The following is a 47472-nucleotide window of genomic DNA, read 5'->3' as shown; positions in this document are numbered from 1 at the left end:
ATGCTCCGCATTGACTGTTGGGAAGCTGAAAAGGACTTAAAAACCACATCAGGATCAGACTGTGCATTAAACGCACTCGCCATTGATGATCCTCTTGAATATGCAAGATTATATCTTGATGGAAATTTGCAGATGTGGGTAGATGCGGAAGACTCATTAGATATTTTTTAATTTTTAAACAAATACAACAGTTTAAATAACTATTAGCTACAATATTTCCGGAAAATTCATCATGGGATAAAGTTGGCTGGGTAATTTCAAATCTTTCCAAAAGTTTACACCCGCACTTTTCTCCATCCGACAGCATCTGTACAATTTCCAGCCGGTTCGCATCGCCCAAAGCCTTGCATATCAAAGCCACATCCATTGCATTCATATTGACACCTCACATTGATCATTGTCTATGTTCAATATAATATATACATAGATATTTGCCAATGTATGTGTTTTAAAAAAGAGAATCAAGTTTTTGATTCTCTTCATACATTCATTATAGCTTTTATCATCCATTTTATTTGCCCCAAACAGCCGCTGCATTTGACCTTACAAGCAGTTCTTCCACAGGCAGACCAATCGGACAAATATCATGACAAGATAACGACTTCCCGCATCCCTCAAAATATTTCTTCTTATATTCAGCAGAAATCTCATTCAAATGAGTGCTTTCCTGTTCTTCATTCAGAATCCGAAATGCGTTGACTGCAGCAACAGCGCCTGCGAAAGTCCCATTTGCAGAGAAGTTAGGACACACTTCAAGGCAGCAGCCACACATCAGGCAGCGTGCCGACTGGTATCTCGGTTCATGTGTCCACGAACTCATATAAGCTTCACTTTCAAGCCAAAGGTTCAGTTTTTTCAAATTTTCAAACAGATTTGACCGGTCAACGATCAAATCTCTTACAAGCGGAAATTTGCTTAAAGGTTCCAAGGTGATTGTAGAACCTTTTAACATATGTAGAAATGTAGAGCATGCCAGCCTCGGACGTTCGTTAATCAGCATGGCGCAAGCCCCACATTTTCGCACCATACAGCTACATTCCCAGCTGATGGGAGTAACTATAGTTCCTGAGTTATCTTTCAAAGGAGTTCTACTGTTCAATTCCTTTAGAACAGTGGCAACAGAGCTGTTTTTGCTTCCGTCAAACTCAAATTCCTGCCAATAACTGTCTGCTTTCTGACTCTCCTGCCGCCTGATTCTTATTTTATATACCAAGTGAATCACCGCCTTTCTGGAACAGGTACAAAGGAAATCTGTATCTGCTTTCCATCAAATCTGGCTACCGTTGTTTTAAGGTAATCATCGTCATTGCTCTTCGGATAATCCTCCCGCCAGTGTGCACCACGGCTTTCTTTTCTTGCAAGAGCACTCTTTAGAACTGCCATGCCAAGCAATGGAAGATTTCCTGTCAGCGCTTGTACCGTTTGAATCCCATTTAACAACGTATTCTCATTTCTGACAACGCCCATAGTCTCCTGCATCACTTTGTTTAATTGCTTTATTTCTGAAATTTGGGACGCTGGTGGAAAATCTATCTGTGTCGCACAAGATAGATCTACTACATCTGCCTGTTCGCATGCTGATTTTGCCGCAACACGTCCTCCGTATAACGCTCCTAACAGAGAATTTCCACCAAGACGGTTGGCACCATGATATTGGGCACAGCATTCTCCGGCAGCGTAAAGATTCTGAATCGGCGTTCTGTGCTGCTCATCCACCAGAATGCCTCCCATAAAATAGTGAATTCCCGGTAAAACAGACACCGGTTCCTTTCGTATATCTTTATGCAAATAGGTCATACAATCGTCTGCCAGACCAGATAGCTTATTTGAAATAATCTCCTCCGATATTTCCGTCATGTCAAGAAATACCTCTGATTCATGGCTGACCTTCCATATCTCTCTGGCGGTAATATCTCGTGGCATCAGATTTCCAAGCTCCGGGTATTTTTCCTCCATGAAATACCATTGTTTTCCATCTTTCATGGCAAACAACCTGCCACCTTCCCCTCTGGCCGCCTCGCTGATGAGCATGCGTTTTCCACCACATTTCACAGTTGTCGGATGGTACTGGATCATCTCGCCATTTGCCAGAGGAACACCAAGCCGGAACAATTCTGCGGTGACTTCTCCTGTATTGCTCAGCGAACCCGTTGTATTTCCAAACAATCCGTGCATACCACCGGTGGCAACAATAACCGCATCCCCCGGTAATTCCACAGTCTCCTGACTGTATTCATCCCTGATTACGCAGCCACAACAAATATTGCCACACAGACGAAGTGTTAGGAAAGAATGATGGCTGAACCGTTCTACCATACCAGATGCTTCTTTCCTGCGAACAGCGTCTATCATAGCTGTCATGATCTGCTTCCCGGTATCGCTCTGTGCAAAAGCAGTCCGTTTCTTTTTCTGCCCGCCAAAATTTCGCAGATCCACATCATCATAGCCACTCATGTTAAATTTAACTCCAAGTTTTAGCAGCCAGTGCACCAGCTCCGGTGCTGCCTGTGTCATTCCCCAAACTGCATTTGGATCTGCCAGACCACATGCTGCCTTTATTGTATCTGTAAAATGTTCTTCGGGACTGTCGTTTTCATCTTTTGTATTCAAAGCTGCGTTGATACCGCCCTCCGCCATAACAGACTGTGCCCGCTCTGACGGAAGGGAGGAAACCAGTTTTACATTGCATCCATTTTCCGCTGCCTGCAAAGCCGCTGAAAGTCCTGCCAGTCCAGCACCTATAATAACAATTGTCTTACTCATAGATATTGCCACCCAATATAATATAAAATAACCGCTCCCGCTATAAAAAGAAGAAGCACCGAAAGGATCAAATAAATATCGCTCCTTCGTTCTTTATAACTAATGATTCCCAGTGATACGAGCAATGGGCGTATATTGATAAAAATATGAACAAAGATTGCCGCTACGAACAAAAGCTGAGTTACCATCTTTACCGTTGTAAAAGGGAACAAAATATATGTCCCATTCTGCACCTTTCCAAACAAACCAATATGGAATAACAGCAGAATCAGTATTGCCATCCCACTGGCTCGTCTCGCCCAAAATATGGCGTTCTGTTTCAGATACATTTTTCCTGATTGCTTCGCTGTCTGTAAACTCTGAACTGTCAGGATGACACCAATCACCGTATGCACAACAAGAATACCAACACCAATCCATGCAAGAAGTTTTCCTGCACTACTTCCAACTCCGTTCAGCATAAAGCTGCCCATGATTCCATGAATCATAAAAATGAGAAGCATTAAAACAGACAAAATCGTATTCCATTTTCTCATAAATTCCCGCTCACCTCATTTCTTCGCTGTCCATGATCATATAGTCCATCTGTGTTAGCGTTGTAACGTCAATAAAATCATCCGATGCCAGGAATACATCATACTTTCCACTTACCACTCTTGATAGCATCATTGTGTTACTGTACTCTTTCAGATCTACGGAAAAACCGGCCTGTTTCAACCTGTCACAGAGTTTCTTAGCATAACTGACAAGCGGATAATCCGTCTCAGATACATATAACCGAAAACTAATGTCCGTTTTCATGAGATCTGTTTCATTTGTTTCCGAATCGTCCAGTGCCAATTCTTTTAATTTATTCCGGGTGTTCTCGTTGTCGAGACCATCTGACATCATATTAATACCGAGAACATAAGAGCCTTCCAACTGTGCGGCGGCTTGAGCCGCCTTTTTTGACTTCGGTGTTGCTCCTGTGACTGCATCAATCATAGAAGGCGGTGAGTGCAAAAGTGCACCGAAACCTGCAAGAAAAACAATTGTAACTGCTAACAGAATCAATTTCCGTTTCACATTGCCACCTCGTTTCTTATTTTTTCAAAATCCTCATTGCGTTCAAGACGGCAATTATGGTAACGCCTACATCACCAAATACAGCTTCCCACATTCCCGCAATACCAAAAGCGCCAAGAATCAGGAACACACTCTTAATCCCAAGAGCAATCACTATATTCTGCATGACAATCTGTTTTGTCGCTTTTGCTACTTCAATCGCGTCCACCAGCTTAGACGGTTCATCTGTCATCAGAACTACATCTGCTGCTTCAATAGCCGCATCCGAACCAAGCCCACCCATTGCAATACCAACATCTGCACGGGCAAGGACAGGAGCGTCATTGATACCATCACCAACAAAAGCCAATTTGCTTCCCGGTCTCTTTTTACTATCTAAAAGCTCAACCTTTTCCACTTTTTGGTCAGGAAGCAGCTGTGCATAATATTCATCCAACTGCAATTCTTCTGCAACGGACTTCCCAATTTTTTCGTCATCACCGGTAAGCATGACTGTTTTTTCCACGCCGATATGTTTCAGGTCAGAAATTGCTTTTTTACTGTCCGGCTTCACTTCATCTGTTATCAAAATACATCCTGCATATTGACCATCTACAGCCAAATAAACTTTTGTACCTGTGTTTTCACAGGTTGTGTACTCTATACATTCTGTATCCATAAGTTTCGTATTGCCAGCAAAAACTTTCTTTTCCCCTGCCATTACACTGATTCCATATCCTGAAATTTCCTTATAATCAGAAATCACTGACTGATCAATTTCTTTTCCATAAGCAGCAAGAATGGATTTTGCAATAGGATGGTTAGAAAAACTCTCTGCCTCTGCCGCATACTCCAGAACCTGTTCTTTTGAAAATCCATTTGCAGGCAAAATATCCGTCACATTGAAAACACCTTTTGTAAGTGTTCCGGTTTTATCGAACACAATAACGCTGACATTATTAAGTGCCTCTAAATAATTGCTTCCTTTTACAAGAACACCTCGTTTAGATGCTGCACCAATGCCGCCGAAGAAAGTCAGCGGGATTGAAATAACCAATGCACATGGACAAGATACCACAAGGAAAACAAATCCTCTGCGAATCCACTCTGTCCAGCCTCCGCCAAGAATGATCGGTGGCAGAATCGCCAGAAAAGCTGCTAAGATTACAACCACAGGTGTATAATAACGTGCAAATGTAGTAATAAAATTTTCTGTTGGTGCTTTTCGGCTTGACGCATTTTCCACAAGATCAATAATCTTTGAAGCCGTAGATTCACCAAATGCTTTTGTTGTCTTAATCATTAAGACACCCGTCTGATTCATACAACCGGAAAGTGCTTCGTCTCCTTTATGAACACTTCTCGGAACTGATTCTCCTGTTAAGGCGCTTGTATCCAGCATAGAATCTCCATCCAATACCACACCGTCTAATGGAATTTTTTCACCAGGCTTTACAATAATAATCTCACCAATGGAGACATTTTCTGGAGATATGGTAATCAATTCCCCATTTCTTCTTACTGTAGCAGAATCTGGACGTATATCCATTAAGTCTGATATAGATTTTCTTGAACGCTTAACAGCCAATGACTGAAAAAATTCACCTACCTGATAGAATAGCATAACAGCAACTGCTTCTGGATATTCACCAATGACAAAAGCTCCAATCGTAGAAACACTCATCAAAAAATGTTCATCAAATACACGCCCCTTTGAAATGTTCCTCACAGCCTGCCATACAACATCTCCACCAAGAATAACATAAGAAACAATGAGAAAAGCTAACTCGATAGGCAGTGGCACTTTCGCAAAAACAGTCAATGCCATACCAATGGCATAGATTGCTGCACCAGTCGCTAAACGAACTGTCAACTTCTTATCCTCATTGTTATAGGATTCATTGGCCTCCTGCTTTTTTTCCGGTATATAAGATTCCTGTACAATTTCAGAAACTTCCACATCTGGCTCATGGCTATGAACAATCGTTTCAATCTGACTGGCTATCGTATCTGCGGCTGTCTGAGCAACATTGATTGTAAGCGTCTGCTTCATCAGATTTACCACTGAGGATTGCACTCCATCCAACTCTCCGACTTCTTTTTCAATTTTTGCGGAACAATTCGGACAGTCCAACCCTTTTAATAGAAATATGCGTTTCATGATAATCTCCTTATAATTTGTTTAATTGTTCAATTACTCAACTATAATATTAAAAAATATTATTTCTGCCAAAGATGCTCAAATCCCTTGTCAATAATCTCTTTCACATGATCATCTGCCAGCGAGTAGTAAACTATCTGTGCTTCTTTACGGAATTTTACCAGATTCGCTAGGCGTAATGCCTTTAACTGATGCGAAATTGCAGATTTTGTTACCCCCAGTAGCACTGCAAGATCACATACACACATCTCACTCTGTTCTAGAGCGTGTAAGATTTGTACTCTAGTTCCATCTCCAAATAGCTTAAACAAAGAAGCCAACTGGATATAATCATCTTTTGGCTGCATCTTGGATTTCACATCATTCACAATATCCTCATGAATTACATCGCAATTACAAATATAAGACGTTTTTGACATATATTCACCTCCAAATAATAATAGTTGAACAATTACTCAACTATTATTATACTTATTTTTAAATTTATGTCAATAAGCTGATGTTAGTTCCACATAAATTTTACAATTAAAACCAGCTCTTTATTCTTTTCTTAATCTTTTTTTCCCAATATACCGTTTTGGCTTTCTTGTCACACTTCCTGTAAATTCCGAGTTGTCTCTATCTTTATCTTTTAATTATACACAGGATTTGAATCTTTTTCTACTTATCTATAATCAAAAAATCCTCTTCCTTGTATTATAAAACCGCTTTCATAAAGTTTTTCTTCTTTTTCAGAATACCTGCGTATCACTACGAATATTCCGACTGTCAAAATCACTCCAAATACGATTCCTGCCAGAATTCCATTCGTCCCCATTCCATAACTCTCATTCAGATAATAAGATGGCAGGAAAGAAAGGATTGTTCCCACAACCGATGGCGGTATAAATCTTAGAAAATTCTTATAGCATAGGCACTTTACCATTTCCTTGTCTATCATTCCCAACATTCGCAAACTACAAACGACCCTGCTATTTTCTTCCTTCTCTGCCTGGATACGTGAATGAATTAACAGAAACTCAGCCATTATCATAAGCCCTATCACAAATGCCATCAAAAATAATAAAAATTGTCCTGATTTCTTTGCATCCTGGTATTTCTCCACTTTCGAAGACAATTCATAATACGTCTGCTCATCTTCATTCAACTGATTGCTTTCCTGCAGATATTCTTTTACTTCACATACTCCCGCATAAGAATCTTCCCAATTCTGAAACTGAAACAAGTTTGCGCTACCAGCACTACCTGTTATATCTGCACTTAATTTTTCGAAATCAGAATCGTTGATGATCAGTGTTTTATCTGCAAAGGTCGGATTTTGATTAAACAGTATCTTTACATCTGTTCCAACAGACTGCAGCTTTCTATCCCCGGGAATCGTTACAGTAGATACTGGCTGTATGTTATGTTCATACCCATCTTCCAGATTGTACTGAAACAAATTCAAAAACTCGCCTTCCTGAATCTGATAATCACATCCAAAATCCCGGTTTATTTCTGTCACAGGAAGGTAATTAAAAACATCATCTCTGATATAGGGAAGCTGAATGACCTGTTCTACAGTAACACCATTTTTCTCCAATATATGAAGGACATCCTGTACTGAAACCTGATTCATTCCATAGATTTCTGAGTACACCATGTCATAGGGAGAATAACTTTTTGCATCCTGTAGAAAAGCCGGATATAAAGTCACACATACCCCCGTAAGCATAACAGATACCGCTATTATGAGAGAGGCTAAAACATACCTACATCCCCATTCTTTCTTGTGTCTGCGGACAAATGACCATTCCACCAGATGAAACCTCATGTAGTTGGGTGCAAGTCTGCATAAGAACGTACCGATCTTTCCTGTTTTTTCTGCCCGATATTGTGCTTTTAGCAGGGTTCCGATTTTATCCAGCATAAGTCTCCCGGCATTCAGGATAAAGGCAACTGCCACCACTACTGTATATAGAACTGCTGTAAGCTTATATGCTTCCGGGCAAAACTGCCATTGCACTCCGTGAACATCTATTGCATAAATGATAACGGAAAAAAATAAAAATGACAGCACAGTTCCTGCCGCAAGTGCTATTGCTAATGCCAACACGGATATGATCACATTTTCAAAAAGTAAGTTTCTAAACGCTTCCTTCCGGCTCATGCCAAGAGAAAACATCACGCCGTATTCCTGTTTTCTTGATGCCAGAAATGCCTGACACGAAACAGGAAGAAAAAAACCAGAAACACTGCAGACAGAAAAAATGGAAGATAAATGTTATTGGATATTGATGAATTTACAATCGACGCATTCATAAACGTCCTGTTTGTGGAAATAACTGCAAAACAACAGAATAATGCCGTTGCAGATAAATTGCATAGAAAGTACAATCGATATTTGTAAAAACCAGCTTTCAGCATCTTTCGGGAAATATCAAAAAAGGTCATCTTTTCCACCTCCCAAACCGCACAGCGTTTTCCATATATCTTCTCTGAAATTATCGGCAGTGTTCTCTTTCTTTACTTCTTTTTCCAGATTCCCATCCTGTAGAAAAAGTACCCGGTCACAAAAGGATGCCGTATAAGCATCATGTGTCACAAGCAGAAAGCTGATGCCAGACCGTTGATTCATCTGTTTCATACATCGCATCACATCCCCGGTGGTCTTTCGGTCAAGGCTTCCTGTTGGCTCATCTCCAAAAATAATATCCGGTTCATTGATCAGCGCCCTGCCAATCGCAACTCTCTGTTTCTGACCTCCCGATATTTCCGTAATTCCTTTGTCAGCTAATTTTTCAATGCCGAGCACATCCGCTATTCTTGAAAAACGCTCTTGCTGGATGTCTGCTTCTTTTCGTTCAAGAATGAGTGGTAACAATATATTTTCTTTTACCGTCAAACTCTCCAAAAGCTGGAAATCCTGAAAAATCATTCCCATATGCTTTCTGCGAAAAAATGCCTTCTCTTCTTCCGTAAGCTGTGAAAATGTTTCTCCTCCTATTACGATTTCTCCATCGTCCGGTGTGTCAACCCCGGTCAGCACATGGAGCAGAGTAGTCTTTCCCTATCCTGTCAAGTAATATCCAAAAAAAATATTGAATTTACACAAAAAGAAAGACTGCCTATTTCAGCAATCTTTCATAATAGTTTGAGTTAATCAGAATTACTCGTCTTTTAAAACAATTTTCTTCTCCACTCGATATTTAACCCCATCTTGAAAAACATAATTGTATTCCAGCTTCTGAATATCAAACCAGTCCGTAAAATATGTCAATTTAGGATAAGTATCCCATAAATATTCATCTATATAATCATATCCATCAGAACTGTACTCCATGTTTGGCCCACAAAAAAATACATAACTTTTTCCTCTCCCTACACTGCTATTAAAACATATTCCGTCATATCCTAGGCTTCTTATATATTCTGCTATAACCTGAGTTGCTACATATTCATAGGAATGATCCTCTTTTTTATCATCCACTGGAGAGGTTATCTCTTTAATAAATGCATCAAGAAAATTATTTATCCAACGTAAATCATGATCATATTCTTCGCTGAATATACTTTTGGTAGTAACAAAAGCAACTTGAGAAAAATCAATAATTGTCAATTCTTCTTTTAATACATATTCAGCAACCATTACTGTTGCATCTTTATATCGACATTCTTTATATGCCGTTTCTCTATCTGATGCAACATATAGATATGAAATACCTGCTGGACTCATTCTATTTGTTGTTGCATATTTAGGGGGTGCAGGAGCCATTTCTTTGTAAACCCCTGCATAATCCAGATCATGTAATTTCTCATCGTTCAATTTCCTTGCTCGATAATAAATCGTTCCTGCTTTTATAACAGTATCATATTCTAAAATATATGGTACTAATTCTTTTAAATAATCTCTTCTCTGGCAATCCTTATCTATATCAAAGAATCTATTATAGTATTTTGTAATATACTTGAAAAATTCCCATGTATAATACATTTTTGTTGCCTCAAGGCCATATAAATCATCTTTAAGTACCAAATTACAATTATCTATATCTTCAAATACATCTGATTCCCCTTGCTTTTTTTCTTCAAAACTTAACCCTGAATCTGAAAATATATCTTCCAATATAGTCGTATCTATAACAGCCTCGTTTAAAACATTTTCTTCTTCTACTAAAATATCTCTGATTGAATAAGGAGCTACACTCCTTCCTGTCCGATTGCAATATTGTTTCTCTTCTGAGTCCCAATACGCCCCTGTACCATTTTCTATATCTTCATACGCTTTTTTTAAACACTCTCGGATATAGGCTCCTATTTCTCCTGTAGAAATAATATTTACTCCATTGGAATTACAATAATCACATTTTCCTACATTCCTCTCCGATAAGATATATTCTTTTAAATACTTATTAGAAAAACATTTTTCACAGCAATACCTCATATCGTTCCCCCGATATTCTTATAAATTTTATTTATATCTTATCAAATATTACTAATCATCACAATCTTATTTATTTCTACTATCCTTGTTCTCAATCTACCGCTGTTTCTGTTGCATTTGAAAGACAAATTTTCCTTTAATATCCTGTCCCTGCATTTCCATCTTTTTTATAAAGATGTGCTGCTGGCTGTCAGTTTCATATTGAATTGCCACACCAAGACCCTTCTTCATAAATGCGGCAACTCCCATATCTACAAAAACCTCCTGCCCTTCTTTCTTCTGAAAACTGATTTTAGGAAAAACCCCTGATAATTTTTCCATAACATACCGTTCCATTTTTTCCAAGCTCTCAAATGGCATAGCCTGTATCCTTTGTAATATCTCCTGCAAACGTTCCTCTCTCATAACACATTTGCAATGATCTACACCAAACACCATAGCAAGGCTGTATCCACAATCCCAGGATACATGTATCTGTCCGCCATCATCTACAAACTGTACAGTTCCTAAATCACCGGGGCTCAGTTTTACATACGGATCAGCTTCCATATCTTCCAACTCTACCCGACACCCCGGTGGGTACATATTTCTTAACACAATTCTTTCCGCATTACTTATCACTGTTTTCTTCCTTTCTCCAATCCGGCTACCGTCCCAAAGACTTCTCTGGAACATTTCCCTCCAACAAATACTCTCTTTCTTTATTCCATTCCAGCACCTTTTCCATAGCAGCTTCCAATTGGTCTTCTGTCGGTTCTCTTGTATAGGTTCTATATTCCTGAAAATATTCTTCCAAGGTGTTCTGCTGTATCTCCAGTTCCTCTTTATCATAACAATCCGGCTCTTCCAGATCCTTCAACTCCTGCAAGATTTCCCAGCATTCCAAAACACTGTCTATCTCCCGCATTTCAAGCAGATAAGATAAAAATGTTTCCTCTGGCATAATACTGAAATAGCACCGGTCAAACCATTGCTCAATATACATGCGTTCATCAGAACCATTGGTATGTGTACCACAAATCAAATCTGCAACAAAGTTTTCAAACAGTTCACCGATTGACAGCCCAACTTTTCCAGACTTCCTACAGAGTTCTTCTACTTCGTCTTGATATAACCTGATAGAAATGGTCCGCTGCAGGCTTTTTTCATAGGGCTCTATATCCTCCCCTGCCTCACAAAAATGCAGATGGGTATCCATATAAATGTCTTCCATATCGCAAAATCTCCGGCTCATTGCTACATAGTCTTTATTTTTCAAATCCCACTCCAGCCGGTAATGATGTTCTCTTGCGTGTTCTTCTAAGTCTTTTCTTATGATGTTTCTGGTCGCTTCCGGCAGTTCTGCAATAAAAATGCTTGTATCCGGAACCGCCAATACTCTTTCTTTTACCACATTTGTCCTCCCTGTTTGTAAGCATTCCTTGCCACTGGCTGATTCCCCAGTACATCCATATAGAGGATAATTCCCTGCGGGTCCAGATGTACGGTAATAAATTTCTGTATTTCCTGTAACAGATCATGATCAGAAAACCCAGCCTGACAGCCTATAAAATTCCTGATTTTTTCTACAATATCCTGTTTCCGGAACTCTTGCAATACCAGAATCGGAATCGTGTGCTGACCTCCCATAGCATCATAGGGCAACGCTTTCCGCAATTCTTCCAAGAGATACCTGTAATAATCAACTACCACCTGGTCTGTTTTCCACGCTTTTTCCTTACAATCCCGGAGTAAAAAATCATACTCTTTTTTTGCCTGTTCCATTTCTTTCAGAATTTCTACTGCTTCCACAGAACAATATCCTTTCTCTTCTATCAGTTCCATCAGTTCTTCCATAGAATATGTTTCAAGATACATGGCTCTTCCCCCATCTTCTTTGCCAAATTTTCTCCTAATACAAAGAAGAGGAAGACACCGTAGCGTTTTCCTCCTCTTTTATGAAATCTTCTTCTCTACTGGAATCCAAGACAATAAGCTCTCCCGGTTCTTTCTTATCCTATTGCTTCCAGAAATTCGTCCCTGTATTTCCATACAATTTCAATATGTTCCGGATCATAAAAATTTATGACTTCAATCAGCTCATGCAGAACTTCATAAGACAGCTCTTCCAATCCCTTATATTTTACAAAAAGTTGCAGTCCCTCTGATTTCTCCTTTTGTTTTTTCTCCTCCCCTTTTAAAATTCTTGCTTCTATCTCCTGTATCTTTTGCTGATAAACTGCTGTCTTCTCCATACAGGTTTGTTTTCGTGCCAGGTAATCTTTCAAAGAAATCTGTTCTTCTGCATATTGTTCATACAGTTCCATTTTCTCCTGTTTACGAAGCGCCAGCTTCTTTTCATATTGCTTTTTTCGATATCGGAGTTTCGGAATATTCAAAGTCTGATTGGCTTTCTTTAACTGCTTTATGGTATCCTCTGCAAGGGTTACCTGCTGTCTTATCATAATTAGCACCAGTTCTTCCAACTCTTTCTGCTTATATTTCTTTGGATAACAGGAAGCATTGGGGGCTGTCGTAACACTTTTACAATAAATCGGCTTTTCTTTGTATTCTGTCCGTATCCGCATTTTCCGACCACAATGTCCGCAACGGATCAAACCTGAAAAAATATTCTCAGAAGACGGTGTCCGCCCATAATATTTTCTGTCCTTCTGTACCATGTCCTGGATCTTCTGAAGCTCCTGCTCCGTTACAATCGCTTCGTGTCCTCCTTTTACGCAAATCCAATCCTCTCTTGAAATATATCGGTACTCTCTTTTTGACGGAACCCTGGTTTCTGTTTTCCCTCTTACCGTCAGTCCTGCATAAACCGGATTAAACAAAATCAGCTTTACTAAATTTCCGTCCCAGAATTTCACAGATTTCTTTGCTTCCGGCGCCCAGCCTTTCCTTTGAAGGTATACGGTAGGTGTTTCAACTTCTTTTTTATTCAGGTCCCTGGCAATGTCTGCATAGGTCTTTCCTTCCAACCTTTGGTCGAAAATCCCCCTTACAACGGAAGCTGCCTCCATATCCAGATGAAGTTTTGTATGAACACCGTCATGGAAGCAATATCCGTATGTTGGGATTGAACCATGATATTGTCCCATTTCAGCCTGTTTCCTCATAACTTTTTTGATATTGTTGGAACAAATCTGGGGATAAATCCCATTGATCAGGTTCTTAAATTTAATCTCCGTATCCTTTCTTTCGGAAGGTTTCTGGCTGCTGTCATAAAAATCATTGATTGAAATGAAACGCACCCCAAGGAACGGAAATATTTTTTCGATATAGTTTTGTGTTTCTATGGTATCCCTTCCCAGGCGGCTCAAATCTTTGACAATGATACAGATTCGTTTTCTCCTGGTAATCAGCCCCATCATGCGCTTAAATTCCGGGCGGTCAAAGTTTGTGCCGGTATATCCATCATCTACACATTCTTTTACCACCTGAATTTCAGGGTGGCTCTTTAAAAAGCTATGGATTAGTATCCTCTGGTTTGATATGCTGTCGCTTTCCCTGTTATCACCATCTTCGTCAGAAAGGCGCAGGTAAACAACCGCACGATAGATTTTTTTAAGTATTTGATTTTTCATTGTATTCGCTCCTATCATTTAGATTCGTCAGCCGATTCCCTAAATGATAGAGGCTACTGGGTCCTTGCCATCATCCTACCATAGTCCAGAAGGTTTGTCCACCCTGTAATCTGCCAACAATCCGCTTTCTTCCCTATCCCTGTCGTGGCTTTACCATTTCATCTGCACAAGGCTTTGCATGGCTTCCTCTATGGTACGGTTGGTAGAAGCAAACCCAATCTTTATGGTGATCCCCTTATATTTCAGAAAATAAGGGTTCTTTCCGGACTCCAGGATTTCCCGGACCTTCTCCGGTTTGCTCTTTTTTACATCAATCTTCAGTTTCTCTACATCTTGTATCTCTTTCGGGTCAATGTCCTCAAACGTCATTTCCCGCATCTTCAGCAGTTCTTCCCGCGAGAGCATTATATCCCTTCCCTGGTACAGCAACTGCACAGATACGCATCTAAGTCCTGCTCAAATTGTTCCTGTTTCTCCCAGGTGTGCATTAAATACTGTTTCAGTCTGGCATAATCTAAAATCCCATAACCGATACAGTCTATCTGCACCTGAAAAGACTGGAGCAGTTCCATAGTCTGTAAAATTTCTTCCGGACAATAGGATAACCTGCTAAGCCCGGATACCACAATCACATCAATCATGCCTTTTCCTGCAAGCACTGCCAGCCTCTGCCAGTTTTCTTTTTCTATGGAATTACCACACCCTACACCTTCCAGTAAAGTAACCACATGGTATGTCTGCTGTTCACAGTAATGCAGGCTTTTTTCTTTTTCATAATACAAAAGCCCGGCACATGGAATGGGAATATCCAGATACACTGCCGCCCGCTGGGGACTGTTCCTATTTTCTATCTCTTTTTTTCCTTTGCAGATCCATGCAGGGAATAACATTCCTCCCTGAAAGATCTCTTTATCTTCTGAAAACAGTTTTTGTAACATCTCTCTATTCATTGCTCTGCCTCCTCTTTCTTTGGCTCCTGTTTTCATTCCAGGGCTATAAAGAAACCGGCGTTTCCCCATAGCCCTAAAATGAACCCATTTTACACACCATACTGGCAGGGCTTTCCCTGCCAGCATGTTTTTTATTTTCTCACCCCGGTGTGAACGGGAGCATGTAGGACCGGCCCGGCTGGCCGCCTGACACCCTGCAGCACCCTTTCCCGCTGCAGCATGTCCCAGACGCTACCCTGGTTGCAGTGTTTTATGCAAAGGTATCATTATCATTCGGCTTTCAGACTGCCTGCCACCCACAGCCTATGTCCGGGCGCTGCTCACACTTTCCCTTCATCTTCTACGATTCCTTGTTTGATCCGCTTCTTTTCTGCCTTACCTGCTGCCACTGCGGACAAGTGTATCTTCGCACAGCTCATGACCCTGCATCATACAAAATAGAATGTGCCGAAATGTTTTGTGTCCTTTAAGATATTTCTATAGATTAGCGTCAGAAATGACACGTTTGTTTTAAAAAAATATCACCATACTGATATTCAGTTTTCAAGGTTCTTCCCGGCTGAAAACATCAGCCTGCCAAAAGACACCATAACCCTGATGTGTTTTGGCAGACTGTTTTCGGTCTGCATTTCTCTTTATTTTTTTAACCGGATAATCATATCTGCCCAAAATTCCGTACATGCCTGCCGCATCAACTCCAAAAGCCGGTCTTCGGTAATTCCCGTAATCACGTTCTCTTCTTTCTTTTCCGGTTTTGGTTCCGGTACTTCCAGTGCTTCCTCCCGTATCTTCATTGTGAGCATGGATAAGGAAGGGGAATTGGCACAGTTGATAAAACCGATATAATGGTTCACCACATCATAATCACCTCTGCAGCTTCGGACAATATCAAACGCATGGCGGATTGCCCGTTCTACCCGCTGCCCTGTCGTGCCATGTTGCTGGGCCACCTTAAAATACAGATATGTCGTTTTAATCTTGCTGTCTTCTTCCAGAAGCAAAACACTGTCTACAATATAGCCAAATCCTTTTACATTGGCAGGCATTCCCATTTTAAATAATACTGCTTCCACCTTTTCTCTTGATAACATTTCCCTTTTCCTCCCTATCTGTATTCTCACTTCCTGCTGTCTTGCTGATATTTCTTTAGCCCTTTCTTAATTCCCTCTATGGAATAGATCAAAAGGCTAGTTTCTCTTTCATCACAATCCTGTACCAGATACCAGATTTTTTCCTTCAACATCATATCTTTTTTCGCTGTACCCATGTGTATAAAGTGTTCTTTTATGGGAATATCCATAGCTTCCAACAGCCGGATATAAGTTTTCATTCCCATAAGTCTGGCATGTGTTTCAATCTTCGCCAGATGTGATACGGAAATATCTGCTTTCTCTGCAAGCTGCTCCTGAGTCAGTCCCCTGGATTCCCGCAAGGCTTTTATGGCATCTGCTACAATATAAAGTTCATTCTGCATTCTTTTATCTCCTCGTTGATTACAGGCTCTATTATAATTACAAATCCTTTCCCTGGTAATGGACTATGGAGGCAAGATTTCCCAGTTTCATTACCATTTCTTTCCTTTTTTGGTTTTAGAGATTTATTATATCTGAACGAGTTGAAAACGATTTTTGCACCATTTACGAAAAAGCACTGCATTATCTCTTCAATTAGGCATAAAAAAGGAGAGAACGTCACATATCGACTCCTCTCCAATAGCTTCTATTCATCTAAGATATTTGCCAATACATAGGCTTACTTTTTTTTTCTTTCCAGGAACCTCCGTATCTCTTCCACACTATCTAATATGGGAATGAACGGGGCAGACGGGCTGCATACTGGATCTTGACTGGACAGTTCCAGTGCATTAATAAATGCTTCTGCCTTTTTGGGGTCTTCAATCACAAGCTCTGTAAGGATACTTGATGTAGCCATATAGAAAGCACCTCTTTTCTCTCATATCTTAAAAAATTCTTTCGTAAGAAGATCCTGCAGTATTTTCTATACGCCAAGACCTGTACTCTCCATTTTTATTTATGTAGTAAAGTTTGATCCAGCATGTTTTTAATTTCATCTGGAAGACCGTCTACCGTTGCATTTTCATCTAAAAACAGTAAATTTGTATATTTTTTCGCATCATTCGGCGCTGAAAAAATATGAGTTACTGTATATGCTGTTCTACTTTTAGAAAAGCAATCTTCATCTCGCAGCGATTCTACTACAAAGCAATCGCCCTTTTGCTGCCCCTTATCATCATACTCTTTATTTAAGCATAGAGTAAAATTAAGATCTGTTGTGCCAAACTTATAAGTTCTCGTGTCTGTGACAATCTCTTCCAGCATAAATCCTTCTGAGCCAGCCAGCATTGCAATCTGTCCGATATGCTTAATCTTACGCTTACACAATGAAAAAGGGTGCTGCGGTGTAAAAAATATCTGCGAAGCCTGAAGCATTTTTTTTGCTGCATAACTATAAAACTTTTTTGCTGAAAGGTTCGTGGCCACACCTGTCAAGTGCCTAAAATTGGCAGCTTTATAAAGCACCTCAATATATCTGCCTTCAAATACATATAGAAATCTTTTACCTACTAAATGCTTCCTATACAGATCAGCAGCTACTTTAATCTCCTGTACAATTTTCTCTCTATCCTGTTGTTTTCCCATCTATCTTTTCCCAATCATCACTATAGTATAAAAAAACAGCACTGGACAACTTTTTTGTTATCCAGTGCCCATAATCTTAAAAAGCGGTTTTATGCTGGCTGTCAGCCGCGACATCCTTCCGAATGTCTAAAATGTCGCCGGTATCATTGAGTCCCCGGCGCGGACTCACCGTATCTCCCTGGTGTGGGCGTAATACCCTTCCGAGTATCAAATAGTCCCAGTAATTACCCTGCCCGGGCACAGTACAGCTTTTACGTGCCGCTACACGAAACCTTTTGGCTTAATTATATTATATGCGATACCCTAAGAAATATCAATAGTTTCCACAAAAAATTGATTGGTTGTATCTTATTATAACCCGTTACTTACCGTTTCAATAAACGCTCCCTAGAAGCTGTATCCAATACTATTTTATGAAAATCCAGCATTGCGTGCTCTTGCATCAGTTTCTCACCAAGTTTCACAAGAGGATTGGTTTCCCATTCCGAATCAATTCCTGTTTGATGATAGTATCTTGCATAAGCAAATCCCTCAGCTACCGCATCTGAATTTTCAAATATTCCCACTATTGCATCTGTAAACTGTACAATGATTGAGCTCCCAAAAATCCCCTGCAATTCTTCCGCATTCGCATCATCATATTTCTCTACATCAAAAGACAAAGAGAAATCATACGTATTCTCTTTTCCGTCTTCTGTTTCATAAGAAATTGTTCCAAAAATATCTCCCTTGCCAGACGGAAGTTCGATTGACTCTGAAAGCTCTAATTTATATTCAATGTTATTGAACACTGTCGTTGCTTCAAACATTTGTGATATACAGGTACCTTCTTTTTCATAAATATCTTTCTGTAAAAAGGAAATAGGATTATACTCCATATTTTCCCATATCTGTTTTCCCTCCACTGTCCGTTTACACAAGGAATCTAAAAGCAACATCATTGTTTCCTGATCTATTTCTTCATATACGTTCATAGTCAGCCTCCTTTTTCTTTGGATAGTCCACAAAAGCTCTGTAAGAGTTTATCTCAATTTCTAGTTACAACGTGATATTTAGTCAAATGACGTATGTACGCGCTTTCTTATAGTTGCCAATATTATATGGCGTATCTCCCAAAAATTCAATCAGAATATAAAAACTTTTACTCACACTATCCTGCCTTTACATCTTTTTTAGTCTATACCCTACATTGATCAATGTTTCTATAATATCATGCCCCATCTTTTTTCGTATCTTCCATACTACGTGTTCCACTGTTTTGTACGGAATCTGATCATCATAATAATTACTCTCCCAGACCGAACAATAGATATTCTTCTTTGGAATAACCCAATTTGGCCTTTGGGCTAAAAGATACAGAACTTCAAATTCCCTGGGCGTTAAATCTATTTCCTTTCCTTCGTAAATAACCTGATAGGACATTGGATTTAACTGCAGTTTTCCATCGCCCAAAACTACATTCTCTTTATATTCTGGAAAAACATACTTCATCTGTATGCCTCCTCTTGATTTATAAATTTCTAACTGTTCCCATTCCAGAAAGAAATACCGAACGAAATATCCAACATCCGGCACTTTTTTAGTTATTTTTACTTTTTACATAATTTCTATCTCTGCCATCTTTTCTATAATTGTGAACTTCCTGAAAAATTAACTCTCATTTTCTAAAAATAGTTTATTTCAGCCGTTTACAGTGAATTTTATAAATTCCTCGTAGAGTTAATTAACTCTCAGAATTTTACTTTAAATCCGATGGAAACATTGAAAACACTCAGTTGTTTCAATCGAGCGTTAATTTTCACAGAAGTTCACAATAATATGAATATGCTTCTTACTTTTCAGATTAGATATGTTCCGTTTTATGCAAGCGCCTAATTTTAAAGTTGTGCATATCCACCGAATATTCATCCTATAAATAATTGTTGGGAAATGTTAGAACAGCAGCATTTCTCTCTATTTCCAAAAGGAGAGTAGGCATCATGCATTACCCTTTATTTTTTAGGTTCTCTTGATTATATAAATCTTGATATACACTACAATTTTTCAATAACTCTGCATGTGTTCCTATACCTACTATTTTACCCCCATCTAATACAATTATTTTATTAGCATCCTGTGCAATTTTTACTCTATGGGTTATATATATTGCTATCTTATTTTTACTCACCTCAAAAAAACTCTTAAAAATTTTGGTTTCTGCTGTTACATCTAATGCGGAACTAGGCTCATCCAACAAATATAAATCTGCATTTTTATAATAGGTTCTTGCTAACGCTATTTTCTGCCATTGACCACCTGATAATTGACCTCCTTCATCAAACCAATTTCCTAATCCTCTTTTTAGTTCGTATCCTCTTTCGGTTTTTAAAAAATCAACGTTTGCTTTGCACAATGAATTTTTAATTTTATTTTCATCGACTTCTGTACTAATATCTCCTATATAAACGTTCTCTTCCAATGTACCTTCATACTTTAAAAAATCTTGAAAAAGAACAGATATACAATTCCTGTAACTCTTTACATCAATATTCTCCAAATCAAGATTATTAACAAATAGCTTCCCACTAGTAGGTTTATATAACCCACATAAAATTTTAAATAAAGTGCTTTTCCCAGATCCATTTTTTCCTACAATTGCAATCTGTTCGTTTGATTTAATTTTTAAATTAATGGTAGATAGTGCCATTTTACATTGAGGATAATCGAAAGATACGTTTCTTAGTTCAATTGTCTTTATATTATCTACTTTTGTACCACCTAACGCATTCTCCCCTTCTTTTATTTCTAAAAAATCTTTTAGTAATTGTATATATAAATTTGCGTTATAAATAGAATAAACATTAGAGGCAATGCTATTTGTAGCATTTTGCATCATGGACACAGCATTTAAATATGACATAGTGGTTCCTATCATTTTTTTCCCTACGTAAGCCAAATATATTGCAATAATCATTATAATTATACAAACTATATCTTGTATAAACGAAATAATCATATTTAAAACAGCTCTGGTTTTTTCAATTTCATTGGCTTGTTTTATGAAAGTTTTGACTAAGCTACAATATTTATCCAGCAAATATTTTTTTAATCCATATGCTTTTACCTCTTTAAATGCTGTATCATGTGTAAGTAAATATGTATAATACCACGCTTTTCTTTCTTTTCCACTGCGCTCATATCTCATTAGAAATTCTTTATTACCAACATAAATTTGTCCTATAAACATTAATATTGACACAGCAATCATTATAATCACAAGAATTGGATTCCATGAAAGTAGTATCATTGCGGCTGAAAATAACGAAACTAAATTAGATGCTAAGCCTAATACCCCTTGCATGGTCTGATATGGTTTATTTCCAATTTCTTGTTCTAAACGATTTATCATATCATATGTTTCTGTTCTCTCTAACATTTCCAATGATAAATCCCCACATTTTTTCATAAGAATGTAATTTATTCCATAAACTAAATGATTGTTTAAATTGTTTAAATTATAGCTTGCTAAATTCTGTAAAAGCGATTCCGAGATAATTAGCCCGAAATATAAAATCAAAAGATACACCACATATTGATATGATTGTGTCTTGTTTTGTATTTCATTTAACAACTGTTGCATTACCAATAAGGACGAAACAGGAAGAATTCCATTTATTATAGACAAAATAAATGCCAGAATAAATTTTGCTTTACATATTTTACAAATTAATCTTATCGTATAATAAATCAAAAAAATATTCCTTTTTATTTTTTTTAGCATGATTTTTCTCCTATATAGTGAAGGCGTAGCACATATAGTACTACGCCTTCGTTTTTACTACCTCTTAGAGAGTACTAGAACGGAATGTAGCAACAGCATTTACTCTGTTACCTGTACGATACTCTCCTTCGCCACCACAGCCACAGCCACAATGAACACAACCATCATCATTGCCTCTGTAACCTGCATATCCATCAGTACACATGCATGCTCTCGGCTGCACTCCTGATCCAGGTGTTCTTCCAATTGGATTTACAAACTTCATAACGATTCCTCCTTTCTTTGTAATTTAAATACATCTATGTAAATATAAACGTATTTACCTTTGTTAATGAATTTCCATTTCATTATATTGTTCCAATTCGCTTGGATTTGCCTCCATTAATGCATGATATCGTCTTAAATTGTCTTCCAAATACTTTCTTTCGTTTCGACATGAATTATGTCGATATGAAAGATGTAATCCATTAGCATCGTAGCAATTAACATAACATAATGTACATAAATTAACTGCCCAACATTCTTTACAATACTCTTTTGCTTCTTCTATAAAGTCTTCAACATAAAGTTTCTTAATTTTTTCTTTATCAAATCCCTCATTCACATTGCCTAAACAAGGTATATTTCCTACTTTTTCACAATGTAAAAATTCACCTTTTGTAGTGACATAAATCCTTCTTTGTCCCGGCACGCAGCATCCATTCATTCCATACTGTTGAATAGGTGTTTCTGTCAACAAGCGTTTGTGTATAATCATCATTCCCTTATCCATATAACCATCCGTAAACAAAGTTTTTTCTGTATTATCTGGATTTGATTTATACACTTCTTCCCATTTCATTAAAGGTTCATAAAACTCTTCCATAAACCATCTATCTTCTTTTCCTTGCGGTAAAAAGTAATCACTCTCTGACGGTCCATGATCTACCGTTGCAGTCAAAATCATAACGTCTTTGGGAATCCATTCACTTTTTTCGATAAACTCCTGAATTTTTGTATACTGTTCAAGATAACCTGGTCCCGATACAACCATATTAAATCCAATCTTAGAACTCTTTCCTTCCTTATGGAATGCTTCAAATAGTTTTTTTGCTCCCATAACTGTTTTTTCAAAGCTACCTGTCCCATTAACCATAAGCCGATTTGCATCGTGCATTTCCTGAGGACCATCCAAGCTAATAATAATATTGAAATTATTTTTGGCAAAATACTCTGCGATCTTATCATTTACCAATGTTGCATTTGTAGTGATTGCAAAGGACATATCCTCGCCAAATAATTTTTTAGCATATTCAACTGCTCTTTCAATAAGTTCAAAATTTAGTAAAGGTTCTCCACCATAAAATCCAATGTGCCTATTTTCTGCATTTTGGGAATGCTCTTTTAAAAAATCAATAGCTTTTTTTGCAACATCCCATTTCATGTTTTCATGTCCGAACGCCCTGTATTCTGGATGAGAAGGATGATAAATACAATATTTGCAACGTAAATTACATTTTTCAGTAACTTCAAGAGTAACATTCTCAACCTTATTTTCAAGAATATCATCTAACTCTGTTACTGCATCACCTGTCAGCGTTTTTAATGGTGGAGCTTGTAAAATATGTTCATTTTCCATTGCCGACTTAATTTCTGAAATTGCATCCTCAAACTCACTTTTACTTAATTGAAGATTTTTAATATCTTCGACTGGCATTCCCTCCAATAAACTTTTCAGTACAATGTAAACGTTCGAATTTAATTTGGCAACTTTTCCAGTTCCTGTATCATAAAAATAATAATTTTTTTCTGTCTTAAAAACTTTACCCAAGCGCCCAATTCTTCCATTTTTTTCGATTTCAGATACCAGCGATTCTAAAGATATTTTTTTCTGCTCTTTCACTCTAAACACTCCTTTCATTTGGATTTTTTATTATGAACCGATTATATCAATAAATCCCCCAAAATATATTTTGATGTAACAATTTCGATACTTGATGTAATAAATCCTCTATACTTTATGAATATAGCCCTTTTTCCTTATATTTACATCTGGTGCCTACAATAAGTTCGAACTGTAAGAAATAAGAAAACAGGAATCTCAATCAATGCGGAAATTAATATAGTATACGGTGTCCAAAAACTCATTCCCCCAATATGTAGGTAATTAAAATTGATAAGTTGATACAGAAAATTATTTTGCATACCAAGTCCCGCAGATGGAAAAATAGCTGAAATCCAATTTACCCCTAATGCTGTGTAAGCAAAAGTCGGAATAAGGACTATGCCAATAGCAATCAACAATACCGTCAATGTATCTTTGCATTTTGCTGATAAAAAAAAAGTACAGTAAACACAAGCTAAAACAGATATCAACCCTACTAACGAAATAACAATCTGCATCTGTGCTAAGTCCCAGTTTGGCAAGTTAATAATAGAAAACAACATTTGAACAGAAGATTGTAAACAATTTGTTCCAAATGTGATATCTGAAATTGCTAAGTGCAGTGTAATACACATAGTATACACAACCATCACAATCATACTGGAAGCCAATATCTTTGTAATAGCTAATCTGGTACGACCATGCTTTGCACAACGCAAAATACTATCCGCGCCTGATTGATATTCACCAGAAAAAATAGGCGTGATAATGGAAACACATAAAATTGCCAAAATCATAATATAAAGCTCAACATAGTCAAACGCGTCTTTGGAATATCCTGCATAAAGTTGAAATGGCATATCGACTTTTTTATATTGTTCTAAGGCTTGTTGTTGTGCGGCCGGATGATTGCGTTGCTCATTCCTCATAACATCTGCCAGATGAGTTTCACATTTCTGATAATAATTTTGTGCAACATCTTCTGGATCAATATCCATAAGATCAGGTCCTATTCCAGTTAACGGATCAGCATATAGTTCTGGCAACGCTTTAAGCAATGGACGAATAGGTACAATCTGTTTAATACTGACAGAAAGCGGAAATGTGTCACTTTCCATAGGACCATATTCGTTTATCAAACTTTGATAAATTCTCAAAGCCTCACTCACTTTTTCTGGAGTAACTTCGCCATTTATAGCAGAATATAAATCACGCTTAAATTCGATTGCCTCCATACCATCAAGTTCTGTTTTTGTTCCATCTGGGTTTGGACGATTTATGGACTCAAAAGCAATCGGCAGATATGCCATAACAACAGACATAACCAGAGCCACAGCAATTAAGATAAGTGTGCGTCGTGATTTCAGGACACGCTTTACTTCTAAACAAAATAAACGCATATTATTTTTCCTCCCTTTCGACATCTTCTTGTGGAAACAACCATAAATACAAATCTTCCAAACGCGGCTCCGCAAGAATGGAACCCTCTACTTCGGAGTGCTCTGCAAGATAACGAATAGATATTTGATTATTGTCCTCGCCTCGCTGATTGATAATCCTCAGACGCATTTCATAGTCCATCATCTTATGAGCAGGAATCGCACAGCTCCATACTTTCCCCTCAATCTGTTTTACCAAATCGCTTGTTGTTCCCACATCAATAATCTTTCCAGCTTTCATAATCGCATTACGAGTTGCAATATATTCAATATCAGAAACAATATGCGTAGAAATCAACACAATACGGTCATGGGAAAATTCCGAAATGAAGTTTCTAAACCGTACTCTTTCTCCAGGGTCAAGTCCTGCTGTTGGCTCATCCATAACAAGAATTTTAGGGTCATTCAGCATGGCCTGTGCAATTCCTACACGACGTTTCATACCACCAGATAGTTGTGCAATTTTTTTTCGCTTCACATCAGAAAGGGTAAGAATATCCAACAGATAGTTGATTTTCTTTGTGGTTTCTCTGAGCGGCACATCCTTTAGTGCAGCAACATATTCCAGATAGTCTTTGACCGTAAAATCGCGGGAATAGCCAAAATCTTGTGGCAAAAAGCCAAAGATATTGCGATAATCTGCTCCCATTTTATGAATGTCTTTCCCATCCAAAGATATACGACCACTACTAGGTGTCATAATGTCTGCAAGTATTCGCATGAGAGTGGTTTTTCCAGCCCCATTTGCCCCCAATAATCCCCATACGCCAGTTGTTAATGTAAGGCTGACATCATCGACTGCAGTTTTATCTTTGAACTGTTTGCTGATGTGTTCAATCTTTAATTCCATAGGTGTACTCCTTTCTCTTAAACAAAAAACTGTCCTTGTTCAGTAACTATTGTACCGAACAAAAACAGTTTAATCTCAAAGATATGGAACAAAATCTCCTAAGAAATTCCTAAGATTTTACTTCTAAATGCCTAATCAGAAATGGGAAGCATAATCACAAAAGACACCATCTCATTTTCGCTAAACGCAGTAATGGTTCCACCATGTAATCGTATAATTTCCTCTGCAATCGACAGTCCTAATCCTGCACCGCCTGTATCAGAAAGGCGGGCTTCATCCAAGCGATTGAATTTTTCAAATATGCCAGAAATTTGTTCAGGTTCAATAGTCCGTCCATGATTTTCAAAGTTTATTTGAACGCTATTACCACAACGCTTTGCAGTTATAATAATCTCTGTATTAGGATAGCTGTATGCCGCTGCATTTTTCAAAAGATTACTAAAAACCCTTGCCAGCTTTTCCGGATCAGCATATACAACTAAATCATCATCAACCGTAAAAGCAGCCGAATTGCCTTTTGCAGATAAAGAGGGATATATTTCATCAACTACCTGTGCCAACAAACACTGTAAGTCTACCTTTTCTTTCTTTAACGAGACAGTGTGTGCATTATATTTTGTAATTTCAAACAATTCATTGATAAGCTTTTCAAGTCGTTCAGCCTTACTTAATGCAATTTGAACATATTTTTCTTTCTGTTTTTCAGGCATATCCGGTGCTTCGTGGAGTAAACTTAAATATCCAATCACTGTTGTTAGGGGAGTGCGTATATCGTGGGCCAGATACATAACAATTTCATTTTTCCTATCCTCAGCTTCTTTTGCTACCTGTTTGCTTAACAACACAGACCGTTTAATCTGGTTAAGTTGTTCCTCTAATTCTTTAAGGGGATCAGACAATGCTACAGGATGATCATTCTGCTCATAAACTGTCTGTGTTGCGGAAATAACTTCATCCAAATATCCCCATGGTTTTTTCCAGAAGTAATTAAATATACATACAAAACCAATGATTAGATAGAAAATAAAAATCATATCTATACGCCAGTATAGCCATGATAAAATTTTGCTATCGAATTTCGGAAAAATGAATTGTGCCAAAATTTCCAGTCCTATACCAGTTACAGTATATAAAAATAGTACTAAATATAATTGTACTCCAAGCCGCTTTTCCGTAGTAAGTTGCTTTTTTTTCATAAGCACGCCTCCAATCAATTTAAAAATAAAAGAAGTGCCAACAGACCGATTATGAAGGTGCTCACAATTACAGCAATAACCAAAAATAATTTATCTGCTTTTTCTCGACTTTTTAGCAATCGAGCCACAATAGAATATAAAGCAATACCCAAAAGACCGCCTGCTGTGTTAGTAATCAGGTCGGTAATATCAGAACTACCAATAGCAAGTATATACTGTGTAATTTCCAGCAATAGACTTATTCCAGCAATTATCAATAATTTCAAATAGGATTTGCTCTTAAACAAAAGCATTTGCAGATATATGCCCATTGGGACAAAAATCAATAAATTTTCAAGAACTTCTTTTATGTGAAAATCTACTCCAATCTCTTTATCGTAATAAAATGGAATAATATTTATCTTTCTTACAGTGTCTAAATCATTGATATTGAATTGCAGCTTAAATAATATTATCCAAACCAAAAGTGCCAGATAAATCAAAAAAAGAACTGACACCCCAAATTTTCGCTTTCTTTTCATGGGTTCTCCTTTCAGATTTTATAACCTACTCCCCAAATTGTTTTGATATATTTCGGGGTATCAGAAGTATCTTTTAATTTTTCACGCAAATGTCGGATATGCACTGTGATAGTGCTGCTATTTTTTGAATAATATTCCTCTTTCCATACTGCATGAAATAAATATTCAATGCTTACAACCGTCCCGGCATTTTCCAACAAAACATTAAGAATTGAAAACTCGGTCGGAGTCAGCGACACATTCTCACCATCCAATAGACATTCATGTGTCTGCACGTTCAATCGTAATTTATTGTATGAAAGTTCTGGCTTTATTCCTTCTTCACTTGTAACGGATGAATATTTTTTGTAGCGTCGTAGCTGGGCTTTTACTCTGGCAACCACTTCCAAAGGACGAAATGGCTTTGTCACATAATCATCGGCACCTAATGTAAGTCCAGTAATTTTATCTGTTTCCTCAATTTTGGCAGTTAGCATAATAATGGGGTAAGTATATTTTTCACGAATACGCTGACATAAGGAAAAACCATTTATATCCGGGAGCATAATATCAAGAATAGCAAGATCTATATCGCCCTTTTCAATACAAGGTATTGCATCTTTAGCACAGTAATATTTATAAACAATGTAATTTTCATTTTGCAAATAAACTTCCAGTAAATTTGCTATATCCTTCTCATCATCTATAACTAATATTTTTTCGCACATACCATCATCACCCTCTTTCCATAATTTGAATTATAACAAATTTCCTTTATTTATTCATTATGATTTTCATTAAAAACTATTAAGATTTTCATAAGAACTTTTATATATACAAACACTTCTGCCTTTTCGTGCTATTTAATTATAATCCTATTAAGAATTCTTGATATCGTTATATAAAGCTCTATTACTTACCAGATGTTTTTTGTACAAGTCAACATCTATCTTAATTTCCTCTATAATTTTTTCTCTATCTTGTTATCCCATGTCCATTATCTTTCAAAGCAATTTTATGCTGACTGTCAGCCGCGGCATCCTTCTAAAATTGATTTTTAAGCTAAAAGGTATAAAAGCAAGCTAAAGTTTTCCCTTTCTTTTCTCAATATTATGTGTTAGTGATTTCATGAGATGTCACAAGATTGCTCACATCAGTTGACGCTCGTTTGGTTAACTTTCTGTCACCAGTCAGTTAGGCAATACCGCCTGTTTCCAGGCGGTACCTGCTTTATGAAGTTACCATCCTAAGCATCTCGTGTTCCACAACGAACTTGATCATATAATCATCGATCAATCGTTTCTGATTTTGAAACGCATACATCAAAGCTTTTTCACAGACACGGTTGATCATCCGTGGGATTCCTGCAGATGCCTTATGGATCTCATCCAATGCCTTGGTTGTAAATATCTCTTGCTTACATCCTGTACAGTGCATATCGATGCGTTGACGGATGACTAACTGTTTCTTCACACGCTTTCCTTTTGTATGCTGATGGCAGTATACAGGTTAATTCAGAGACAGGCAAGTAAATCAGTTGTTTGATGATTCATGAGGTCAACAACAATTATGGTATCTTTGTATTCCGAAAAAATATTCTGCATCTTTTCCTCCCACAACAGTCTTTTCTATATTTCTGTACAGTTTTACCATTTTAAATAAAAAACGCGGAAACAATAATATTTTATCATTCCCGCTAATTTTTCTCTTTTTCAACTTTATACTTTATGATGCCGATACATTGTGATATAAAAACGGTCAACGCTGTCAACGCAATCAAGGATAAATATTTTTTCATACCTAAAGCTGTACAACAGCCAGCAGCAATGAAAATAGCTCCTAGTATTTTACCTGTTACTTTTCGGCAATGTTCCTTTTCTTCTTTTTTCAACTCATGGTTAATGTTTTCTACAGGAGAAAGTTTCCATATACAAATGGAACTGACCAAAATAATCCCCCAAGCCACAAACAGCTCTAATGGATATTTGTTATTAATTTGCAAAATCATAACTTGAACAGTAACAGAGCATATAAAACAAGCCTTAAAGCTATTCAGATGTACACCACCAGCATAGGTTCTTAAAAACATAAAAACACCTGTAGACACAAGGAATTCTGGGATTGTATGCAAGTATATCGCTATACTCATACAGACGAATAGGCAAATTAACATCTCTAATCCAATCTGAAATCCATATTGATATACTGCATACAATTCCTCTGAAACTGCACCGGCATCAATAACGTATCTTGTTATTTTTTCCGATAATCTTCCCATGAAATTAAAGTTTCTTCATTTTTTTCAATGCTTCTGGCATCTTTGGCTGATGATAAATATAACAGCAAGCACTGTCCGCTGACATTTTACCAAGTTTCAGAGATAAATTTGCTAATACTTTTGCTGGCTGATTTTTTAAATTTTTAGATTTCATAATTAAAATCTCCTTTCATTTGTTTACCAATACATTACTACAAAAAATCTCCCATTCGGTTCTCTTGTAAAAAAACCGAGTATTGATGTAATTTTTCCCAAAAAGGCAGCAAAAAAGAAGCAATGTTTCTCCGGTTCTTTCTCAACATTGCCTCTTTTTTGCTGATGTATGTTTTTTTATATACCAATTCCATAAAATCAGGTTCTCTATCTTTTTCTTATATTTTCGTGTGTTATCTATTGTTTCTATATAATCGTAAGCTCCTGCTTTCAGTATAGAAAAAATATCCTGTATTGATCCCCCTTCGCTAATAGCAAGAATAGGCGTTAAATGCCCCAAACTCCCTTTTATTTTTATAATAGCCGCAAATGCCCTTTCCCTCTCTATTATCTCTTTAGTAAAATGGAAAATCACAACATCTGCCGTTGGATATCTATTGTTTTCCAACTGTTGATAAGTACACCATTTTAATTGGTGTTTTTTCCCAATAATCCTTTCAGTACTGTTATACAGTTTCTCATCATCACTAAACAGCAATATTTTCACGCTATCCATATATCAGTCCCCATACCGCATACCAAATTTATCTTTCCATTTTACCATTCTTTCCTTTCTCATTATTTTTTATGTAATTATTTCGAGTGTTCATGTAATTATTCCTGCACATTACTATATAAGACTATCCGAATTTTAAATTTTCCTGGTTCTGAATCCTCTATTACCACTGATCCATGATATTTTGCTACTGCCCGATACACAGAGGCTAAACCTACTCCATGATTTTCTGCATCTGACTTTGTAGATTTCAAGCGGTTATCTCTTGTTTTTAACAGCTTCCCTTTATAACTATTGTCTACGAACAATAATAGATTATTTTTATCAAATTTCATTTTGACATTTATATATCTATTTTCTTCAACCTTCTCTGCTGCTTCCACTGCATTTTCCAGTAAATTTCCCAATATCAGACTCAGATCAGCTCCTTTAAAAGGCATTATCATCGGAATACAAATATCCGTTTTAAAAATTATTCTTTTGTTTTGGGCAGTTACATACCAATATCCAATAAGTGAATCAATCACAATATTCCCACTATTCGATATTGAGGCAATCACCATACCGCCCTCTCCCATAATTTCTTCAATAAAACCTGTCATTTTTTCATATTCTTTATTTTCTGCATAAGCAAGAATGGAAATAAGATTATTCTTCATATTGTGTTTTATATCCCGCAACTGCAACATTGAAAGTTCTCTTTCTTGCTGATGACGTTCGCATAATTCCAGTTGCTGTTCATATACTGCTGCCATTCTCCTTAACCGCAAATCATCAGCCAACTTCATATAGACATAAAATATCAATATGTTCATACCAAGTAAAATAAGTACAGTAAATGTAGAGTTTATACGAGTACGTCCATTATTATTTGCAAATCCAAGCATAAATATATTGTTCATGATATAAATGCTTCCTGTTGGGATCAACACAAGTAAAATACTGTATCTGACCGGCAATTCCTTAATATCATCATCTGTGAACACTTTCTTTAATGCAAGAATTACTGCATTAAAAAATATTTTTGAAACGAAAGAGCCTACTTGGCGAACTGCAGCATATTGAGGGCAGTATGTTAGCAAAATATAGTTGCACAGGGTTTCCATCAACATCCAAATCGCATTAAAGGTAATTACAAATACACCTTTGTTCCACCATCTACCTTCATAAGTCATCATAACTGCCAAAAACGTAAACATAATCGTCACAGCAATATTGATGTAGGCAGGAAAACTAATAATCGTTGTTATTCCAAATTGCCAAATCACGAACAGCGTTATACCGATCACCGACAAATACCTTTTTCTCTTACGAGCAAAAAATATATCGAAATAAAAAAAGAATAAATATACTGCCCAAAGGCAAAGCAATATATCTATCCCACACATTAATACCCTATTCGTCCACATAAAACGTATCCTCCATAGAACAATATTGTTCACTAATTATCTTTCTCCGGTCTTCACTGATTGAAATTTTTTGTCCATTATCCATTACTACAGAATCATAAGATTGTCCGGATATATGTTTATAATTCACCAGAAAAGACTGATGAACTCGCAAAAAAGAAATTTTACATGTTTTAAGGGTTTCTTCAATCTCATTAAGTTTTCCGTACAGTTCAAGGATTTCTTGTTCCGTTACAATAAATATTTTTCGTTTGTTGCTTTCAAAATATAAAATATCCTTGATTGGTACTTTATGATTCATACGTTGATAACTATAGCGAAAATAAAAATCTTCACTATTAATGTCTTCATATACCGACTTAAAGCACTTTTCCATTATTTTATCTGTTACAGGTTTTACAAGAAACTGAAACGGTCTTACCTCAAAGGATTCCCTCATATAACTTTCATGGCTCGTAACATAAATAATTCGCACATTTTTATCGTATGTTCTAATTCTTCTAGCTGCCGAAATACCATCTTCTTTATCCATTTCTATATCCAGATAAATAACATCATACCTCTCACCTGCTGCGATAGCATCTGCTAAACTCTTTCCATTCCAGAATACTTCTATTTCAGTATCAACAAAATTTCTTTTAGCTATATCCTGGAGAAGTCTTTCGATTTTTCCAGTTATTTGAATATCATCATCACAAATTGCTATATTTAACATTCACTCCACTCTCTTCTGCATGTTTGCTGATTTTTTCTTCTCACTCGTTTTTTTTACTATTTGTATAATTGACCAAATCATCTCCTGATCACATGGATCTAACTCTTTATACACTTCCACTAAATCGTAATATTCGTCTAGTACTTCGTTCATTTTCATCTGCCCATTCAAATCTCTTTTTACATCTGAAACTCCCAGCAAATAATCTGTTGTTACATTGAAGTAAGCAGCAATCTTTTTCAGAATATCTACTTTTATTAACGTAACATCTCTTTCGTACTTACTCAACATTTGCTGTGTTATCCCTAATTCTACTGCAAGGATTTCCTGTATTAACCCTCTTTTCTCACGTAATTGTTTAATACGACTTTCCATAATTGCCTACCTCTTAATCATGTTGTACTATCATGCTACCCTATTTCATTCATAGCGATACAAATAATAGAAGTAATCAATTACGCAAAATATGCAAAATACGAAGACGAGCAGTGCAATCGCACTGCTCAAATCTTATTCATGTAGCCATATAAATGATGTTGTTGCGGAATATATTTCCTGATAAATAATATCCGCCATTTCACTTTCAGAAGCTTCTTTATTTTTTTCTCCTATTTCTCTTCCCACTTCATTGTTATGTAAGTCCATATCTCTATGTGCTGTTTTTGGATATCCGTCTGATTCTGTTCCTGTAACATCTTTGTCTTCATGAGCAGTTGCAAATAACTCTGCTCTTTCTTTTCCTATTAAAACAGTCATTTCAGCATTCCAAATTCCATGACGAAAAGCATCACTTCTATTTCCTAAACCATTTGTCCCAAATTTTGCCTCTGTCTGCGAAGTAGCAATATTTTTTGCTTTATTTACCTTTAGGGCATCAAAAGGATAACGAATACATAGTTTCTTTTCTGAATCTGTAAGCGCATTCCAAATATCTATAATCCCCCTTTCCACATCTTGATGATTGGCTTCCAAAAAAGACATGAGCATTTCTTCTGAATAATCTGGGTGAGTAGCCTTAATGTTCTGGATTTCTGCAATCAATTTTTCAAAATCCCTTTCTTCTGCACCAATCAAATCACTTCTTTGCTGGTCATTTTCGCTTGCCATAACAGAGAATGGAAAAGCCATTATCACCACCAGCATTAGGCTGAATACTTTAAATAGTTTCTTCATAGAATATACCTCCGATCTCATATTATGATTATATTTTACCATATTTAATGTACTATCCCATCTACATGTAATTTTTTCGATTCCCTGTGTAATAATTCCCATAGAGGCATTTTCAAAAAAAAGAATGGCAGTATTAAACAACCGCCATTCCACTCTTCATATACTTTTTACCACAGTAAAATGCAACCAAACCTGTATCTTCCAAATTTACCCATTTTTAGCATTTTCTATCTTTATTTCACTTCTATTTTTACTGTTCCTGAAAAATCATTACCTACAATCCCGATATAATTACTGCCATCTGGTAATGTTATTGTATTTTCATAAGTACCTGTTGTTTTTATTAAAGTTTTAGGTTCATTGCTACCAGAAATAATGAATATTTCAGCTTCTCCTTTTGTTATTTCTAGGTTACAAAACAATTCAACCTGCTTCCCTGCCGCTCTTTCTATTGTTGTTCCTCCAAAAAGATATTCTGTATCAGAAAATTTTTTGTACTCTGCTTGATATGTCCCCGTATAATAATCTTCCCCATAATCTCTTTTCCCTTGCAGGTTTATATCATTGGTTAATTGTACTTCTCCCACCTTTTCGACTACTGCATTATATTTTTCCAACACCTCCTCTTTTGAACACCCAGACAATAACAAGCAAAACATTAGAATAAAGAAACAACTTTTTTTCACTTATAACCACCCTTTCTTTGGTTTGACTTTTTTTGTTTTTGTACGAGTTTTTTTGTTCTCCTTTTCTTTCATTGTTGCGACTAAAATTACAGAAATAGCGACAATAATTATCAAGCTACATAAACACAATGGAAAACTCCATTGTACGGATGTATCATAACTTCTATACCCAATTAATCCCAGACTTGCAGTAATAGGATATATATTAGCCAATGTCATATTTCCTGCTGCAAACATACCTCCATATCCATACACAAAAGCAACAATGACACCTATCATAAAGCCGCCTGATAGTCTGCTTGTTATAACAATAATTGGTAATACCGCTAGATACAAAAGTAAATTTTCCAATGTTATTTGTACTAGCCCTTGGATTACCAAATTTACTGTAAATCCAGGAAAACCAACTATACACTCTGCAATTAACGTAAATATCGTACAAATAAGCCCAAATAATATTGATAACATTGCACATACAATAAGTTTTCCTACCAACAACTTTTTAAATGAAATTGGAATGGTAATAATATTCTTCAAAACATCGTCTTTTTCTTCCCGCGATATAATATATCCAGCAATCAAAGCTATGCACATTGGGAAAATCATTGACATATTATTTTTGATTACCTGCTCTATTAAGTATCGAAAATCCCATACAGATCCATCATTAGCCATAGAAGTAAAAAGTGTCAATAGAACAGAGAGTAGCATAAGAGCTATCCCCGCCCATATAATATGATAACGTTTTAATTTCAATAATTCTGTTTTTACAATAGTCCTCAATTTTATTCCCCCCTTTTCTTGTACAAACAGTCAATTAATAGTATTGAAATTCCTGCCATAATCCCAAGAATTAATATTACTTGAAAAGTTGAAGGAATTAATCCATTCATTTGTACAAGGTTCATATTAATTCCATGTCTTTTCATATCTCCAGCACTCCAAAATGTTGTAAGCGGCGTAGGAAGTAACCATAATATTGTCTTTGGTAATGCATCGAAAAGTGCTGTTGCACTCATATTTAAAACGCTATAAAAAATACATAATAAAACAGAGAAAACATAAGTACGACTAAAAAATACCACTATAACAATCAATGGTAATGTTCCTGCGGTAATAAATATTCCTGTTTCAACCGCCAGAAATATTTTGTATCCTAAACCGTATACATCTAACGTAAACATACCAACCAGAACTGTTGCTACCGTTGATGCTATGCAAAATACAACGCCTATAATAAATAGCACTATAATTTTTGCTGTAACTACTTGCGTACTGGATAGTGGGATTGTTTTAATATTTTTAAATGTATCATTATCACGTTCAATAAAAAACAACATAGCAGCTACTACTCCGATAATACAGGGTAATAAAAATTGGATTCCATACCCCAATACCATATTAAATAGTCCGTCAAATGCGTCCGCTTTATCAATATATTGCTCCATCATAGCTGGTGTTGTCATTAAATAAGCCAATGGAAGCGGAAACATAAATGCAGCTAAAGTTACTAAAAGAATAAACTTTTTTCTTTTCAGTTTTTGAAATTCAACCTTAACTAATTTAAGCAATTCCTTCACCTCCGGTCACCCTTTTAAAATAATCTTCCAATGTTTCTTCGCATAAATGAACTTCTGTAATTTCCAATCCTTGCTTTACAAAAACATAAGTAATTTCTGATCTAGGGATTGTTGTATTATATAATTGAAGTCTATTTTTATCACATATTTGAAAATCATCACATTCAAATTCTTTTCTTAAAATTTCCGCTGCGCGCTGGCTATCCGATACCATAAAATTGACATAGCGACTATTTTTTTTCGCCAATTCTTTCATACTTTCTTCTTCAAGTAAAATTCCCTTATCAATAATCCCTATATCATCTGCCAGTAATTCTATCTCTGATAATATGTGACTAGAAATCAAAATAGTTTTTCCCTGAACATCACATAACTCTCTAATAAACGAACGTACCTCTGCAATACCTATAGGATCCAAACCATTAATAGGCTCATCTAATATCAGCAAATTGGGATTGTGCATAACTGCCAATGCAATGGCCAGTCGTTGTTTCATCCCAAGTGAATATTCCGCAAATAACTTTTTATCACGATAGGGCAAACCGACAACTTCCAAAGCATCTCTTACACACTTACTTTTATTTAATCCTCTAAGCTCCGCAAAAATACGAAGATTTTCAGTCCCAGTCAAATTAGGATAAAATCCTGGTGATTCTATTAAACTACCTATATGCGGTAAAATATCTTTACTATTGGTTTCCATACTTTTCCCAAATATTTTTATGTTTCCCGATGTCGGTTTTGTTAATCCTAACAGCATTTTCATTGTAGTCGTTTTTCCTGCTCCATTACGTCCCAACAGTCCATAAATTCTTCCTTTTTTCACATGCAAGTTCATTGCAGAAACACTCTTTTGCTCTCCATACTGTTTTGTTAAATTATTGGTTTGAATAATATATTCACTCATTTTTTTATACCTCCTTTTTTTATACTGTAATTATATACCAACTACATTGAGATTTCCTTGAAGTAACCTTGAGGTAACCTTGAGATTTTCCTCTTTCTCTATACTTCTTTTTCCACAAGATGTATAATAATTTAAACTATAAAATTTTAGGAGATAAAAATATATGTATGATAAATTTATACTTATCGTTGATGATGAACAAGAACTACTCACCCTTATTAAAACAATATTTGAAAGAGCAGGCTATACAAAAATAATGACCGCAACATCTGGAGAAATGGCTTTACAAATAATAAGAGAAACTCTACCTGACATGGTTATTCTTGATGTTATGTTACCTGGTATGGACGGATTTGAGGTATTGCAAGAAATCAGAGCCCTCAGTAAACTTCCGGTTCTTATGCTGACCGCCAAAGATGCAGCCGAAGATCGTTTTTCTGGTTTTGAATTGGGAGCAGATGATTATTTAATCAAACCATTTTTGCCTAAAGAACTATTGTTACGTGTTCAAGCTATTTTAAAAAGAAGTTATCCTACAGAGAAACGAATTATAGAATTAGAAAATTCTTTTATAGATATTGATAAGGCAGAAATACATCGTGAAAATAAAATTATTCCTTTGACTGCTAAAGAATACAATATATTATTAAAACTTGTAGATAATGCCAATCACATTGTAACAATAGGAACTCTTTGCCAAACTGCTTGTGGTGAAATGTGGCAAGGGTATGAAACTACCCTCATGACACACATTCGGCATCTTCGAGAAAAAATCGAAAAAAATCCTTCTTCTCCTGTTTCACTGCTAACAGTTAAGGGGCTAGGATATAAATTGCTAGTGAAAGGAGTAAAATAATGAAGCTTGCCAAGCGTTTTTTTAAAAAATATCTTCTTTCCACCCTTATTATATTGATTTTATTTTTTGTACTAAATATTATTTTAATATGTGGGACTTTACTCATGGCATGGAATAATTCTACTGATCCAGATATACCCGTCCAAACCATTAGCAAAAATATCACGCTCAATGTAGATGGAACAATTTCTTCTACTGATTATATAGAAAATATTCTAAAAAATAAAAGTGCCTGGGCGATGATTTTAAACGAACAAGGAAATGTCATTTGGGAAAAATTTTTACCCGAAGAATTGCCAAGAACCTATTCAAATTTACAAATAGCCAAGTTTAGTCGGTGGTACTTACAAGAATATCCTGTTTTTATCCAAGAACATTCTGCCGGCTTATTGGTTATCGGGTGCGAACCTAATAGTATAACAAAATACAATTTTTCAATAGATATTAATTATATTCACAGCCTAATAGTCGGTATCTTTTTAATGATTTGTTTTAATATATTACTGATATTTATATTATTCTGGCGTAATACACATAAAATAGAAAAATCTATAGTGCCAATCATTGACGGTATTGACTCTATTGCTCAGGGAAAACCCATTACCCTTTCAGAAACAGGTGAACTTTCAAGTATAAATGCTGAACTAAATAAGGCTGGAAAACATCTTCTACAAAAAGAACAGGCGCGTGCCGAATGGATTAATGGTGTTTCGCATGATGTCCGGACACCTCTTTCTATTATTTTGGGATATGCTTCTGAAATCGAAAAAAATGAAGATGCTTCGCAACCTGTACAACTACAAGCAAGTATAATTCGTAAACAAAGCGAAAAACTCCGTAGCCTAATCGCAGATTTAAATTTAACTTCAAGACTAGAATACTCTATGCAGCCTTTAATAAAAACCAGTTTTTCTCCTGTGGAAATTGCCCGCCAAGTAATCATTGGCTTTATGAATGGACCAATAGACAACAAATATTCTTTTGACTTTCATTCATCATCTGATACGATTCCAGTATTGATCAAAGGAGATACGGAACTTTTTTCAAGAATGCTAAGCAATCTAATTCAAAATTGTATTAATCATAATCCTCATGGTTGTGAAATAACAGTTGAAATTTTAAAAGAAAATGATACCTGTATTATTTCCGTCATTGATAATGGTGGCGGTATGACTTCTACACAAATAGAAAAAATGAATAGTGGTATTTTTCCTAATAATATGTACAATTCAAATGGGGAGTCTGTTCATGGATTTGGTCTAAAATTGGTTTACCAAATATTAACCGCCCATAACGGAAATATCAAATATGAAAATATACTTCCTCATGGCTTAAAGGTCATATTAGAGATACCTATTGAACATATTGATCCGTATGAAGAAAAGATCTCTTAAAAGAACAGGTGAAAGCCATTATCTGACTTTCACCTGTTCTTAATTATTTACACTATCATAATATGCGCCCTTTAACTGAAGTAGTTCCACATGTGTTCCGGATTCAATTATTTTTCCTTTTTCAACTACGTATATTGTATCAGCATCTTGTATGGCATTCAGTCTATGTGTAACTACAATCTGGGTAATATGTAGTTGTTTCAAATTATTACATATTCTTCGTTCTGTAAGAGGATCTAAGTTGCTTGTGGCTTCATCAAAAATAATAACTTCCGGTTTCAGTGCCAATGCTCTTGCTATAGCAATACGCTGTTTTTGTCCTCCTGAAATGTTCTGTCCATTTTCTCCCACAAATGTATTAAGTCCCAATGGGAATTTTTCTATATCATCTTTCAGTTCTACTAAATCTAAATAATGATATATTTCCTCATCTGTCAACGTATTTGTAATATCCACGTTTTCTCTAATTGTTCCATTCATTGCCATTGGAACCTGAGTAACTATGGCAAATATCCGATCTATATCCTCTTTGCATATTTGTTTTATATCTTCCCCGTTTACTAAAATTTGTCCTTGATAATGAGAAAAGACGTTCAATAATAATTTTGTAATTGTAGTCTTTCCACTTCCTGAACTTCCTACAAATGCTATCTTCTCCCCCTTTTTTAGCATCATACTAACATTCTCTACATCTGGCTTCGTGCTTCCATAGTAAGAAAATGTTACTTGCTGCATTTCCATAGACTCAAATGAATTAATATGCTGAGTACCATTTTTACGGTTAGATTTATAATTCATTAACTCTTTTAAACGAATCATTGTTTCCTTTAAAACATTAATTTGAGGTACCACCAAAGATAGAGTTTGAAATGGACCTGTAAAATATCCGGCAAGTGTGACAAAGGCTATTAACGTTCCTAATTCCAACCTATTATCACAAACCAAGTATCCTCCTATAACGTAAAGTATCAATGAAGAAGCTATTGAAAAAGCCCCCACCACCGACTCCATAATATCACTTATTTGTACACGCTCACGTAATCTCTTAATTAAATGCTTATAATCCTGTTTCAGACTATCACTCAGCATATTCTCTATTCTCATGCACCTTATTTGCTGGATATTAGTCAAAGTTTCTACCATTCGTGCCTGTAATGCACTCTGATCTGCAATATAATTTTTAACCTTTATTCTAGCTTTTTGATTTAAAATCATTACTATTGTTATCTGTATAACAGTCATTACTATTATAACTGCAAACAATGGTATTGACTGTGTTATCATCATTATTCCGCAAAAAACAGCAGTAACCACATCTATCACTGTTGAAATTAGAGCTGTTGATATAAATTCGTATATATCACTGACACTATTAAAGCGATTTTCAATATCTCCTGATGAATGGCTTTCAAAATAACTTAAATCAATATCAAATATTTTATTCAGCATTAAAAATATAGTATCTTTGTATATATTATTCTGTAAAATAAGTATTACCCTTTTTTTAGCTAAATTTGCAAGTAAATAACTTAATGCCACTGATAATATCAGTAACGCATATTTTACAAAATTGAAGCCTAATGTATCATACGTTATTTCATTGACTATTTTTTTTATAATGAGCGGTGGAATCAATATAATTCCCTGTGTAACCAACGTTAGAATACTTGCCAGAAATAATTTGCTTTTATTTATAGGTATAAGAAAAGACTCACGTTTCTCACGTTTATAATTCTTTTCTGTTGGTCGAACACATACAAGTACATCTAAAAAATTCTTTTTAATAGATGAATAATCAACCTTTTCTTTTCCTTTTAAAGGATCTAAAAGTATATATTTCCCATATTTTTTCTCCGCAACTACAACATAATGATTTTCTTTTGAACACATGATAATCGGTAAACATTTTATCAAATTTTCTTCGGTTTCGTAGTTTCCATACGCCTTGAATGAAAAATTATGTTCTTCCGTAATTTCTTTCATTTTTGCTAAAGACATACCATTTCTTCCAATACTTGTTGTAGCTTTTAATTCACTAATATCTATCTTATATTTATAATATTGGAAGATCATTGTCAATGCTGCTATACCACAGTCTGTTGTCCCCATCTGGCGAATCAATGGCACACTTTTTTTGTGCATAAATACACCTCCCTAGTATAATAAATTAGTATTGGAAATAATAAATTCTATTATTTCCAATACTATCATTTTAGACTTCCAGAGCAATTACACAAGGTAAATCTTTTTTTATATCTCGCAGCAAAGAATATCCCATGCCACATAGTCCTGTCATAAATCCTTGCAATTTATATCCATATAGATACGCATTATCGCAATCAAATACACCATTACATACATTCTCAGCAATAATATCACGAATATCTACATAATATTTTTCTATCTTTTTATCTGAATGGTCTTTTAAATATTCAAATAAAATTTCTGTATTACCTAAATTACCATGACATAGACAATTGTTTCCTAAAATTCCCTCTTTTAATATTGTATTCACTGCTACTTTTATATCATTTTCTATCAAATCCGAATACCGCCCATTCAATATGACATTTACTTTAGATCGGCTAAGCAATATGCCTGCAGCGCCATGACACCAAGCAACGGTAAAACTTCCTCCATCAGATGCTTTTTCTCCTGCATATACCCTTTCGTCTTTCCAATTTCCTTTTTCTTTCACAAATAAAGAATTTTCAAATTTAATGCCATCGAGCAGTGATAATAAATACTCCTCTTTCTGAGTCACCTGCCATAGTTTTGCCAGTGCTAAAACTATTCCAGATGCTCCATGTGAAAATCCCGCTAACGGCGAAGTTCTTCCATCTCCATTCCATCCGCCTTTAATAGAGCCTTCCTTTTCCTGAGCATTTACTATTATATCTCCTGCTATTTCTGCCGAAGCGATATACTCTTTATTTCCGGTTAGCTGATACATATTGATCAATGTAATAACTGCGCCTGCATTACCATAGACAAGATCAAAACTGTTATCTCTGGTAATCGCTTTCTTTAATATTTTATAGTGCTTTTTTGCATAATCCAAATATTTTTCTTTATTTGTAATTTTATACAGTACCTCATAAGTGTACATTATAGACGCTTCTCCACCAAAGGCGCCACTGCTTTCATTTTCTATTCCCTCATTTCGTTCACACATCTCATCTGTGTATGTAAATAATTCCTTTTCAATCGCATTGCATATAATAAGGTACTCCTTTTGGGGATCAACAGTATACAATGCGTTAAAGAAAATTGCTAGCCCAGACATTCCTTCATATAAATAGGTACCAAGTGGTCTTATATCCCATGAGCAGTCATCTTCATTTCCTATTAGAGTAACACCAATCCAATTAACTTCTGTTCTATCTTTATTAAAAACAGCAGTTTTTATAAGAGAATCAGCCAATTTCTGAACAGCTTTTAACAGATGAGCCTTATTTTTTTCTCTGTGCGGAATCATTTTCATTTGTTGAAGCTCTATCTTTTTATCCTCAACCTGAAATTCGTTTATCTCTGTCAGAATAATATTCATGAACATTAATTGCCTTTTTAAATCATCTTCATCTAACAATACTATCTTTTTCTTTAAGTGTTCCAAACTGGTATATTCAAAATAGTCTTCGATTTTCTCACCTTCTGATCCGAAAAGAGATTTACCTGATGTATTGAGATAAAAATATGGAATGTCCATGTTTAACATGTCTTTTATCTCACATTTCACAACACCTTTATCTCCTTGTGTAGCTTCATACTGTTTAAATAAACTACACAAAAACATTTGTCTATCTCTTCCATCTTGCATAAAATCCGGATGAAAAGATGTGTGTAATAACATAGAATATCTTTGGGTATCCTGAACTAAATGGCGAATATTTAAATTACCAAACATATCGGCATATTCAAGAAACTTTTCTTTGTTCTCCAAAACATATTTATACGCATCTTCAAATCCTGCATTTATTTCTTTTAGATAATGAAATGCTGATACATTTTCTCCATCTAATTTAACAAGATTTTGATTTACTCCAGTTGTAGGATGTTCATATACAAATCTCATATTTGAAGTACATAAATCCGCTATTTTAGGAATAACTATAGGATATTCCTTTCCCTCACTACCTTTAATTGCACTCATATCTACGCCTTGGCCCAAATTTGAAAACCTATAGTGTGGCAATAAACCCGAGTATAATACTGACTCATGAAGGATATAATTTATTTCCTCCTTTGCAGAATTTGTTCTCCCTCTTCTACGGTTATCTAGTATAGTTTCTGCATCTATAATAATTGGATATTCTCCTGCGGCAATCACATTTTCTTCATGTAAATCATTTGTATTAAGAATATAACTACCGAAAATCAATATTCCAAATCTATAAAAATACCGTCTGATTTCATCCTCTGTTTTACAACTTTTATAATATACAAATTCCTCCCAACCATACTCCTGACAATCTAATATTTTTGGTTCATACATCTCATATTTACAACCAGCATTTATCTTTCCCAGAAAATCGAAATACACTTTTTCAATTTTTAATGAACGTGGTTTATACACAATTTTAGTGCCATTATCCAACTTAAGAATACTTACCCCATTCCCTTTTTTATGAGAATCCGAGATATTAGAACTTATTTCAACTACATTTTTAAATTCTAAACCTCCACAAAATTTATTCGCAATTTCATTTTTATCTTTATTAAGTCTTTCTAATAAAAGTACATAATAAGAAGATAAGTTTTCTACGGTTTCTGTAACTGAACGTAGTAAACATGGATATATATTGAAAAGCTCCTGTTTATACGATTTCTTACTTAAAAAATTATTATTATAATAATCGTATTCTTCCTCTGAATTTCTTCCATTCAGTTTTCCCGTCTTCTTACAAAGATACATTTCAAACATTAATATTCCAAGACTGATCTTCCCTAATCTCTCTAATAAGGTATTTGCGTATGTATCTATAATAGAATCCGTCAAAAAAAGACTTGTTCCATTTTTTAATATGTCTATTCCGTAATTGATTAAAGGTATAAAAAAATTATCAAATGCCAATTTTTCTCCTTTGAATCCGGAATAGTTATAATTGATTGGTTTTTCAAATAATTCTATTTTTACCTTTTCCATTTCTGACATCACGTGATTGTTTTCACATACATAATTTTCAGAATTTAAAACTTTTACTAAATCAATACCATAACATTTCTCAGCAACTCTTAATGTATCTTCTCCTAAAATCTTTTTCCAATATTCAAATATATCTTTTTTATTTTCTGCTTCTGATGTTGTATAACTTCTTTCTGTAAAATATGATGCTCTCTCAGTATTCATGTTCTTAAACACCCCATTCTGCTTTCCATTTCAACTCACAATTCGTATCTGTACTGCACAAACTTCAATTAACGCTTACCCTCTTTATCAACACCTGTGTTTATTTCTTAGGGCAGCAAGGTTTCAGCAAAGTACCAAAATAGCATTCTGCTGTACTTGTACATAAAACTCCGCCGGAATTTCTGGTTTCACCAGCTCCTGCTACAAATTTGTTTAAATCTGCTTCCTGCAGCTCCATCATAACGTTACCAGCTGGATTGCTAAAGTTTTCTTCTCTTGTAATAGGATTTCTCATTTCACTCATAATTATTTCTCCTTTCATAAATCAATTTTGTACAGTACAGATACTAATTCTAAATTGAAATGGTTGAATTATTTTCTTCTGTTCCTTACATTTTAGATAATACACCTTTTATTTCTTGAAATTTTATTCATGTAATAAAATCGACTGTCTATGTAATTTTTGTTAGAATATTAATAGTTTTGTTTTTTCACATCTTCCATATAAAAATATTACTGTCTACCAACGTAACCGTTCAAAACAAAAATCTTTTCTACAATGTCAAAAGCGGATATGCGCTAAATCGCATATCCGCTCCAAATTCTTTCAAACCGCAAATAATATTTCCCTATATATTCTCTGCAACTCTCATAATATTCAATTATCCCACCATATTTTTCGATATTTGCTAGGTGTCCTCCCATACTTCTGCTGAAACGCCTGGTTAAACGTCCATTGGCTTTCAAATCCGAATTCAAGATAAATATCCATAATCCTTTTATCTGTATTTTCCAGCAGATTGGAATAATAATGATGTAATATTCATCACCAAAAATGATTATCAAATTTCAACAAAAAGATGTAAATAATATCAAATACACCGTCTACCTTTTACCTCAATTTTTTTAATCAATCTTATTTCCGCTTACCAACATTTTCTTTTTTTAAAATTTTAGAAGTTTTTACAAGTGCTTCTATTAAAGTTAAACCTGTCAGAATTACAGCAACCCCCATCATAAATAATGTCCATGCTTTGCCCTTATCAAAGGTTACCAAAATAGCTATCACAGCTACAGGCATGTTTATATATCCTAAACTTGTTGCCCATTGAATAAAAAAGTTCGGCCAAAACTTTTTCTCTTCTTCCACTTCATTCACTGTTTTCACTTTTTTGGCGAAATAAAGCATACAGACTATAGATACAGCTATCAGTATTATTTTCCATACACAATTAACTTTCGTTTCCTCTGGTGGAAAAAAGGTATCTATCATGATAACTGCTATTCCAATGATAAATGCTATTTCACTATACAATCCTGAATAAGCGGAATCTTTCATGTCATTTACTTTTTTCTCTAAAGCAGTAATTACAGATTGGTGATACTGTTTTGCACTTTTCTTATTTCTGTTCATGTAATAAATCCTCCATTAATAATAACATACTATTTCATCTCAATTATATCTCCCAAAAACTATAACTTTTTCAACCGATACCCCACATTGACCAACGTTTCGATAATATCATGTCCCATCTTTTTTCTTATCTTCCATATCACATATTCTACTGTTCTGTATGGTATCTGATCATCATGATAATGAATACCCCATACAGAATGATAAATATTTGTCTTTGGCATTACCCAGTTTGGCTTTAAAGCCAGTAGATATAAAACTTCAAATTCCCTGGGTGTCAGGTCTATCTCCTTTCCTTCGTAGATAACCTGATAGGACATTGGATTTAACTGTAATTTCCCGTTGCCCAACACTACATTCTCTTTATATTCTGGAAAAACATACTTCATGTGTATGCCTCCTCTTGATTTGTAAATTCAACTTTTCTCATTCCAGAAAGAAATACTGGACGAAAACTCCCCGCCCAGCACTTCTTCAATTATCAGTTATTTTAATGCACTCTCTATATCCTCCGCTGCCTTTTCCATAATTTGAAGATACTCTCGGAGCTTTTCAGACTGGATATTTTCCTTTTCTGCAAGTGAATTGATCAGAAAACAACTTGTTTTTATGCAGCTTAGCGGATTTCGGATATTGCTCTGCAGTTCCGCCCGCATAGTACGATAATCATTTTCTATATCCAGTGTCCTTGTTACTGCCCTCTCACAAATATCCAGTAGTTGATTGATACACTCTGCCAACTCCTGCACCGGATTATTCAAATACCTGCACCTAACTCTTTGTTCCAAACATTGTTCAGAAAGAATACCATTCAAATCATTTAACAGCAGTCTACATTCTCTATCACATTCCATTTCTACAGTTCCATTCATGCGCGATAATCAATAATAGAAAATTCCTTTTTCTCAGGTCGGTATTTGTATATAAGATCATAGGCGCCATAATTTTCGTCTAAATCTTCACTTATGTAAAGAGCAGCTATCCCCAAACTTTTTGCTGCATGATAAGTAAGTATTGCAAGATCTGCCTTACTCTGCTCTTGCATTCTTTTGAATAAATCGAATATCACAACAACCTTTCTGCCTCCAGAAAAGGCACGCGCACAGATACATCTCATTTTTTCTCTATGATTAAGATCCGAAGGATATTTTTGTAATAAGTGGCCTATGTCAAAAGCCTTAACCAATTCCTCTATATTGGATTTATCTCCATCTAACAGACTTGGCATAGAAATGTTTTCTTCAACCGTCATAAATTCAATCAGCGGAAACTCTTCTGCCGCTATTCCAAACAAGCGCCTGTTTAAAAGAGAACGACTATTTTCGTCCAAATCAAGCCAGTCTTTATTACATACAAATATCTCTCCTGTTTTTGGTTTTTTATATCCGCAAAAGATTTCAAAAAGTATCCGTCCAAAATTTTCCCCACACATAAAATAGCAAACTTCTTTGGAATTTACCTCAATGTTTAAATTTTGTATATGGGCTTCCTCATCTGCCATATTTTCAACTAGAAATGGATACATAGTTTCTCTCCCTTTGTATTAAAAAGGCACTAGATAACAGAAAATTCTTACCTAGTGCCTTTTTCTAAACTGCCTTTGTCTGTATTTGCAAGTTTTACCACCAGCTAGTTACTACTGCTGTACAGTTATTGTATCCACTCTCCATACAATCGTGTAAACAGTCATCAGGATCACAGTACTGTACTTCAATTTCAAATATTTCTTCCTGTACTGTTCTTTTTAATTTCTCCATAATAACTCCTATCTCCAACCGGTAATAATCGCATCACAGTTATTGACCCCTGAGTGTAT

53 protein-coding genes and 1 pseudogene are annotated in these 47472 nt (G+C 35.7%); 3 read left to right on the top strand and 51 right to left on the bottom strand.

Annotated features, from left to right (window positions below):
• Positions 1-171: DUF6061 family protein (locus PGZ10_RS14100; RefSeq protein WP_270541678.1), on the top strand; the 171-nt coding region annotated here is incomplete at its 5' end.
• 61 nt (positions 172-232) lie between these two features.
• Here the strand turns inward: PGZ10_RS14100 and PGZ10_RS16870 are convergent.
• From PGZ10_RS16870 to PGZ10_RS13890, 42 genes and pseudogenes are all read right to left on the bottom strand, one after another.
• Positions 233-376, bottom strand: a pseudogene (locus tag PGZ10_RS16870) (ArsR family transcriptional regulator); the annotation flags it as partial.
• Between the two features lie 135 nt (positions 377-511).
• Positions 512-1222, bottom strand: coding sequence for a succinate dehydrogenase/fumarate reductase iron-sulfur subunit (locus PGZ10_RS14090; RefSeq protein WP_330428578.1), 711 nt, complete (start codon positions 1220-1222; stop codon positions 512-514).
• Positions 1219-2763 (bottom strand): FAD-binding protein, encoded by a 1545-nt coding sequence (locus tag PGZ10_RS14085; protein ID WP_270541676.1) that lies wholly within the window; start codon positions 2761-2763, stop codon positions 1219-1221. Before PGZ10_RS14085 ends, PGZ10_RS14090 begins: the two co-directional genes overlap by 4 nt.
• Complete coding sequence (locus PGZ10_RS14080) at positions 2760-3299, bottom strand: hypothetical protein (RefSeq protein WP_025579815.1); 540 nt, start codon at positions 3297-3299, stop codon at positions 2760-2762. The genes PGZ10_RS14085 and PGZ10_RS14080 overlap by 4 nt, the downstream gene beginning before the upstream one ends.
• 10 nt (positions 3300-3309) lie before the next feature.
• Positions 3310-3828, bottom strand: a complete 519-nt coding sequence (locus tag PGZ10_RS14075; protein WP_118198289.1) for a DUF6921 family protein — start codon at positions 3826-3828, stop codon at positions 3310-3312.
• 16 nt (positions 3829-3844) lie between these two features.
• Positions 3845-5968 (bottom strand): heavy metal translocating P-type ATPase, encoded by a 2124-nt coding sequence (locus PGZ10_RS14070; protein ID WP_270541675.1) that lies wholly within the window; start codon positions 5966-5968, stop codon positions 3845-3847.
• A 59-nt stretch (positions 5969-6027) separates the two neighbouring features.
• Positions 6028-6387, bottom strand: a complete 360-nt coding sequence (locus PGZ10_RS14065) for an ArsR/SmtB family transcription factor (RefSeq protein WP_015512809.1) — start codon at positions 6385-6387, stop codon at positions 6028-6030.
• Between the two features lie 245 nt (positions 6388-6632).
• Positions 6633-8219 (bottom strand): FtsX-like permease family protein, encoded by a 1587-nt coding sequence (locus PGZ10_RS14060; RefSeq protein WP_330674302.1) that lies wholly within the window; start codon positions 8217-8219, stop codon positions 6633-6635.
• A gap of 168 nt (positions 8220-8387) precedes the next feature.
• Complete coding sequence (locus PGZ10_RS14055; protein WP_270541677.1) at positions 8388-9005, bottom strand: ABC transporter ATP-binding protein; 618 nt, start codon at positions 9003-9005, stop codon at positions 8388-8390.
• 111 nt (positions 9006-9116) lie between these two features.
• On the bottom strand, positions 9117-10391 hold the full coding sequence (locus PGZ10_RS14050; RefSeq protein WP_055172460.1) for an RES domain-containing protein: 1275 nt from the start codon (positions 10389-10391) through the stop codon (positions 9117-9119).
• Between the two features lie 96 nt (positions 10392-10487).
• A complete protein-coding gene (locus tag PGZ10_RS16955; protein WP_416385550.1) occupies positions 10488-11012 on the bottom strand; it encodes a DUF4314 domain-containing protein in 525 nt (174 codons plus the stop codon).
• Positions 11013-11037: 25 nt separating this feature from the next.
• Entirely contained in the window at positions 11038-11784 is a 747-nt protein-coding gene (locus tag PGZ10_RS14040; RefSeq protein WP_118752714.1) for a hypothetical protein, read from the bottom strand.
• Positions 11778-12248 (bottom strand): hypothetical protein, encoded by a 471-nt coding sequence (locus tag PGZ10_RS14035; RefSeq protein ID WP_117467675.1) that lies wholly within the window; start codon positions 12246-12248, stop codon positions 11778-11780. The genes PGZ10_RS14040 and PGZ10_RS14035 overlap by 7 nt, the downstream gene beginning before the upstream one ends.
• Before the next feature lie 134 nt (positions 12249-12382).
• Positions 12383-13966, bottom strand: a complete 1584-nt coding sequence (locus PGZ10_RS14030; protein ID WP_270541673.1) for a recombinase family protein — start codon at positions 13964-13966, stop codon at positions 12383-12385.
• Positions 13967-14116: 150 nt separating this feature from the next.
• On the bottom strand, positions 14117-14371 hold the full coding sequence (locus PGZ10_RS14025) for a DUF6870 family protein (protein WP_072448128.1): 255 nt from the start codon (positions 14369-14371) through the stop codon (positions 14117-14119).
• Positions 14371-14916, bottom strand: coding sequence for a recombinase family protein (locus tag PGZ10_RS14020; RefSeq protein WP_158555572.1), 546 nt, complete (start codon positions 14914-14916; stop codon positions 14371-14373). The genes PGZ10_RS14025 and PGZ10_RS14020 overlap by 1 nt, the downstream gene beginning before the upstream one ends.
• A gap of 635 nt (positions 14917-15551) precedes the next feature.
• Positions 15552-16007, bottom strand: a complete 456-nt coding sequence (locus PGZ10_RS14015; RefSeq protein WP_117689893.1) for a sporulation initiation factor Spo0A C-terminal domain-containing protein — start codon at positions 16005-16007, stop codon at positions 15552-15554.
• A 26-nt stretch (positions 16008-16033) separates the two neighbouring features.
• Positions 16034-16390 carry a helix-turn-helix domain-containing protein gene (locus PGZ10_RS14010; protein WP_117689892.1) on the bottom strand — a complete coding sequence of 119 codons (357 nt, stop codon included), beginning with the start codon at positions 16388-16390 and terminating at the stop codon, positions 16034-16036.
• Between the two features lie 278 nt (positions 16391-16668).
• Entirely contained in the window at positions 16669-16848 is a 180-nt protein-coding gene (locus PGZ10_RS14005; protein ID WP_117738811.1) for a hypothetical protein, read from the bottom strand.
• Positions 16849-16943: 95 nt separating this feature from the next.
• Positions 16944-17576: a PBECR4 domain-containing protein gene (locus PGZ10_RS14000; RefSeq protein WP_026648508.1), complete on the bottom strand. Its 633-nt coding sequence runs from the start codon at positions 17574-17576 to the stop codon at positions 16944-16946.
• 365 nt (positions 17577-17941) lie between these two features.
• On the bottom strand, positions 17942-18550 hold the full coding sequence (locus PGZ10_RS13995) for a hypothetical protein (protein ID WP_117689889.1): 609 nt from the start codon (positions 18548-18550) through the stop codon (positions 17942-17944).
• Positions 18551-18737: 187 nt separating this feature from the next.
• Entirely contained in the window at positions 18738-19067 is a 330-nt protein-coding gene (locus PGZ10_RS13990) for a winged helix-turn-helix domain-containing protein (protein ID WP_055056048.1), read from the bottom strand.
• A 493-nt stretch (positions 19068-19560) separates the two neighbouring features.
• The gene (locus tag PGZ10_RS13985; RefSeq protein ID WP_055056049.1) at positions 19561-21336 is read right to left on the bottom strand and encodes an ABC transporter ATP-binding protein; all 1776 of its coding nucleotides are present in this window, start codon (positions 21334-21336) and stop codon (positions 19561-19563) included.
• Between the two features lie 64 nt (positions 21337-21400).
• Positions 21401-21601, bottom strand: a complete 201-nt coding sequence (locus tag PGZ10_RS13980; RefSeq protein WP_081019422.1) for an Apre_1838 family putative sactipeptide bacteriocin — start codon at positions 21599-21601, stop codon at positions 21401-21403.
• 63 nt (positions 21602-21664) lie between these two features.
• Positions 21665-23218: a radical SAM protein gene (locus PGZ10_RS13975; protein ID WP_227159163.1), complete on the bottom strand. Its 1554-nt coding sequence runs from the start codon at positions 23216-23218 to the stop codon at positions 21665-21667.
• A 143-nt stretch (positions 23219-23361) separates the two neighbouring features.
• Complete coding sequence (locus PGZ10_RS13970) at positions 23362-24600, bottom strand: ABC transporter permease subunit (RefSeq protein ID WP_055056051.1); 1239 nt, start codon at positions 24598-24600, stop codon at positions 23362-23364.
• Between the two features lies 1 nt (position 24601).
• Positions 24602-25489 (bottom strand): ABC transporter ATP-binding protein, encoded by an 888-nt coding sequence (locus tag PGZ10_RS13965; protein ID WP_055056052.1) that lies wholly within the window; start codon positions 25487-25489, stop codon positions 24602-24604.
• 131 nt (positions 25490-25620) lie between these two features.
• Positions 25621-26685, bottom strand: coding sequence for a sensor histidine kinase (locus PGZ10_RS13960; RefSeq protein ID WP_117689888.1), 1065 nt, complete (start codon positions 26683-26685; stop codon positions 25621-25623).
• Between the two features lie 14 nt (positions 26686-26699).
• Entirely contained in the window at positions 26700-27206 is a 507-nt protein-coding gene (locus PGZ10_RS13955) for a VanZ family protein (protein ID WP_055056054.1), read from the bottom strand.
• Positions 27207-27217: 11 nt separating this feature from the next.
• A complete protein-coding gene (vanR, locus tag PGZ10_RS13950; RefSeq protein WP_055056055.1) occupies positions 27218-27913 on the bottom strand; it encodes a VanR-ABDEGLN family response regulator transcription factor in 696 nt (231 codons plus the stop codon).
• Between the two features lie 502 nt (positions 27914-28415).
• Complete coding sequence (locus PGZ10_RS13945; RefSeq protein ID WP_055056056.1) at positions 28416-28658, bottom strand: hypothetical protein; 243 nt, start codon at positions 28656-28658, stop codon at positions 28416-28418.
• Between the two features lie 223 nt (positions 28659-28881).
• Positions 28882-29463: an accessory gene regulator ArgB-like protein gene (locus tag PGZ10_RS13940; protein ID WP_117689887.1), complete on the bottom strand. Its 582-nt coding sequence runs from the start codon at positions 29461-29463 to the stop codon at positions 28882-28884.
• A 4-nt stretch (positions 29464-29467) separates the two neighbouring features.
• Complete coding sequence (locus tag PGZ10_RS13935; protein ID WP_081019423.1) at positions 29468-29617, bottom strand: cyclic lactone autoinducer peptide; 150 nt, start codon at positions 29615-29617, stop codon at positions 29468-29470.
• Between the two features lie 141 nt (positions 29618-29758).
• Positions 29759-30172, bottom strand: a complete 414-nt coding sequence (locus PGZ10_RS13930; protein WP_026648511.1) for a hypothetical protein — start codon at positions 30170-30172, stop codon at positions 29759-29761.
• Positions 30173-30270: 98 nt separating this feature from the next.
• A complete protein-coding gene (locus PGZ10_RS13925; RefSeq protein WP_117689886.1) occupies positions 30271-31581 on the bottom strand; it encodes a sensor histidine kinase in 1311 nt (436 codons plus the stop codon).
• Positions 31568-32296 (bottom strand): LytR/AlgR family response regulator transcription factor, encoded by a 729-nt coding sequence (locus PGZ10_RS13920; RefSeq protein ID WP_026648513.1) that lies wholly within the window; start codon positions 32294-32296, stop codon positions 31568-31570. Before PGZ10_RS13920 ends, PGZ10_RS13925 begins: the two co-directional genes overlap by 14 nt.
• Positions 32297-32671 carry a helix-turn-helix domain-containing protein gene (locus PGZ10_RS13915; RefSeq protein WP_055056059.1) on the bottom strand — a complete coding sequence of 125 codons (375 nt, stop codon included), beginning with the start codon at positions 32669-32671 and terminating at the stop codon, positions 32297-32299. It abuts the gene before it with no gap.
• Positions 32672-32806: 135 nt separating this feature from the next.
• Entirely contained in the window at positions 32807-33469 is a 663-nt protein-coding gene (locus PGZ10_RS13910) for a DUF6973 domain-containing protein (protein WP_117689885.1), read from the bottom strand.
• Between the two features lie 233 nt (positions 33470-33702).
• A complete protein-coding gene (locus PGZ10_RS13905; RefSeq protein WP_117467776.1) occupies positions 33703-34128 on the bottom strand; it encodes a hypothetical protein in 426 nt (141 codons plus the stop codon).
• A 27-nt stretch (positions 34129-34155) separates the two neighbouring features.
• The gene (locus PGZ10_RS13900) at positions 34156-34938 is read right to left on the bottom strand and encodes an ABC transporter permease (protein ID WP_117689884.1); all 783 of its coding nucleotides are present in this window, start codon (positions 34936-34938) and stop codon (positions 34156-34158) included.
• Positions 34939-34940: 2 nt separating this feature from the next.
• Positions 34941-35726, bottom strand: a complete 786-nt coding sequence (locus PGZ10_RS13895) for an ABC transporter permease (protein ID WP_117689883.1) — start codon at positions 35724-35726, stop codon at positions 34941-34943.
• The gene (locus PGZ10_RS13890) at positions 35719-36642 is read right to left on the bottom strand and encodes an ABC transporter ATP-binding protein (protein WP_055056064.1); all 924 of its coding nucleotides are present in this window, start codon (positions 36640-36642) and stop codon (positions 35719-35721) included. The genes PGZ10_RS13895 and PGZ10_RS13890 overlap by 8 nt, the downstream gene beginning before the upstream one ends.
• 163 nt (positions 36643-36805) lie before the next feature.
• Here PGZ10_RS13890 and PGZ10_RS13885 point away from each other — a divergent pair, with 163 nt between their 5' ends.
• Entirely contained in the window at positions 36806-37498 is a 693-nt protein-coding gene (locus PGZ10_RS13885; protein ID WP_055056065.1) for a response regulator transcription factor, read from the top strand.
• Positions 37498-38892 carry a sensor histidine kinase gene (locus tag PGZ10_RS13880; protein ID WP_117689881.1) on the top strand — a complete coding sequence of 465 codons (1395 nt, stop codon included), beginning with the start codon at positions 37498-37500 and terminating at the stop codon, positions 38890-38892. Before PGZ10_RS13885 ends, PGZ10_RS13880 begins: the two co-directional genes overlap by 1 nt.
• A gap of 39 nt (positions 38893-38931) precedes the next feature.
• Here the strand turns inward: PGZ10_RS13880 and PGZ10_RS13875 are convergent, their stop codons facing one another.
• The 9 genes from PGZ10_RS13875 to PGZ10_RS13835 all read right to left on the bottom strand — a co-directional run bounded on the left by PGZ10_RS13875 (position 38932) and on the right by PGZ10_RS13835 (position 47413).
• Entirely contained in the window at positions 38932-41034 is a 2103-nt protein-coding gene (locus PGZ10_RS13875) for a peptidase domain-containing ABC transporter (RefSeq protein WP_117689880.1), read from the bottom strand.
• A gap of 70 nt (positions 41035-41104) precedes the next feature.
• Positions 41105-44242 carry a type 2 lanthipeptide synthetase LanM family protein gene (locus PGZ10_RS13870; protein ID WP_117738813.1) on the bottom strand — a complete coding sequence of 1046 codons (3138 nt, stop codon included), beginning with the start codon at positions 44240-44242 and terminating at the stop codon, positions 41105-41107.
• A 100-nt stretch (positions 44243-44342) separates the two neighbouring features.
• Positions 44343-44546, bottom strand: a complete 204-nt coding sequence (locus tag PGZ10_RS13865) for a plantaricin C family lantibiotic (protein WP_055056069.1) — start codon at positions 44544-44546, stop codon at positions 44343-44345.
• A gap of 354 nt (positions 44547-44900) precedes the next feature.
• Entirely contained in the window at positions 44901-45065 is a 165-nt protein-coding gene (locus tag PGZ10_RS16865; RefSeq protein WP_117689878.1) for a helix-turn-helix domain-containing protein, read from the bottom strand.
• A 93-nt stretch (positions 45066-45158) separates the two neighbouring features.
• Positions 45159-45656 (bottom strand): hypothetical protein, encoded by a 498-nt coding sequence (locus PGZ10_RS13855; protein WP_117689877.1) that lies wholly within the window; start codon positions 45654-45656, stop codon positions 45159-45161.
• Between the two features lie 59 nt (positions 45657-45715).
• Positions 45716-46045, bottom strand: a complete 330-nt coding sequence (locus PGZ10_RS13850) for a winged helix-turn-helix domain-containing protein (protein WP_117689876.1) — start codon at positions 46043-46045, stop codon at positions 45716-45718.
• Positions 46046-46141: 96 nt separating this feature from the next.
• The gene (locus tag PGZ10_RS13845) at positions 46142-46417 is read right to left on the bottom strand and encodes a hypothetical protein (RefSeq protein ID WP_117689875.1); all 276 of its coding nucleotides are present in this window, start codon (positions 46415-46417) and stop codon (positions 46142-46144) included.
• A gap of 107 nt (positions 46418-46524) precedes the next feature.
• On the bottom strand, positions 46525-47181 hold the full coding sequence (locus PGZ10_RS13840) for a hypothetical protein (RefSeq protein ID WP_117689874.1): 657 nt from the start codon (positions 47179-47181) through the stop codon (positions 46525-46527).
• Between the two features lie 94 nt (positions 47182-47275).
• Positions 47276-47413: a hypothetical protein gene (locus PGZ10_RS13835; RefSeq protein ID WP_158555573.1), complete on the bottom strand. Its 138-nt coding sequence runs from the start codon at positions 47411-47413 to the stop codon at positions 47276-47278.
• Positions 47414-47472: the final 59 nt, after the last annotated feature.

This window comes from Coprococcus sp. AF102-57 (genome assembly GCF_027686195.1).
GTDB lineage: Bacteria > Bacillota > Clostridia > Lachnospirales > Lachnospiraceae > Allocoprococcus > Allocoprococcus comes.
This window is presented reverse-complemented; position numbering and strand designations above follow the sequence as displayed.

What these genes read in the sequence shown, in the direction of transcription:
- PGZ10_RS14020 (WP_158555572.1), bottom strand. Translation starts at nt 14,916, where the DNA reads ATGAATAGAGAGATGTTACAAAAACTGTTTTCAGAAGATAAAGAGATC.
- PGZ10_RS13980 (WP_081019422.1), bottom strand. Translation starts at nt 21,601, where the DNA reads ATGAAGTTTGTAAATCCAATTGGAAGAACACCTGGATCAGGAGTGCAG.
- PGZ10_RS13880 (WP_117689881.1), top strand. Translation starts at nt 37,498, where the DNA reads ATGAAGCTTGCCAAGCGTTTTTTTAAAAAATATCTTCTTTCCACCCTT.
- PGZ10_RS13935 (WP_081019423.1), bottom strand. Translation starts at nt 29,617, where the DNA reads ATGAAATCTAAAAATTTAAAAAATCAGCCAGCAAAAGTATTAGCAAAT.
- PGZ10_RS13965 (WP_055056052.1), bottom strand. Translation starts at nt 25,489, where the DNA reads ATGGAATTAAAGATTGAACACATCAGCAAACAGTTCAAAGATAAAACT.
- PGZ10_RS13915 (WP_055056059.1), bottom strand. Translation starts at nt 32,671, where the DNA reads ATGGAAAGTCGTATTAAACAATTACGTGAGAAAAGAGGGTTAATACAG.
- PGZ10_RS13855 (WP_117689877.1), bottom strand. Translation starts at nt 45,656, where the DNA reads ATGAACAGAAATAAGAAAAGTGCAAAACAGTATCACCAATCTGTAATT.
- PGZ10_RS13955 (WP_055056054.1), bottom strand. Translation starts at nt 27,206, where the DNA reads ATGAAAAGAAAGCGAAAATTTGGGGTGTCAGTTCTTTTTTTGATTTAT.
- PGZ10_RS13865 (WP_055056069.1), bottom strand. Translation starts at nt 44,546, where the DNA reads ATGAGTGAAATGAGAAATCCTATTACAAGAGAAGAAAACTTTAGCAAT.
- PGZ10_RS13990 (WP_055056048.1), bottom strand. Translation starts at nt 19,067, where the DNA reads ATGAAGTATGTTTTTCCAGAATATAAAGAGAATGTAGTTTTGGGCGAT.
- vanR (WP_055056055.1), bottom strand. Translation starts at nt 27,913, where the DNA reads ATGTGCGAAAAAATATTAGTTATAGATGATGAGAAGGATATAGCAAAT.
- PGZ10_RS13890 (WP_055056064.1), bottom strand. Translation starts at nt 36,642, where the DNA reads ATGAGTGAATATATTATTCAAACCAATAATTTAACAAAACAGTATGGA.
- PGZ10_RS14010 (WP_117689892.1), bottom strand. Translation starts at nt 16,390, where the DNA reads ATGCAGAATGAACTTTATATTGTAGCAGATGCCATAAAAGCCTTGCGG.
- PGZ10_RS14085 (WP_270541676.1), bottom strand. Translation starts at nt 2,763, where the DNA reads ATGAGTAAGACAATTGTTATTATAGGTGCTGGACTGGCAGGACTTTCA.
- PGZ10_RS13970 (WP_055056051.1), bottom strand. Translation starts at nt 24,600, where the DNA reads ATGCGTTTATTTTGTTTAGAAGTAAAGCGTGTCCTGAAATCACGACGC.
- PGZ10_RS13920 (WP_026648513.1), bottom strand. Translation starts at nt 32,296, where the DNA reads ATGTTAAATATAGCAATTTGTGATGATGATATTCAAATAACTGGAAAA.
- PGZ10_RS13835 (WP_158555573.1), bottom strand. Translation starts at nt 47,413, where the DNA reads ATGGAGAAATTAAAAAGAACAGTACAGGAAGAAATATTTGAAATTGAA.
- PGZ10_RS13960 (WP_117689888.1), bottom strand. Translation starts at nt 26,685, where the DNA reads ATGAAAAAAAAGCAACTTACTACGGAAAAGCGGCTTGGAGTACAATTA.
- PGZ10_RS13995 (WP_117689889.1), bottom strand. Translation starts at nt 18,550, where the DNA reads ATGAACGTATATGAAGAAATAGATCAGGAAACAATGATGTTGCTTTTA.
- PGZ10_RS13870 (WP_117738813.1), bottom strand. Translation starts at nt 44,242, where the DNA reads ATGAATACTGAGAGAGCATCATATTTTACAGAAAGAAGTTATACAACA.
- PGZ10_RS14050 (WP_055172460.1), bottom strand. Translation starts at nt 10,391, where the DNA reads ATGAGGTATTGCTGTGAAAAATGTTTTTCTAATAAGTATTTAAAAGAA.
- PGZ10_RS14035 (WP_117467675.1), bottom strand. Translation starts at nt 12,248, where the DNA reads ATGTATCTTGAAACATATTCTATGGAAGAACTGATGGAACTGATAGAA.
- PGZ10_RS14025 (WP_072448128.1), bottom strand. Translation starts at nt 14,371, where the DNA reads ATGCTCTCGCGGGAAGAACTGCTGAAGATGCGGGAAATGACGTTTGAG.
- PGZ10_RS13985 (WP_055056049.1), bottom strand. Translation starts at nt 21,336, where the DNA reads ATGCTAAAAAAAATAAAAAGGAATATTTTTTTGATTTATTATACGATA.
- PGZ10_RS13940 (WP_117689887.1), bottom strand. Translation starts at nt 29,463, where the DNA reads ATGGGAAGATTATCGGAAAAAATAACAAGATACGTTATTGATGCCGGT.
- PGZ10_RS13925 (WP_117689886.1), bottom strand. Translation starts at nt 31,581, where the DNA reads ATGTGGACGAATAGGGTATTAATGTGTGGGATAGATATATTGCTTTGC.
- PGZ10_RS13905 (WP_117467776.1), bottom strand. Translation starts at nt 34,128, where the DNA reads ATGTTTTGCTTGTTATTGTCTGGGTGTTCAAAAGAGGAGGTGTTGGAA.
- PGZ10_RS14005 (WP_117738811.1), bottom strand. Translation starts at nt 16,848, where the DNA reads ATGGCTACATCAAGTATCCTTACAGAGCTTGTGATTGAAGACCCCAAA.
- PGZ10_RS13910 (WP_117689885.1), bottom strand. Translation starts at nt 33,469, where the DNA reads ATGAAGAAACTATTTAAAGTATTCAGCCTAATGCTGGTGGTGATAATG.
- PGZ10_RS13840 (WP_117689874.1), bottom strand. Translation starts at nt 47,181, where the DNA reads ATGTATCCATTTCTAGTTGAAAATATGGCAGATGAGGAAGCCCATATA.
- PGZ10_RS14065 (WP_015512809.1), bottom strand. Translation starts at nt 6,387, where the DNA reads ATGTCAAAAACGTCTTATATTTGTAATTGCGATGTAATTCATGAGGAT.
- PGZ10_RS13930 (WP_026648511.1), bottom strand. Translation starts at nt 30,172, where the DNA reads ATGGATAGCGTGAAAATATTGCTGTTTAGTGATGATGAGAAACTGTAT.
- PGZ10_RS14030 (WP_270541673.1), bottom strand. Translation starts at nt 13,966, where the DNA reads ATGAAAAATCAAATACTTAAAAAAATCTATCGTGCGGTTGTTTACCTG.
- PGZ10_RS13885 (WP_055056065.1), top strand. Translation starts at nt 36,806, where the DNA reads ATGTATGATAAATTTATACTTATCGTTGATGATGAACAAGAACTACTC.
- PGZ10_RS13850 (WP_117689876.1), bottom strand. Translation starts at nt 46,045, where the DNA reads ATGAAGTATGTTTTTCCAGAATATAAAGAGAATGTAGTGTTGGGCAAC.
- PGZ10_RS14000 (WP_026648508.1), bottom strand. Translation starts at nt 17,576, where the DNA reads ATGGGAAAACAACAGGATAGAGAGAAAATTGTACAGGAGATTAAAGTA.
- PGZ10_RS14015 (WP_117689893.1), bottom strand. Translation starts at nt 16,007, where the DNA reads ATGTTATCAAGAGAAAAGGTGGAAGCAGTATTATTTAAAATGGGAATG.
- PGZ10_RS14070 (WP_270541675.1), bottom strand. Translation starts at nt 5,968, where the DNA reads ATGAAACGCATATTTCTATTAAAAGGGTTGGACTGTCCGAATTGTTCC.
- PGZ10_RS13875 (WP_117689880.1), bottom strand. Translation starts at nt 41,034, where the DNA reads ATGCACAAAAAAAGTGTGCCATTGATTCGCCAGATGGGGACAACAGAC.
- PGZ10_RS14080 (WP_025579815.1), bottom strand. Translation starts at nt 3,299, where the DNA reads ATGAGAAAATGGAATACGATTTTGTCTGTTTTAATGCTTCTCATTTTT.